Source organism: Allobosea massiliensis (assembly GCF_042655245.1).
Lineage (GTDB): Bacteria > Pseudomonadota > Alphaproteobacteria > Rhizobiales > Beijerinckiaceae > Allobosea > Allobosea massiliensis.
This window is the reverse complement of record NZ_JBHSLU010000082.1, coordinates 356228-413898: the sequence shown is the minus strand read 5'-3', so window position 1 is coordinate 413898 and position 57671 is coordinate 356228. Positions and strand designations below refer to the sequence as shown.

The following is a 57671-nucleotide window of genomic DNA, read 5'->3' as shown; positions in this document are numbered from 1 at the left end:
GCTTGCAACTGGTTCCACTACAAACTCCCACTCAGAGATGGGACTTGCTACGGAATTTCCCTTATTTTTCAATGGTCCTGGGACTGGTCGGTAGGTTCGAGTCCTCTCCTGGGCACCACTCTTTTTCCTCAGCAGGGAAAGAGCTTCGGTTTTGTAAGAGCTTGTCGGTTGTCCGCTTTCACACAGCGGTTTCACCACATGGCCCTTGCGAGCCCCATCCCTTCGCTACCAAGTCGGGATGATCCGACCTCAACGTTCGGGTTCCGAACGAGATCGAGGAGGTCGCGCACGGTCGTGCCGTGACCCTGCCGGTCGACGACGAAGCGGTCTCTGTGGCCGTCTCCGGCTAGGTCCATGTCGCGCTGCGCACCAAGAGCGCCCGCGAGGCTAGGGACCGGTTTCAGATCGCGTTCCATCGCCTCGGCGGCTACCGGAAAACCCGGCCTCTCTGCCCGCACGGGCGGGGTCCGGTCACCTACGACACGCCGGCAAGGCGGCTTATCGTCTCGTGCTTGTCGGCGAGAAGACGCTCGATCCGATTGGCAAACAGGGAGAGAATCAGGTCGTCATAGGTCATGCCCTGCTGCCCCAGACCGATGCTGACGAGACTGGTCACGCCAGGCGCAGGCGCTTTCAGATCGGGCTTGGGGTTGGCTTCGAGCACAAACATGTTGCCATCCTGATCGGCACGAATGTCGAGTCGGATGAGCGTTTCGAGGCCGAATTGGGCGAAAACGGCGCGCGCGATCCGGGCGAGCTGCGTCCATGCGGCGCGATCCAATACGGGGTCGAGCAGCCGGGCCCGTTCTTCGCTGATGGGCTTCACATCCATCGAGGTGAAGATCGGCTCGCCAGGAGCGAATCGCCGTTCCAGCGCCGAGAAGACGAGAGGCTCCTCTGCCTTGGTCAGAACGCCCCCGCGCGCCACGACGGGGCCGCAAATGGCGACGCAGTATTCCGCGCCTCCAAGATAGCGCTCGATCAGTACAGGCGCCCTTGTAACAGCCGTGACGCTCGCGATCGCGTCGCGCAGCTGCAGGATGCTGTCGACGAAGGTGACATGGAGCGAGGCCCGCCCCGATACCGGCTTCACGATGAAGGGGCCGCGATAGGCGCCGAAGATCCGCCGAAAGCCGGCATCCTGCGTCGGGCAGAACGGATTGGGCGAGGGGCGCACCAGCAACGACGGCGCCGTTGGAATGCCTGCCGCGACGAGTTGCTGTTTGAACAGGTGCTTGTTGTCGAGGATCCCGGCGAGCAGAGGCTCGTGCCCGACATAGGGCAGGCCGAGCATCTCGAACATCGCCGGCGTATGCGTAATGGCCGAGGCCCCCTGCACCCCGGCCGTGTTCAGCCATGCCATATGGGTGCCGCTGTCGCGCAACCGCGCCGGCAGTCGCATGTCGTCTGGCATCACCTCGATGGGCTGGCGGCAGCCGAGACGCATCAGGGCCGCAGCAATGTCCTCGGCCACCGGACGGTAGCTCTTCCAGGAACGCTGATTGCCCGCCATGCCAAGGACTGCACCGTCGACGGTCTTGTCACCGCCATGGACAATGGCCATGCGCAGCCGCCGGAACAGGACCTCGATGTGCCGGTTCAGGCCCAGGGGCTGAAGCGGCAGCCCAAAAGCCTCGGTCTCGCGGACTGTGCTGGCGGTAATAGACATCGATGCCCCCATCCGGCGTCAGCGACACATCATCGGAAGCTGACGTGGAAGAGACATAGAGCGGCGAGCCTATGCTCAAGCCTAACGAGGATACTTAAAAAATATTCAGGTCAAAACCGCACAATACATCACGAATGAACTCTGAACGGCTTCGTGAAAAGGCCACCTATCGATTGACCCGCATCCCTGTTCCGGACCGGCCGCTCCGGGCGAGGATAGCGCCCGCCTTCACTGGCTCAAGCGGGCACTCGCCTTGCCGTCTACGCGCACAAGATTGCCCTCGTAGTCATAGATGGTCCCTGCCGCCGCAAAGATCGACAGCGGTATCGACGCACCGGCTTCACGCACCTTCTGGAAATTGATCGACATGTCGGGCGGGGTGACGACACCCACCTTGATCTGGCCCACTTCACTGCGACCGGTCAGCACGTCGCTCGCATAGAGAGCCGCGAGCTGCGCATTGGACTCGAAGCTGATGCCGATCGAGAGCATTGCACTGTCACCACCGCCGCGGACGATGTCGGGAACCACGCTGAGCACCGCCGCGCGGTCCGCATGGGCGTTGATGGTGGCGATCTCACGGAACACGGCCGTGCTGCCGGTGACCCAGAAGATGCTCGAGGCGAGAATGGGGTCCGCGACCTTCATTCTCTCGACCGCGCCCTTGATGAGCTGCGCCAGCTCGGCCTTGGCATTCGCCGGATCCCTGACCGTCAGTTCGAGAGCCGAAACGCCGCGCGCCTTCGCGTATTCGAGAACGGGCCGTGCCTGTGTCTCCATGGCGCTGACATTGGCACCATCGGCGATGACGGCAATCGACTTCAGCTGTGGCTTGAGGGCGGCGACATAGGCCATTTGCACGTCGATCGGCACGTTGAGCGAGGTAAACGCAAAATTCGATCCCGATCCCCGATCGTAAGCGGCGGCCTGGCCCAGCAGGACAGGGTCTTTCGAACAGACGGTGACGACCGGCAAACGCCCTCCCCTGTAGTGCTCCCAGAGCCAGGCTGTGCTCTCCGAGCCCATCGCCAGAATCAGGTCGAACTGCTCGTCCTCGACCCGTTTCAGAATCAGCCGGCCTCGTTCGTCCTCATTCTGAAAGTTGATGACGGTGAGTTCGACAGCCAGCAGCTTGTTGGCGAAGACGGAGAGCATCTTCGAGATTGCGACGTCGTAGGCCGATGACGGTCGCGGGTAGACGACCATGATCTTCTTGGGCCGTGCGCCCGAAGTGGCCTCTTTGGGGAGAACTCGCAGTTCCAGCGGGTTTCCGGGCGCCGCGACCAGCCGCCAGTGATCGCGGGTCGCCGCCGTGACCTTGAACCAGGCGTGATAGGGTGCCTCATCCTTCTCACCGCCAGGCTGGGATTGGGTCTGGAGGACGGCTTGGCCTTGGGGAGCGGCCTCGGCCCCGGCCGCGGCGGCGAGGGCCACGAGGCAGGCCGAGAGCAGGCTCGCGACAGGTCTCGCGTAAATCGTTCTCGCTACAGCCATGCAGATCCCCTTAAGCGGCCGACAGGTTGGATCGACCCGCAGTCGTTGTCCGCCCCGCGCTCAGGAAGAGGAGAGCCATGATCAGGATGCCGACGCCGATTGTCGCGAAGGCGCTCCATGTGACGCCCATCACCGCGAAGATCTGCATCATGACGAGGGGACCCGTCACGTGGCCGACCCGTTCCAGGAGCCGATAGGTCGCGGCCGCCCTGGTCGGGCCGACGACGCCTGCCGCCGCCGTCTCCGCGACATGCGTCACGATCGGAGCGTTGATGAAGCCATGGGCGATGCCGATGGTGACGACGCCGCAGATGATGAGCGCCGTCACCGGCCAAGCGCCGAGATCGAGCGCAAACGGCACGGACAGGCCGGGGCTCGCGATCACGAACAGGCCAAGCGCAGTCAGGCACGCCCCGTGGAACAGCAGAGTGCGGGTGTCGGCGGTCCGGTCGGCCCGTGCCGAGGCGAGCTGGGAGGAGATGATGACGGCGCCGGCATAGAGCATGGTGATCTGGCCGATATCCTCCTTGGCGAAGCCGAGTTGGGCCAGCAGCAACGGCAGGCCCAGCAGGACGGCGCCGGTGAGAATCGCCTTGGCGGGAATGCCGATCAGGAGGGCGGTCCGTGCGAAAGCACCGTCTCGCATCAAGGTGAGCACATCACGCCAGAGCGACGCCCTCGCCACAGAGCTGGCGGACGACCGCGTGACCGGCAGGGCGAGGCCGACATAGAGCGCCGTCGCGCCGGCGACGACAGCCGCCAGCCGGAACACGCCGGCCGCGTGGATCGACGAGAACAGCAGCGAGCCGATCGCCATTCCCGCAATCATGCCCGCCTGGAAACCGAACACGATGATGCTGCCGGACCGGGTCCGCCGTGCCTGGGAGGAGTTGGTCAGCACGAAGGCTTGGGTTCCGATGAACAGGATGCCCTGCCCCATCCCCGACAGCGCTCTTGCGAGCACGGCAGACTGGAAATCAAGATGGATCGCCATCAAGGTCATGCCGACCGCCGAGAGGGCGAGCCCGCCGACGACCAGGCCACGGGCCGACATGCGCTGTTCCAGGCGTCCGGCGGCGATGAGCGCCATGGCGAAGGTCAGATAGTAAATCGTGAATGGGGCGGAGGCCCAAGCCTTCGATAGCCCTGCCGCGAGCGTCGCAGACTGGATGATCTGGGGCAGGAACGCATAGCTCAGATGTTCAGAGAAGACCGCAAGGAAGAAGGCGGGCTTGATCAGATCGATGCTGAAGGCCTTGGCGTCGTCATCAGAAGCATCGCGGCCGATCCTGCTGCGACGCTGGAAGGCATGAACCAGTCCCACGAAGAGCGCGGCGAACAGCCCCGAAGCGACGAGCAGCGCACTGAAGTTCTTCGTGCTCCGAAGCACCTGGGCGAATACGACGTCCCGCGGCAGCGCAACGCGGATCTGGATCCGTGCCGTACCATTGGGCGAGAGATCGGCGGCAAACTCGTAATCGTCCGAGCGGTGGTCCCAAGCTCCACCTTCAAGGCCGGCATCGGTGTGAACGATCACGCGGCCATCGACGATCAGGGCCGCAGCCCGGATGTCCGGATTGGCCCGGCGGTATTCGGCCAGCAGCGCGCCGATGCCTGTGATGTCGTTGAAGCTCAAATTGAAGGCGACGATGTCGTCCAGTCTCTGGCCGAGGCTGTCGGCCAGAGATTTGGCTCGCTCCTGAGTGGCCAGCGAATAAGTCGAAACCAGAGTGGCGACGACCAGGGCGGCCGTGATGGCGAAGGTGGAGATGAAGCCGATCCCGACCCAGCGCAGCCGCAGCGGGCCATCCTGGCGCGGAAACAGCAGAGCGACCGCCAGGGCGAACGCTGCCGCCGCCAGCATCGCCAAGCCGAGGAGTGGTTTGAACGCCGCCTCGACCTGAGTGGCGATCAGGGCCCTGGGCGTGACGAGCACGATATGGCCGACGCGCTCGAAGCGGTCGTCCAGCGGCAGCACGACCTCGATCGCCCCGGCGGAAACGACGATATCGGCGGCGCGTGTGTCCTTCAGCCGGGCCGGCCCGTCGAAGCGCGCCGCAGCCGGCCCGACCGCGAAAACGCGCTCGCCCGACGCCGCATAGGCAGCCACGGACGACACCAGCCTGTCGCCGTCGATGATCGGTTCGACCAACCCCGAGAAACCGACGAAATGGCGAAGCGGCAAACCCGGCCGGACGAAGCTCTCCAGTGCATTCTGGACGACTTGGCCCTGCGCGACCATTTTCTCGGAATGGAAGCGCTCCATGGTCCGCCGGGCGTCTTCGAAGGCGACATAGAGCAGCAGCAGCAGGGACAGGATTGCAACCAGCCCCAGCATGGTGGCCTCGACGGCCCGTCGCTTGAGCGGCAGAAACTCACGCGTCGACACCGTCGCCATGCTGAAGATCCGTCGCCTCTCTGCGGCAGGCCGCACTCGTCTCGCGGCGGTAACCGCCGACAGCGCGCCTCGTCAGGGCACGCCGGCCCCAAACCATGATGCACAGCGCTTAAAAATGCGTGTCGCAGCCGTCATTCGACAGGCGGCGCGGGGCGCGGGGAGCATTGACCCGGCAGGCCGCCCCCGAGATAGCAACAAGCGCCGACACAGGTTGCGGGGGTGCGATTCGTGACGAACTTGGGACCTATTCAGGCTCCGCTGCCAGAGGCTCTGACGACATTCCTTGCCGCATGCGCCGCTGCGATCGGGGCTGGCCATGTCTCGGTTTCGGCAGTCGATCTCGCCGACTGGAGCCTTTGCACCTTTCCCTGGAGTGGCCATCCTCTGGCCGTGCTGAGCCCCGGCACGGCGGAAGAGGCCGTCGCCTGTCTGCGTCTGGCTGGCCTTCATGGCTGCCCGTTGCATCCGGTCAGCCGCGGACGGTCCTGGGGTCTGGGCTCACGCCGCCCGCCGCGCGACGCCGTCATTCTCGATCTCTCGCGCCTGAATCGCATCATCGACATCGACGCCACCTCTGGCACGGTCCGGGTAGAGCCCGGCGTCACCTTCTCTCAGTTGCAGGACGAGTTGACTGCGCGGGAAATCCCCTTCCACGTCCCTTCCTTCGGTGGTCCGCCGAGCGCCAGCGTGCTCGCCAATGCGCTCGATCGCGGCGAAGGTTCGGGCGCCTTCGGCGACCGCTTCGGCCAGCTCTGGGACCTCGATGTCGGGCTGACGACAGGCGAACGCCTGCGCACCGGCTATGGTCGTTTCGAGAATGCGCGACTGGCGCCCGTGCATGGCCGGCCGGTCGGGCCGCTGATCGAAGGCCTTTTCAGCCAGGCAAGCTTCGGCTGCGTGCTCTCGGGTTGCCTGGGTCTGGCGCCGACGGCGCAGCATGGCTGCTACATCGCCTTCGAGATCGGCCTGTCCGACAAGCTGCCGGCCTTCGTCGAGGCCTTCACGGGCCTGATCCGCGACCGGGTCGTCGATTACCATGACGCCTTTTTCTGGGACGGCGCCAAGCAGATCGCTTCCGCCGGGATCGCAGCCGACCTGACCCAGCCGCCGCCACCCCGGGCTTACGAGGAATGGCTGGCGACGATCTCGATCAGCGCCAATCACGCGATGATCCTCGACTGCAAGAAGGCGATCGTCATCCAGACGCTGCTGCCCTTCTGCAGCTCCTTCACGATCGATGAGGATGGCGAGCCGGGCTCCCGTAACTCCGGACTGCGCGGGTTCAGCGATGGCGGCAACGTCACGAGTTGCTACTGGGCCAAGCCCGCTTTGCCAGACGGGCCACTGAACCCCGACCGCGACCGCTGCGGCTTTCTCTGGCTATGCCCCGTCATCCCGCTGGATGGCGTGGCTCTGGCGCGAATGGCGCAGCTGACGCAGGCCGCCGCTCGACAGTTCGACATCTTTATCATGGCCGGGGCGGAAGCAGCGACAGAGCGGGCCTGCCATGGATATGTTTCCTTCGCCTGGGACCGCGACGTGCCGGGCGCCGATGCCAAGGCCATGGCCGCGCATGCCATGCTGATGGAAGCCTTTACGCGCGAGGGCTTTCACCCTTACCGGCCGACCCTGCCTGCGACGGCCGCCGCGGCCCCCTCGCAGGGCGATTGGGCGGCCGTGGTGCGACGCCTGCGTCACGCGCTCGACCCCGCCGGCGTACTGGCCACCGGCAGGGTCGCTGATCTGTGAGCCAGCCGCTGCCCTGGGAAAACCCGGAGGCGTCTGGCCCTCGACGTGGCTGACGATCGGTCCGCGGGGACCGATCAGGCCATCACCACTTCTTCGAGATCTTCTTGAAGGTATTGCTGACCTTCTTTGCGGCGTCGCTCGCAGCCTTGGCCGCCTGATCCGCCGCAGCCTTGGCCTCGGCGGCCGCCTTGTCGGCGGCAGCCTTGGCATCGGCGGCGGCTTTCTCGGCAGCGGCCTTGGCCTGGGCAGCGGCCTTGTCGGCGGCAGCCTTCGCCTCGGCCGCAGCCTTGTCGGCGGCGGCCTTGGCATCGGCGGCGGCCTTGTCGGCAGCGGCCTTGGCCTCGGCAGCCGCCTTGTCCGCAGCAGCCTTCGACTCCGCAGCGGCCTTGTCGGCAGCGGCCTTCGTGTCCGCACCGACCTTGGTGCCGACATCCTTACCGACTTCGGCGACCTTCATGCCCGCCTCGGTGGCGCCGGGCGTCACCGCCTTCACGCCATCCTGGGCATATTTGGTGTCGACCGTCATGCCGACATCGACCTTGACGCCGACCAGCAAGGCGACGTCGCCGCTGACGCCCATATTGATCTTGCCGTTGTCGTAGCCGGCATTGGCGCCACCGCCGACACCCGCCATCTCACCGATGCCGACCCCAGCACCAGCCGTTCCCGAGCCGATGTTCTTGATGCCTGCACCCTGGGTGTAGCCGACCTCGACGCCATGGCCCGTGAAGGCGCTGCCCTCGCCGGCCGCACCATAGGCCCCATTGCCGTGCTGAATGCTCGCGCTGCCCTCGGCGTAGGTTCCGGTCTTGGCCGTTGCCTCGAGGCCGCCGCTGACGGACACGCCGCCAGCGCTGATCTTGCCATCCACCGAGGCCGTCGCATAGGCGACCGAGCCAGCCTGGAAGCTGGCGCCGGTTTCGTTGGCCGTGTGATGCACCTCGGCTGCGACGCCGGACTTGACGCCCACCTCGCCCGAGACCGACCCGCTGGCCGGGCCAGCGGTGCCGTGAGCCTCGCCGCCGGCGCTGGCCTGGAACCCGGACGAGAAGCCATAGCTGCCGCCGCCCGAGGTGATGCTGGTACCCGCCGAGACCGACGCATAACCCGAGGCGCCGTTCTGGGCATTGCCCGTGCTGTCCGCGACCGCCGCCATCGCGACGCCGGACTGCGAACCGTCATCGACCTTGACCTGAGCGTTTCCACCGGAAACCGCCTTCAGGACATCCCGCGGCAGAGCGTCTTCGAACTGCTTCAACTTCAAGGCCGACTGGCGCGCCATCTTCTGAACCCCCAATGGACGAAACGTCACGAGGCGAACCTAGGGCGGCGGGCCTTGTTTTTTGCTTAGGAGACGCAGTTAAAATTGATCAAATTGCGCCTTATCGACCCACTTTCAGGCTATTGCGGTCTATAGTTAAGTAAAGATCGAAACCCGGCTGAGGCCTTGATCCGCTGCGCCCGGCTGTGGCGGCGTCTCCTCTCCGGCAACCCAACGGTCCTCACCATGCCAAAAGCCCCCGGTCGGGCCGGAGGCTTTTGGCGGAGCGTGGGGCTCTGCGCCGTCAGGCGTCGCGAGCAGCGAATTCGCGCTCGATCCTGCGAATGCTGTCGCCGACCGGATCGATCTCCTGCCGCAGCGAACGCGCATCGGCCGAGAGGAACTCCGCCAGGATTCCGTCCGAGGCAGCGAGTTGGTCGAAGGTGCCTGTTTCCGCGATCCTGCCATCCTTCAGCACATAGATCCGGTCGCAGCGCCGTACGGTGTCCAGGCGGTGCGCGACAGTGATCACAGTTGCCTTCAGCGCATCGACCGAGGCGGCGACATGCGCTTCGGCTTTCGGATCGAGCGCGCTCGTCGCCTCGTCGAGCACAACCAGCGCCGGGCGATGCGCGAGGGCGCGCGCCAGCAGCACGCGTTGAATCTGGCCGATCGACAGGATCGGCTCGGCATCGCCAATCGGCGTCGACAGGCCGAGCGGCAGGGCGCGGATGTCGTCTTCCAGTGCGGCCAGTCGAACGGCCGTCCAGACCTCATCTTCGGAAAGCTTCAGACCCGCGCTGATGTTCTCGAAGAGGGTGCCTGGGAAGAGCCGCCCGGCCTGGCCGACGACACCGATCTGGCGTCGGATGGCGGCGGCGTCCAGCAGCGCGAGATCGACGCCATCGACCTTCACCGAGCCTGATTCCAGCTTCTCCAGGCCGAGCAGCGAACGCAGCAGCGTACTTTTGCCGGAGCCCGAAGCGCCCACGATCCCGATATGCTCGCCCGGCTTGATCTTCAGCGAGACGTTCTGCAGCAGGGCCCTGGCGCCCGGCGAGCGACGCACGACGATGTCGCAGATCTCGATTTCGCCGGTGATCCGCTCGGGCCGGGCGCCACCGCTGTGAGGCGCGGGAACTGCGTCGAGAATCGGCTGGATCATGCGGCGCTGGAGGCCGAGCATGCTGGCCTGGAGAAACGCATGCACGAGGCCGACGGCTGCGCCCGTCACCGTCATCAGCGCGGTGGTGAAGGCGACACCGTCCTGGGCCGGCAGGTTCTTCTGCAGCAGGATCGCGGCCGCGATGCCCAATGTCAGGATGAGGGCTTCGAGCGCGGCCTCGAGGGCATGAATGTTGCTTCCCATACGGTCGGTGACGAGGAAACGCTCCTTCAGCGCCAGGAAGCTCTCGGCGAAGAGCTTGAAGAAGCGGCTTTCCGAGCCCGTCGCCCGCACAGTCTCGATCTGCGACAGCGTCTCGTAGGACAGCGAAATCCAGCTCGTCGGCGAGCAAGCGCCCGAGAAGAGCAGATCGACCTGGCGCTTGGCGATCCAGGCCGACAGCGCAACGGCCAGGATCATGACGACGAGACATAGCGTGCCCGCCAGCGGCGCGGTGTGGATGATCACCGCCAGGCTGGGCAGCGCTACGAGCAGCCCTCCGACGACGGAGAGGCCGAGCTTCCAGACGCCCTTGTGCCAGGTTTCGACCGATCGGGTGATGAGCGCCGCCGCTGCCGGAGCGGGGGCCTTGCCCGCGCCCATGCCGCGCGACACACGGATCATGCGATCAGCGGCCGCCGTTCGCAGCATCAGGCCGGTCCGGCCATCGATGCGCAGCTGGCTCAGCGCCGCTGCGAAGCGAGTGATCAGTGTCGCCACGATCAACGCCACCAGCATCACCGCGACATGCTGGAGCATGACGAAATCGCCGCCGGGAATCACGATGTCCATGATCGCGATGTTTGCGAGCGGCAGCAGCGACAGCACCAGGCCGGCCAGGAAGGTCAAGGCGGCGAAGGCGGCGAGATCGGGCAGTTTCGTGCCCAGTCCGAACAGCAGGAGCTCCTTGAGGGTCAATGCCTTGTCGGGGAGAGCCGGGCTCAGCGCCCAGCCCTCCGAGCCCAGCGAGGCGGCCGTTTCGGCGTCGAGCCGAAGCGGTTTGCGCGGGCGCGATCCGTCGACATAAAGCCAGGTGGATCCCGATGGGATCAGCGCGAACGGGGTCCCGTCGGAGCGCCGTTCGGCGATGAATGGCAGTGCATACCGCCGCTGCCAGCCGGGCTCGACCGGGATCTCGCGCGAGATGAGCTGTGCGGATCGGGCCATGCGGTCGATCGCATCTTCGGTGCTCTCGCCAATCCCACGCTGCTGACCTGCTTCCGGCTTCTTGTCGTAGTGCTTTGCAACGGCGCGAATGACCGCGCTCAGGGGCGATTCCGAGGCAGCGAAGCTGCCACCGGAAGCGGGGTCCAGAATCGTCTCGACGCGCCCGACGACGTCCTCGACGAGGGTAAGGTCCCGGTTGGACGGGGCTGTTGCGACGGACATCAGGCGGCTCCGACGGCGTGGACGACAGGGGCGTGAACGATCTGCGACGGCTGGGCATGGGCGGGCCTTGCGAGCGGCCCGTTGGCGAAGAACTGCGCCGGGTGCCCGCGCCCGACGATGCCGCCATTGCCGACGAGGATCGCTTCGTCACAGCGACAAGCGGTGCCCGATCGGTGCGTGACGATGACGACGGCGGCCCCGGAGGCCCGGAGCATCTCCATGATCTCTTCCTCGGAGGACGGATCCAGCGCACTGGTCGTCTCATCGAGCACGATGACGGCCGGCCCGCGAGCCAGAGCACGCGCCAGCGAAAGGCGCTGCAGTTCGCCACCCGACAGGCCGGTCTCTCCACTGACGAGCTTGGTATAGAGACCGCCGGGACGGCGGCTGACAGCCTGGCTGAGTCCGACCCGACTGACCGCGTCGGTCACGGCGCCGTGGTCGATCTCGGTGTCCCAGAGCGTGATGTTCTCGCCGATCGTGCCGGAGAAGCTCGCCGGCATCTGGCCGACATAGAGAAGCCGGTTGCGCAACTCGCTCTGAGGCCAGTCCGCCAGCGCCATACCATCGAGCGTGACGCTGCCCGCCGTGGGTTCGACGAGCCCGCCCATCAGCCGTGCCAGCGTCGATTTGCCGGCTCCCGAGGGGCCGATCACGGCGATCATGCGCCCCGGCTCGAGTGACAGGTCGACGCCGGACAGGATCGGCCGCCCCGGTGTGTGCGCGAAGCCTACATCCTTCAAAACGAGCCGCCCGTCGCGCGTCTGCGGCGAAGCGCTGCGCTCACGGTTGTCGAAGGCGGCGGCGCTGCGATGGCCTTCGAGGTCCGAAAGCCGCATCAGCGCGCCTGCCGATTCCTGGATGGCGCAGAAGCCGGCCGCCAGCCCGGCGATCGGCTTGTTCAGCAGGCTGGCCAGCATCTGGGTCGCGACGAGGTCGCCGAGCGACAGGCTCCCCTCGATCGCACGGACGGCGCAGACGACGAGCACAACCGTGGTCAGCAGGAGACCGGCAAGGACGGGGCCGAGCCCCGCCATGGTCTTCAGAATTCCCAACCGCTGTTCGGCAGCGATGGCAGCATCCTCCGCCGTCGTCCAGCGGGCGAGGAGCAGGTTCTCACGGCCCATCAGCGCATAGGTGCCGAGATTAGCCATTCCTGAGGTCGCGACGGCGGCGGCGCGGCCCTCCGCCAGCTGGTGCTCGCGAGTGCGGTCCGACAGCCGTGATGTGATCAGGCTCAGGATCAGGAAGTTCAACAGCGCCGTCACGATCGCGGCGACCATGATGATCGGATCGTAGAGCGACAGCACGACCAGATAGCCGAGGACCAGGACGATCTGCGGCAGGAGATTGGCGAGGGGACCAGCGATGGTGCTGCCCAGTTCTGAGCCGATGCGGATGCGCGAGACCACTTCGCCGGCGCTGCGCTGGGCGAAATAGGACAGCGGCAGGGTCAGCGCCCGATAGAACCCGCTGAGGGCCGACACTGCACCGATCTTGATCTTCCAGGTCGCGACCGTCCAGGACGAGAGATACGAGATCGCCGCCTGCGCCAGCGAGATCAGCAGGAGGATCGCCAGCAGCGGGCCGAGCCAGTCGGCTTGGCGCGCACCGAGAACATGGTTGACCAGAGCGCTGGTAGCACCCGCCAACGCAAGGCCAGGAATGACCGCCAGAATCCCTGTGGCGAAGGCGACGCCGAGCGCGTCCTTGGAATGGGCCGCCTCGCGGATCAGAGCCATCGCCACCGAGGGGCGGCGTCCGGCCTTGACGAAGCCCTCATCGGGCTCGAAGGCCATGGTGAGGCCGGTGAAACAGTCGCCGAACTCCTGGGCGCTCAGGGTGAGCCGCCCCTGGGCCGGGTCGAGGATCGTGAAGCTGTCGGCGCTGGCCTTCTCCAGCACCACGAAATGGTTGAAGCACCAGTGCAGGATCTGCGGCATCGGCAGGGCCGACAGTTCTGCAGGCTCGCGGCGGAAGGCGATGGCGGTTAGCCCGTAGCTCTCCGCAGCCTGGAGCAGCCCCTCCGCGTCGACCCCGTCGCGCGAGGTATTGCAGCGCTCCCGCGCTTCCTCCAGCGTGATCCAGCGGCCATGGGCGGCCAGAACCATGGCGATGCAGGCCGCACCGCACTCTGTGGCTTCCATCTGGAGGAAGAGCGGCGTCTTCTTCACCGGCAACATGGGGGCTCCTGTGGCCTGGCTCAGCCGGGCCGGTCTGGGCGGAATCGGGCTGAAACGTCTTGCGAGGGTGCGGCGGGGTCGCAGCCGCTCGGCCGCACCCCGCCCGCGCTCAGTCGCTCGAGCCGAGCAGGCGACGCAGCGCCGGCATCGCCAGCGACAGCAGCGTTTCGCGTTCCACCGTGATGCGGGAGCTCACCGGCGTGCCCGGCGTCATCCGCAGTTCAGGGCCCTCCCCGGACGTCCAGACATAGCTGGACGGCGTTTCGGGGTCGCGATGCAGTGCGATGCGAACCGCGAAGGGAGCGCCTGTGCCCGTCACCTGTTGCACCAGCGAGGCATTGCCGAGGATGCGCGTCAGAGCCCGCTCGGTGATCGGCGCCTCCGAGACTTCCATCACGGTGCCGCGCACGCGGCCCTGCTCGCGCACCGGCAGCGAGGCGGGACGGATCAGCACTTCGTCGCCGATCTGCACCAGCTTACCGTCGGCCATCGAAACATAGGTCAGCGCTTCCAGCTTGCCGCTGAAATCCTCGGGGATGATGCTGAGAACGGGCTGTCCGGCCGTGACGAGACCGTTCCGCTCCGCAGAAAGCTCGGCCACCGTGCCACTGACCGTGCTCTTCAGAACGGAGCCGCGCTCGAGTTCCGACCGTAGTGCTGCCATCTCGGATTGCAGCTGCTGGATCTGGAACTTGATCATCATGCGCTCGCGCTCGATCTTGCTGTCGGTCGCGAAGGGCTCCATCTTCATCGCGAGAAGATCGCTCTTGGCGCTGGCGAGTTGATCGGCGATCTGCTGCGTCTGAACGCGGGTTTCGAAGACGCGATTGCGCGTGGTCGATCCCAGCTCCATCAGCTTCACCTGGTCGCGCTCGAGATCGCGCTGCCAGGCGAGTCGGGTCTCCATATTGGCGATCCGGTCAACCAACGCATTGCGGCGCTCAGCCCGGGTCTTTTCCTCCGTCTCGCGTTCGAAGATCTGGAGTGCCTCGGTCTCCCGTGCCTTCTGTTCGAGCGAGGCCATGTCGCGCTCGGCCTTCTGCAGCGCGTTGATCCTGTCGGGCAGCCGCACACGGGCCACGACCTGACCAGCGGTGACGTGGTCGCCCTCGTTCACGAGAATGGTCTCGACGATCCCATCCATCACCGAGCGCACCGGCTTCAGCAACTCGCCCGAGGTGTCGACCAGGACGCCGGTCCCGTTGACCCGCACCGGGACCTGAACGAAGCGACTCCAGACCACGGCGCCGCCCAGCAGGACGACCAGAGCCAGCAGCGCGCCGCGCGTCAGGCCGTTCGTGACATGCATCGTGTTCTGGAGCTTCCCGATGCGGCTATGCGCATCGAGAGCTTCCTGCCGAAAAAGACCGCCTGCCATCAACTGCCCCCCAAGGCGTCGCGCTGACCCGAACTCCCACGGTCCTCGCGACCGATGGTCGACATCTAGGGGAGCGGCGTTAGCGCCTCGTAAAAACTTCCGCGCTTCAGGGGAACGTAAACAATTTGCTCGGCTTTTTGCTTTCAGCGTTGACGATCATTTAACAGAAAATACAAACTATTTACCGATTGTTTATCATTAATGCTGAACTAACGCAAAGACGTAACCTCATCAGCGAATGTTAACCGCTCCTGTGCGAAAGCAACCCGGAACGAAGCTGGGGGCGCTTGCTGTTGCGGCCCCGTTTCGTCACCCGTCGGACATGCGTCAATCTGGATAGGGCGAAGATGGTGAAGTCGGTCGCAACCTTGGCCCCGATCGCGGCGGTAGCCGCTGTATTGGCTGCCACACAGCCTGTCATCTCGGCCTCCCGACAGTATCCGGTCAAGCCCGTCATCATCGTCGTGCCGGCTCCGCGGGGTGGTGGCACGGACATCTTCGCACGGGAACTGGCCAAGATCGTCGAAGAAGACCTCAAGCAGGCGGTCATCATCGACAACAGACCGCGCGGCGGCGGCATCGACGGCGTCAGCAAGGCCGTGTCGGCGTCGCCCGACGGCTACACGCTGGCCTTCGTCTGGAACAGCCCCCTCACCGCCAAGCCGCTCGCAACCCAGGTGCCCTACTCGCTGGAGAGCTATCAGGCGGTGATGTCGATCGGCTTTTCATCTTATGTGCTGTGCGCGCAGCCGGGTTTCCCGGCGGAGACGGCGCAGGAGTTCCTGAACGAGATCAAGGCCAAGCCCAATGGCTACAGCGTCGGCAATGACGGCGTGGGCGGCACCATGCATCTGGCCTCGGAGCGCATCTTCCAGAAGATCGGCGCCAAGGTGAACGCCATTCCCTATGTCGGCTCGACCGATACGGCGCGTAATTTCCTGGCCGGTCAGGTGGACATCTATGGCGGTTCGCTCTCGACCATTCTGCCCCATGTCCGCGACAAGAAGGCCAAATGTCTCCTACTGACCTCGGCGGCTGACAATGCCGCCCTGCCCCAGGCGGGAGGCCTCGATAGCGTCGGCCTCGGCAGCGTCGAAACGGTCCTTTGGTGGGGGTTGATCGCACCGGCAGGGACACCGCGTCCGATCATGGACCGTCTTGAGGCCACCTTCACGAAGGCCGCCTCGACCGAGCGGTTCAAGGCGCTGATGGCCAAGCAGGGCGCCACGCCGAGAATCTCCGACGGTCGGCAGACCGATGCCCTGATCCGTTCCGAGGCCGAAGCGCTCAAGACCGTGGCGGATGGCGTCGGCCTCCGCAGGCACTGAAGGACCGGACCGGGACCGACGAGCGCGTTCGGCAGCGCTCGAGCCCGATCGGGAATGATCGTGTGCCGTATCGGCCGCCAGCGTTCTCGCAATGATCGAGGGCGCCTTAAGATCAGGCCATAGCACGCCTGCGGCGCGCGCTCGCTCGTAGACCGGGGGTCCACGACGCGCTGTCCTTACCCGTGTCGGGGATGGACGCCGTGCGGCGATCCGGTATCGGGCCGCGATGGCGGCGACTGTGATCCTCACCAGGGCGGTGACGGGCCAAGGTCTACCGGAACGACTCTCGAACCCATTTGCGATCGAAGGGCGGCAGCCAGCGGAGCCGCCTCGGTTGATCTGAGGTTTTGGGGCTGGCGATCGGCGCGCTTCCGCGTTGGCCAGGCGGCAGCCGGGGTTGGCTGGCGCGCGCTGAAGCGAGCTCGATCGGCGTCTGTCGGGTGAGCCCGCTGGCTCAGGCTGCTCTGCGCGGGCGGGCCGCGTGCAGCACACCCATCGTTGCCGCCGCAAGGACCGCACCCAGCATCGTGGCCGCGTAGTTGCCCGACAGCAGGGGCCAGACGGCTACCGCCACCATCGTCAAGGCGAGAAGTTCGATCAGCGTCACCGAAATGGGACTCTTCATGCGCCGCCTGATCAGGCCTGTCCTCGCCAATCTGGGTTGATGCCACACATTGACGAGAATGCCGCAGGCAATGGCGCAGGCGACCCCGAGCAGACTGACCAGCCCCGCCCAGGAATCGACGATCAGCAGCAGCATCAACGGCAGTGCGGCAAAGGTGACGGCCAGCCAGCCGATGGCGCCGAAACGCGCACGCGCCCGCAGACGCGGCTCCAGCGGCGCGGTCAGGGCCAACTCGGCTGCGTCATCGGCCGACATCGCGATCCAGGTCAGGCCGCCGGCAATCTGGCCGGACAGAACGATCAGCACGGGCACCAGTGCCGCGGCGTCGTCGGCCCCGTTCGCCACGCGATAGACGGTGACGACCGCAAACGGCATCAGGAAAATGCACTGCATCAGGATCTGCGACAAAAGCCATGGATCGCGCAAGATGAGGCGGCGTTCCTTGAGCATCAGCGCTGCCATGGGCGACCTTCCGAATGAGGCGCGACTGCGCCTCGGACGGGCGGGAACCGGAGCCGCCGACCCTGCCGCCAGGACGGCGTTGCGCACGAAACTCTCGGCGAGGCCGGCGAATATCAGCGCGGCGACCAGGGCGCTGCCGACCACCACGGCCGAGAGGGCCACGACATCGCCCGTCACGGCGCGGGCCGGCAGCGTCGCCCACTGCCAAAAGACGGACTGCGGGTTGGCTCCATAACTTGCGACAAGCGCATCCTTGGGACCCGGCCCGAAAATGGCCTCCCACTGCACCATGACAATCACCAGCAGACCAGCCAGCGCGGCCGCGATTTGTGCCGCCACACGCGTGCTGCGGATTCCGATCAGGCGAACCATCCCCATGGTCAGAGCGATCGCAATCGCCGTCGCGCCGAGCGCGAGGGCCATGATCAGCGGCAGACCGGCCAGCCAGTGCGGTTCGCGCTGCAGCGACAGCAGGATCAGCGCTGGAGCGCCATAGAGACCGGCCTTCGCGAGCGTGAAACCGAAGACGTTCAGAGCCCGGATCAGAAGCACGGATTGGGGCGGCAGCGGCGCGGAGAACATCAGGTCGTAATCGCCGCGCGCATACAGCGCATAGGCCGCGGAATCGAGCGCGGCGGAGATCATGAGAACGAACAGAAAGGCGAGATTGATCGTCAGGGTGATCTGAACCCGCGGATCGGTCGGGTCCAGATCTCCAGCCGACTTCAACAGCAGGTGCGACACACCGAAGATGATCGTGCAGACCACGGCCAGCACGCCGGCGATGCGCCATGGACGCAGGGCCGTTTTCGGGCCTGCCATGTCGGCAACTCCGCGCAATGCCAGGCGGATTTCATGCGCCAGCACGCTGCGCGTCGCATGTGAAAGGAAGGCGCTCATCAAGCGGCCTCTTCTCGCGCGACGATGTCGAGGAACACATCCTCGAGGGTCGCCCCCTGCGAGCCGCCGCCGTCGCGCAGCTGCGCCATGGTGCCTTCGCAGACCAGACGGCCATTGCGAATGATGCCGATGCGGTCGCTGAGCCGCTCGGCGACCTCAAGGATATGGGTGGTCAGGATCACCGTCGCGCCGGTGGCGACACGGGCCTGAAGCAGTTCCTTCACATGGCGCGCCATCGAGGCGTCGAGACCCGTCAGCGGCTCGTCGAGGATCAGCAGGTCGGGTTCGTGAATCAACGCGCCGGCCAGCGCCAGTTTCTGGCGCATGCCCTTGGAAAAGCCCTCGCAGCGCTGATCGGCCACGCGCCCCAGTTCGAGCGTCTCGAGCAAGGCCTCGCGGCGCTGCTGTGCGGCCCTGGGCTCGACCTGCCAAAGGCCGGCCACGAAATCGAGATACTCGACGGGCGTGAGCTTGTCGTAGACCATCGGCTCATCCGGTAGCCACGCCACCACGCGCTTGGCCGCGATCGGATCGCGCAGGCGGTTGATCCCGCAAATGCTGATCTCGCCCGCATCCGGCGCAAGCAGCCCTGCGACGATCCGGAGCGACGTCGTCTTCCCCGCCCCGTTGGGACCCAGCAAGGCGTAGAGCTCACCCCGATGGATACGGAGATCGAGCCCGTTGACCGCCGTAAAGCCGCCAAAGCGCTTGACCAGACCGCGGACGACCAGGGCATCATGGTCACTCATGCGAACGCTCCCATCACGAGGGGACGTTATGCGGCATCGCAGGTGACGTTCCGGTAAACCGATATTCCCGAGAAGCCAGGGACTATCCGCCTGCCCGGCCAGGCCAAAGCCGACATTGGTGGCAGGCCACACTCACGGACGACGACACATACCTCGCCGCGGACCTGCCAGACCAAAAGGGAGCGCGCGGTCGCGCTCATCGCAGGTTGTGGTTGGGATTCGCCGAGCCCGGAACGAGGAGAGGCGTTTCTCCGCTGACGCGATGCGACCGACGCGGCGGCCGGCTCGGTGCCGCCCGGTCACGAGCCGGGTTTTCGCATCTATGGTTCCCTGGCGAGCGCATCCAGCGCCTGGCTCAACCCGCGCATGGAGAACGGGAGTTTGATGTCACGGGACGCACCGTCCTTGAAGAGGATGGCGCCAGCCTCATTCAAACTCCGAAAACGCTTCACGAGGTCGTCGCGCAGGACAAGCTCGGCCACGCACCCGATCGGAAGGCAACGCTGCCACGTGGCGCCGAACGGCTTTGCGTCCTTGTCTTCTGACAAGAGTCCCGGCTGTGCCGACAGCGTCACGTTGTGGGGCAGGACGATCGTGACCTTCAGGGGATCGCTCTTGTTCACACGCCCGATCGCGATCTGCGCGATCGGCGCTTGCTGACCCTGGATCTGGATCGCCTGGGCAATCTCGCAGATGCGCGTGGCGCCTACCGGAACAGACGGCCGCTCGCAGCGCAGCGTCCAATCGCCAAAGGACGCTGTCGTGCGATCAGGCGAGGAGCTGACCGGGGCAGCACGGGAGTTCTGTGGGGCTGCAGCCGCTGGCGCCGGTGTGCCCGCTCCCGCCGGAACCTGCGCCAGGGCCGCACTGCTGCCCAGCATCGCAAGCAGGCCAGCCATTGATGCCAGCCTGGTCGCCCGCCGCGCTGGAGAACAGGAGCCGGACGCCATCAACAGCGTGAATGTCCGTCGAGGACGAGCCGTGGCAATGGGTTGCATCACCGGGTTCAGAAGCTCGCCCGGAGCATGCCCGATCCGGCAAAGCTGGTGGTGTTGCCGGAAGCGGACGCATCGAAGCGGCCACCGAGCGTCAGGGTGGGGGTCAGCTGGACGTCGGCGCCCGCGCTGAACAGCGCCGCGTCGCGGTTGGACCTCGCTCCCTCGATCACGAAGTTGGTATTCGCGATCCCGGTGAGGCTGGCGGCGAAGGTGACATCGCGCTGGAAGTAATGCGCCCAGGCGATCTCCGTGAACAGCGTCGTCTTGCGGCCACCCAGCATGGTCACGCTCGTGATCCTGAGGCCGAGATCGGAGCGCAACGCCGTGTTGGTATGGGAACGGCCGGTGACACCGGCAGCAGCGCCCGTGAAGCTGTTGGTCTCGCGGAAGTTCGGCGTGTGGACGCTCTGGATCTGAAGAGCGGCGATCGGGGAGACGGTGAAGCCGCCCGCACTGAAGAGATCATAGGCCGCCTGCAGCCTTCCGCCCCAGACATGGGCGCTGTAATCGGCGGTCGTGCCCAACCCGAGCGCCGGTACGTTGCGGCGCGTCTCGACCTGCATCGCGGCATAGGACAGCGAACCGGCCAGGCTGAGTGCCCCGATCTTCGTGGCGCCGTAGAGGCCGAGCTGGAAGATGTCGGCGTTGCTGGACCCGAGATTGCGGCCGAGTTCGGAGCGCGATTGTCCGCCCGACAGCGCGAAGCCAATCACGGAGCCCGGCGCGATGCGGTAATCCGCGCCGACCGCAATATTGGCGTCCCTGATGTCGCGGGTCGACGAACCGGCACCGGTGGCGTCCCCCTTGGTCCGATCGATCTGGCCAAAGGTTGCGCCCCAGACATGGAAGGTCGGCTCGAAGCGGACGGGCGCCGGCGCGGAGACCGCCCCCTTGCGGCCGGGCAGATCGGCCGTGAAGCCGACAGGGCCAGAGGTGCCGACCAGGCTGCCGTCGCGCCCGATCGCGAAGGGATCGAGCATCACGCGCAGGAACTGGTCCGAGACGCGCAGGCCCGCCGCGCTGGTCGCGGTGTGGACCTCGCCCGACAGCGTGTTGACGGCTGCGGCCAGAGCCTCGCGCGTCGGCTGGTTGTAGACGCGGAACAGCGAGGAGACATCGACCCCCGAGAGGACCGCGTGGTCGAGCGCCGAGGCGACAGCGGTCACATTGCGGGTCTGTGTCAGGCCGAGCACCGTATTCGCTGTCGCGGTCGCAGCGCTCTGCGAGGTAACGAGCGGTGCGGCAGTCAGCGTCACGAAGGCATTGTTGGCACTGTAGCTGACGGCGGAGGTGACACCGACACCAAAAGCGGCATCGGTGGTCACCGTCGAGAAGGTGCCGTTGATGCCGCCGGTTGCGGTCAGGAAGTTGTAGGGCGTGCCGAAATTATAGGGCCCGCCCAGCGCCACAAGCTGTAGTGTGCCGGCCAATGTCGCGGTCCCGCCGGCATTGATCTTGTCGACCTGCGCCTGTTGGATTTCGATCACTGTGGTCGAGCCGGCACTCAGGGTCAGGTTCCCGCCAATATTGACGGTGCCGATCGAGTTCCCGGGGGTGAGCTTCGCGCCAGACTTCACGGTCAGGTTCGGGATAGCGGCATTTCCGGCGAGCACGGCGCCATCGGCAATCGTGACGCTCGACGTGTTGGCGATCGAGCCGTTCACAATCAGCCGACCAGCGTTGATGATCGTCTGTCCGCGATAGGTGTTCACGCCGGAGAGCGTGAGATCGCCGAGGCCGTTCTTGGTCAGGCCGGGCTGGATCGCCTCGGTTGCCGGAACCGTCGTCGAGATGACGCCACTGAGCGTCATGTTGAACCCGTTCGTGTCGACGGTGAACTGGTTCACCCCGAACGCGCCCTGCGAGATCTGGATTGCGTTGGCGAGCGTGACATTGGCCACTGCGCGTAATGTCGTTCCCGTCTGGACTGCGGCCTGGCCACTCCCGAGCGCCGTGTTGGACCCGACCCCCAGAGCCCCCGATCCAAGCGAGACGCCGCCGCTGAAGCTGTTCGCGCCGGTCAGATTGAGCGTTCCGAAATTTGTCTTTTGAAGGCTGCCGGTGCCGGAAATGGTCCCAGAGAGGGTCAGCGACGTGCCAGTCTCATTGCTGATGAGCACGTTCGTATCGAGCGCGATGGCATTGCCGAAGGCGACTGAGGCCGCTGTCGTCGAGAATGTGCGCACACCCGTGCCGCCCAACCGCAGCGAGGCCGAGCCCAGCGCGGAGCCGCTGTTGACGAACAACGCACCGTCCGTGACGTGAAGCGTGCCCGTTCCGCTTCCGGTGCCCGCCACATGCAGCTGGCCGCCGCCCGTCTTCACGAGCGTCCCGCCGAGGAACTGCACGCCGCTGCTGAAGACGAGCTTCTGCAACGCACCTGTGTTGTTGTCGGCCGAAACGGTACCGCCCATCGCGTTGACCACCACCGAGCGTGCCATGGTGATGTCGGCGCGGCTGCTGAGCGTGCCACCGTTGAAGACGAGGCTGTTGGTCGCGCTATCGTTGCCGAGATTGCGCTTATCGTCGACCTGCAGCGTGCCCGCGGAGATCGTCGTCGCACCGGAATAGGTGTTGTTGGCCGCAAGCGTCAGTGTGCCGGTCCCGATCTTCTCGAATCCACGCGGGCCGGCTGTCTCCGAGATCACGCCCGACTGGGTCGCGGAATCGGCGGCGAGCACCTCGAGCTGGGTGGTGTTCGAGTTGATGTTGATCGGCGTCGCGCTGTTGACGCCGTTGGCGAAGCTGATGACCGAGCCGGTCGTCGTGATGGTGTTGCCCGCCCCGCCGGCCGCGCCGCTCGCGCCGATGACCAGCTTGCCGTTGACCGTGATGCCGCCACTCAGCGTGTTGGTGCCGGTCAGGTTCAACGTGCCACCGTCGATGGCGATCGCCTTGTTGCTGTTCAGGTTACCCGTCAGGTTCAGCGTGCCATTGCCACTGAGGACGAGGCTGTTGAACCCGCCGAACGGGTTCGTTCCCGCGTAGCTGTCGGTCGTGCCGTTCGCCATCTGCACCGTCAGGTTGCCTGTGCCACCCGTCAATGCGCCGCCCGTGCCACCCAGCGATCCGACGGTCGGATTGTCGATGGCACCGAAGTCGAAGGTCGCACCAGCGTTGACGATGATCAGCGATGCGCTGTTCAGCGCGCCACCGGCCCCGATCTTCAGCGTACCAGCCTCGATGAGCGTGGGGCCGGTGTAGGTGTTGATGCCGGTCAATGTCAGGACGTTGCTGTTTTTCTTTGTCAGTCCCCCTGCACCAGCAATGATCGCTCCGACCGAGACATCGTCGCTTCGGTCGAAGATGACCCGCGTGCCGGCATCGAGAGTGAGCGTCTTCCCGGTGTCGACCGGGGTTTGGCCGCTCGTGCCGCCATCACCAATCTGCAACGAACCTGTCTGGACACGGAAGCCCTCGAGCCCGAGCGAGGATGGACCGGTGTATACCAGAGTCCCCGCACCGGCTCGTAACGCGATGTCTTTGCCGGCTGCGGCATCGAGCCGGCCAGTCCATTTGGCGGTAAAATTCGTGCTGCCGTTGAAGTCCTGGAAAATGATGTCCGTATTGCCCTGTGCCAGCAGCCGAACGCCGATTTCGCTGGGTCCCTGAATGAAGACCTCGCTGCGGTTCCCATTGGCGTGATTGTAAAGGCCGGTCGTCTGGATCGTGCCCGTGTTAACGAGCCCGCCGGTGTTGATGCTGCCCTGAAGATAGGTCCGGTAATCTGCCGTGACCGTTCCTCCCACGAAGACATGGTTCTGCGTGCTGGGATGCACGCCCGGCAGCGATTTCAGAACCAGAAGATCGCCGACATTGACAGTTGCACCCACGCCAACATCAAAGCCGCCATTCGTCACGGAGATGGTGCTGATATAGGTGTTGGTCGAGAAGGTCGGCATATTCGACAGGAAAGCGGCCGAAGAAAAGCGCGGCAGCCCTGCATTGAAAACACCCGTGTAATCCGTGATCCGCTGATCGGTCCGGGTGATGTACAGTTCCTGCCTTACCCAACCGGGACCGGGGGCGACATTCGGGATGATGGTGTCGATTGTCGGGGCCGGATTGAGGAGCGTGGCCGTAGTCCGGGTCCGATAATTGTAGTTGCCCAGATAATTGGCGGCGTTGCCGAGATTGTCGTCCGCCACGCCGATCCACTCGAATTGCCGCGAGCCTGTCTGAAACGTGGTGAAGCTGTTTCCCGCGTCGAGCACGGGCACACCCGGGACGGTTTGGGCTGCTGCAGGGCATGGCACCATCACCATCATGCCCGCAATGACACCGCCGGCCAGCGCTGTCTGGCGCAGGAGAGCGAAACGGACGGTATTGAAGGTAGAACGGTCGGCGACAGAACAATACGCAGCGATCACAGGCACATCCCTAGCTCATAGCCGCCAAGAACAGCCGCGCGGGATAGCGACGGCACCTCGTCGGTCAAATCGATGGGAAATTGTGCGCCTGCGCGCATATCCGCATCGTCGTGCTTAGGCATCTACGGCCGACACCGACATGCGTCAGATTTCTTCTCGGCTTCCTATCGGTAATCAGACTCCCTGGAAACATTCCAGCAACTCAGAGCGACCATTTTTGCAAACGGTTAACTTTGATTCCGCGATGTGCTCACGCGGCCACATGGGCTGAATCGCCCATGCATTCATGGTGTTGTGAACCGCTTCGGGCGCTCAGAGGCCGGCTTCGTGGCCTCGCCCTCAGCCAAGCCACGTCTTCACCCGGCCGCAGAGCGCCTCGGTCGAGATACCGTAGCGGTCATGCAGGGTCGGCAGGGCGCCGGCAGCCAGGAACTCGTCCGGCAGCCCGATCATGCGGAAGGCGCAATGGACGCCCTCGCGCATCAGCAGACCGGCCACCGCCTCACCCAAGCCGCCGATGACCGTGTGGTTTTCGGCCACGACCACGAGCCGGCCGGGCTTGGCGCAGGCTTCCAGGATCGCGGCCGTATCGAGCGGCTTGATCGTCGGCACATGAAGCACGGCGGCGTCGACCCGGTCCTTCTCGAGCGCCTTCGCCGCCTCGAGAGCTCGCATCGTCATGAGGCCGGAGGAGACGAACAGCACCTCGCGGCCATCGCGCAGGAGCTTGGCCTTGCCGAGTTCGAACCGGTAGCCGTACTCGTCCAGCACCAGCGGCACCTGCCCGCGCAGCAGCCGCATATAGACCGGCCCCTGGTGGCTCGCGATCGCCGGCACGGCCTGCTCGATCTCATGCGCGTCGCAGGGATCGACCACGACCATGCCCGGCATGGCGCGCATCAGCGCCAGATCTTCCGCGGCCTGATGCGAAGGGCCGTAGCCCGAGGTCAGGCCCGGCAGCGCGCAGACGATCTTCACATTGCGGTCTTCCTCCGCGATCGTCTGGTGGATGACGTCGTAGGCCCGCCGCGAGGCGAAGACGGCATAGGTCGTCGCAAACGGCGTGAAGCCCTCGGCAGCAAGGCCCGAGGCGGCCCCGAAGAGCAGCTGCTCGGCCATGCCCATCTGGTAATGCCGCTCGGGAAACGCCTTCGCGAAGATGTGCAGGTCGGTGTATTTGCCGAGATCGGCGGTCATGCCGAGCACGCGCGGATCCTGCTCCGCCAGCGCGACCAGGGCATGGCCGAAGGGCGCGGGCTTGGTACGCTGCCCCTCGCTCGCGATCGAGGCGATCATCGCCGAGGTGGTCAGCTTCGGCTTGCCGGCGGGCATGGGCGAAACGGGCGGCTTCATGACGGCTTCCTCTCGTCGAGGGCGGCGAGGGCCAACTGCCATTCATGGGCCTCGACCCGGATGAAGTGGTTCTTCTCGCGCGCCTCGAGGAAGGGCACGCCCTTGCCCATCAATGTGTCCGCGATGATCAGGCTCGGGCGGTTGCGCTCGGCCTTGGCGGCGTCGAAAGCGCTCCGGACGGCGTCGAGGTCATTGCCGTCGATTCGCTGCGCGAACCAGCCGAACGCCTCGAGCTTGTCGAGAAGGGGCTCGAACGCCATCACGCTCGTCGAGGGGCCGTCGGCCTGCTGGTTGTTGACGTCGACGACGGCGATCAGGTTGTCGAGCTTGTAATGGGCGGCGGAGAGGATCGCCTCCCAGACCGAGCCCTCGTCCAGTTCGCCGTCCGAAAAGAGGGTATAGACCGTCGCCTCCGAATGCTTGCGCTTGAGACCCAGCGCCCGGCCGACCGCGATCGACAGGCCCAGCCCGAGCGAGCCTCCCGACATCTCCATGCCGGGGGTATAGGCGGCCATCCCCGACATCGGCAGCCGACTCTCGTCCGCTCCGTAGGTTTCGAGTTCCTGTTCGGGAATCACGCCCGCCTCGATCAGCGCCGCATAGAGGGCGATCGCGTAATGGCCGTTCGAGAGCAGGAAGCGGTCGCGCCCTTCCCAATCCGGATCGTCGGGCCGGTAACGCATGGCGTGGAAATAGGCGACGGCAAGAACATCGGCGATGTCGAGCGCCTGGGCGATATAGCCCTGGCCCTGCACCTCACCCATCAGGATGGCGTGGCGGCGGATGTTCCAGGCCCGGCGTTCGAGCGAGACATTGTGGCCGATCGGGGCATTGCCCATGGTCATGGTCTCCTCAGCCATGGATCAGCATGCCGCCGTTGACGTCGATCACGGCGCCGGTGACGTAGGCCGAGAGGTCGGAGGCGAGGAACAGGTAGATGCCGGCAACGTCTGCGGCCTGGCCGAGTCGTCCGAGCGGAATGCCCCTGATGATGTCCGCCCGCATCTCGGGGGTCAGCTTGCCGCCCGTGATGTCGGTCTCGATCAGGCCCGGCGTCACGCAGTTGACGCGGATACCGTCCGGGCCGAATTCGCGCGCCATTGCCTTGGCGAGCCCGAGTACGCCGGCCTTCGCCGAGGAATAGTGCGGCCCGCCGAAGATGCCGCCGCCGCGCTGCGCCGAGACGGACGACATGCAGACGATCGAGCCCCGACGCCGCGCCTGCATGTGGGGGATGAAGACCTGGCTGAGAAACAGCACGCCCTTGCAGTTGATGTCCTGAATGCGGTCCCAGCTCGCCTCGTCGATATCGAGGGTCTTAACCGGCTGTGTCACGCCGGCATTGTTGACGAGGATGTCGATCTGGCCGAACGCGGCTAGGACGCGGTCGGCAGCCGCCTGGCAGGAGGCCTTGTCGGCGACATCGCAGCGCAGGCCGAGATGGTGAGGACCCAGCGCCGCCGCCTGCTGCTGCGCTGCCGCTTCGTCGATGTCGAGAATGGCGACGCGCGCACCCTGCGCCGCGAAGAGTTTGGCGGTGGCGAGGCCGATCCCGCGTGCGCTCGCGGCGCCCGAGATGGCGGCGGTCTGACCCTGCAGCAGCATGTCCGTCCCTGAAGCGTGTTTTGTCTAATCGTGAGCTTGAATCGTTTCATGCCGGTTTGAAAACGCAAAGTTTGCGCGATGACATGAATCTAGTTCATCTTCTGCCCTCCGGAGAAGCGCGGGAGATCATCGATGCGACGCCTCCCGCTGTCTTCGCTCCAGGCTTTCGAGGCTGCGGCCCGAACCGGCTCGTTCCGTGCTGCCGGCGAGGAACTCGGCATTTCACCGAGCGCGATCAGCCATGCGATCCGCAAGCTCGAAGATCTGATGGGCGCGACGCTGTTCGACCGGCAGAGCCGCCGGGTGCGGCTGAACCCGGCCGGAGAGGCGCTGCTCGCCCATGTCGCGGCCGGATTCGACCAGATGCGGCAGGTTGTCGAGACCGTCGGCGCCCGCTCCGGGAACCTGCTGCGGCTGCACTGCGCCCCGTCGATGGCGGCGCAGTGGCTGCTGCCACGCCTGCGCCACCTCTTGCTCGCCCAGCCGGGCCTGGAAGTGCGGCTGGCGGCGGGCATCGACTATCCCCGCTTCGAACATGACGCGTTCGATGCCGACATCTGCTACGGCCCTCCCCGCCAGGAAGGGCTCGTCGTCGTCCCGCTGGGCGAGGAGACGGTGACGCCGCTTTGCGCGCCCGAACTCGCCGCCCGGATCACCTCGCCGGAGGATCTGACGGCCGCCCGGCTGATCGAGAGCGACAACAAGCGCGTGCGCTGGGCGAACTGGTTCGGCGCCAACGGAATCATCCCGCCCACGCCTCGCGGATCGCGTTTCGATCGCTCGTTCATCGCCATCGCCGCCGCTGTGGACGGGCTCGGCATCGCGCTCGAATCGACGCGTCTGGCCGAGCGGGAACTCGCGGACGGCCGCCTCGTCGCGCCGCTGGCCGGGCGCGCCCGGGACGTGCGTTACACCGGCCATTACCTCGTCTTCCCGCGGGTGGCGAAGTCGCGGCGCGCGGTGCGGATGTTCACGCAATGGCTGACCGAGGAATTGCGGCTGCCGCCCTACGCTTTCTGACCGACCCCAGAGTTCCTGCGGGCGCCGGGATCGCGCGGGCCGGAATCAACCCGTCAGCCAGATCAGGGCATGGGGCGAGAGCGTCACGATGGCGCGGCTGCCGATCTCGTGCAGGTCCCGCCCGGAGCGGAAGGGCGTGTCGACCGCAACTTCGGTGGCACCGACGCGCACACCATAGCGCACGCTCGCGCCAAGGAACTCGCGATGCGCCACGACGCAGGGCAATGCCAACCCGTCGCCGGCCTGGCCGCTGGCGTCCGTCAACGCGGCATGCTGGGGCCGGAACACCAGCTTCGCCCCTGCGGGCACGACGGCATCCGCCGGGAGTGGGAGCCGGATTCCGCCCTCGATGACGAAATGGCGCTCCGCGCCGGTGCCGACGACGCGCCCATCGAGGATGTTGGCGGTGCCGAGGAAATTCGCGACGAAGAGGTTGGCCGGGCGCTCATAGAGCTCCATCGGCGTCCCGACCTGCTGGACCACGCCGTCATTCATCACTGCGATCCGGTCGCAGATCGTATTTGCCTCCTCCTGGTCGTGGGTGACGAAGATCGTCGTCAGGCCGAGCCGCTGCTGCAGGTCGCGCAGTTCGCGCCGGACCTGAACCCGCATCTTGGCGTCGAGATTGGAGAGCGGCTCGTCCAGCAGCAGGATCTTCGGCTCGACCGCGATCGTCCGCGCCACCGCGACACGCTGCTGCTGCCCGCCCGAAAGCTGCGAAGGCCGACGCTCGGCGAGATGGCCGAGCCCGACGAGATCGAGGGCCTGCGCGACCCGCCGGGCGGTCTCGGCCCGCGGCACGCCGCGCTCCTCCAGGCCGAAAGCCACATTGCGCGCGACCGTCATGTGGGGCCAGAGCGCATAGGACTGGAACACCATGCCGACATCGCGCTTCCAGGGCGGCAGCCCCGAGACGTCCTTGCCGCCGACGAGCACGCGGCCGGTCTCGGCCTGGTTGAAGCCGGCGATCAGCCGCAGCAGCGTGGTCTTGCCGCAGCCCGAGGGGCCGAGGAAGGCGAAGAATTCGCCCGGCCTGATCGAAAGGTCGACGCTCTTCAGGACATGGTTGTCGCCGTAGGACAGGTTGACCCCCTCGATATCGACCGAGACGGCCGGGCTCGCGAGGTCGGTTTTCATCGTCATGGCTGGCTCGTTCTTCATCACTGGCCCATGCCCTTGGCCCGCTGGCTGCGCTCGATCACGAGATGCGAGAGGAACGTGCAGAGGGCGACGAGCAGCACGGCGACGACGCCGAGCGCGGCTCCCGGCCCCCGGCCTGCGGCCGACTGCATGAAGACGTAGAGGCCGAAGGCGAGCGGCGCATCGGAGTTCGACTGCACCAGCATCAGCGTCGCCGAAAGCTCGACCGCCGCCGTCGAGAAGCTGGTGACGAAGCCGGCGAGGATGCCGCCCGCCATCAGCGGCACGACGACCCGCCTGACGGTCCTGGCTTTAGTGGCGCCGAGGTTTTCCGCCGCCTCCTCGAGCGAGACCGAGATCTGCTGGAGCGCGGCGTAGCAGGCGCGCAGCGCATAAGGCAGGCGCCGGATCGCGAGCGCGAGCACGATGGTGATCCAGAGCGACGCCAGCGGCGTGCCGTCCGGCAGGGTGATGCCGTAGAAGGTCCGAAGATAGCCGATGCCGAGCACCACACCGGGAATGGCGAGCGCGGCTGACGCCGCCCAGTCCAGCCATTCGCGCCCGATCAGCTTGGTGCGCAGGACGAGATAGGCGATCGCGACGCCGAGCACGATGTCGATGCCACCGGCGAGCGTCGCGTAGATCAGCGTGTTCTTGATGTAGACCGAGCTCTCGCCGAAGACGCGGGCGTAATGCGCAGTGGTGAAGGCGTCGGGCAGCGGGGAGAACGACCAGATCGTCGCGAAGGAGAGCAGCAGCAGCCCGAGATGCGGCGCCAGCACCAGCGCCAGGATCAGGATGACGACGCCATAGCCGAGCACGGCCTCCCAGGGGGTCATGACGCGCCGGGCCAGACCGCCGCCGCCGCGCTGGGTGGTGGCGTAGTCGCGCCCCTTGAGCGCCAGTGCCGAGAGCCACATCGCGATGACGGAGGCGACGATCAGCACGACCGAGATGACATAGCCCATCGGGTCGGCGATGCCGATCGAGGTCACCCGCAGATAGGCCTGCGGCGCCAGCATGTCCTTGACGTTGAGCAGGAGTGGCGTCGCGAGATCGTCGAAGACCTTGACGAAGACGAGCGAGGCGCCGGCGAGATAGCCCGGCAGCGCGAGCGGGAAGACGATGCGGCGGAACAGGCGAAAGCCCGAGGAGCCGAGATTCTGCGCCGCCTCCTCCATCGCCCGGTCGATGTTGCGCAGGGCCGCCGAGAGATTGATCAGGATGAAGGGGAAATAGTGGACCGACTGGACGAAGATGACGCCGTTCAGCCCCTCCATGAAGCCGATCTTGAAGCCAAACCACTCATCCAGCAGCAGGTTGATCGAGCCGTTGCGGCCGAAGAAGAGCTGCATCGCGACCGCGCCCACGAAGGGCGGCATGATCAGCGGCAGGAAGCCGAGCGTCTGCACCAGCATCGCGCCGCGGAAGACGAAACGCGTCGTCAGATAGGCGAGCGGCAGGGCGAAGACGGAGGCCCAGACCACCGACATGGCGGAGACGTAAAAGGAGTTCCCCAGCGAGCGCATGAACAGCTCGGTGCGGACGAAGTCGTAGAAGTTCACAAGCGTGAAGTTGGACGTGCCCTTCTCGGTGAAGGCGACGTAGAGCACGGTCCCGACCGGCAGCCCCAGGAACAGCAGGAGGAAGGCCGCGATCGCCAGCGCCAGCGCGATCTGGCCTGGCGTGGCGGAGAGCCGGCGGGCGCGAGGGAGGGTGGCTGTGGGGATGGCGGTCATGCCCGTCCTGATCGTTGAACCGAGGGCGCGCCGTCATCCCGGACGAGCGGCGAAGCCGCGCCGATCCGCGATCCATTCCTGACCTGGTCCGGCATGGGTCCCGGATCTCCGCTTCGCTGCGTCCGGGATGACGCGAGGATGGGTTAACGCTCAGCGCGCCGCCTTGAGTGCCTCTTCGGCCTTGGCCTTGGCCTTGGCGTAGTGGTCGCGGGCGAAGCTCGCCCATTGCGCCTCGACCTCGGCCTGGCGCGCGCCCTTCTCCTTGCCGCCGGTGAAGGCGCCGCGAAGCTCGGCGCTGGAGGCCTGCGCCTCGCTGACTGGCATGGCGGCGATGAGGTTCCGGGCTTCGTCGAGCAGAGCCTTCGCCTGCGCGTTCGGCTTCTTGGCCAGGGCGGCCTCGACCTCGTGCAGCGTCTTGGTGACGCCCTTGAGCGCATCGAGCTGGAAGGAGATCAGCTGGTCGAACAGCGTGTCGACGACAGCGGTGCGGCCTTCCGACTTGTCGACGTCGAAGCCGATCATCTTCTGGAAGCGCGGATCGGTGAAGGGGTTAGGGTAGTCGGCGCCGGCCTTGGCGTAGACGGCCGGGTTCACCGGCAGGCGGCGGATGCCCGGCTCGAGCAGGACCTCCTGTCCCGCCGGCGAGAGCAGGAACTCGACGAAGGCCTCGGCGGCCGCCTTGTTCGGGGCGTTGGCGACGATGCCGACATTGGCGGGCACCACCGTGGTCACGCTCGGATAGACGAACTTGACCGGAAAGCCCGAGGCCTGCGCCGAAAAGGCGAAGAAGTCGATGACGATGCCGACGCCGACCTGGCCGGAATTGACCTGCTCGGGCACGCCGAAGGAGCGCTCGTTGATCGCGCGGAAATTGCCCGCCATCTCCTTGATCGTGCGCCAGCCCTTGTCCCAGCCCTCGCCCTGGAGGATCGTTTCGATCGTCAGATGCGTCGTGCCGGAGCGAGAGGGCGCGGCGATCGCGACATGGTCGAAGAAGACCGGCCTGGCGAGGTCCTGCCACTCCTTTGGCTCGGGCAGCTTGTTGGCGCGGGCATAGCGCTCGTTCCACATGATGCCGTAGCCGGAGGCCGCAAAGCCCGAATAGAACCCGGCGGGGTCGTTGATCGGATAGGAGCCGATCTTCTCGGGGATGCCGCTCGCCTTCGGCTTGTAGGCGGACAGCAACTGCTTGCCCTTGAGCACCTCGAAGGCGTCCGGCGCCGAGGCCCAGAACAGGTCGACCTGGTTGTTGGCCTTCGTCTCCTCGATGTATTTCACCCCCGCATTGGTGTTGCGGTTCTGGACCTCGAGGGTAACGCCGGGAGTCGCCTTTTCGAAAGCCTTCTTGATCGGGTCGGTCACGTCCTTCGAGAACGACGTCACAACCGTTACCTTGCCGGCCGGTGTCTGAGCCAGGGCGACCGAGGACGTCAGGACGAGGCCCAACGCCAGAACCCACTTCTTCACCACCACGATGACCTCCCAGAGACGTTGTCCGCGTTCGACATCGAGGCCGAACTTGCGTCGCAGAGCTGAATCCACCGCTGCGCGTCATCAAACTGTCACATCCAGCGGCGGCCTGTCACCCCTCCCCCTTTGCCGGCTACGCCCGCAGCGCCTCTCCCAACGGCATGGGCGCCGGAGGACGGCGACGGCGCGAGGCCGGGCGGGACGGCGGCCAAGACCGGGTTGAATATGACGGTTTTGTGTCACATACCTGGAACAAGCCGGTCGAACCGGCAGCGTGAGAGGAAACGTACGATGAGCCGGAAAACGACCCAACTCGCAGCCACAGTCTCGCTGCTGGTGCTGAGCCTGAGCGCGTGGAGCGGCGACGCCGCGGCGCAGGATGCCTGCCCGAACCGCGGCCAGCTCGACACGATGTATTGCGACGCGAACGGCGATCTCGTCGCCGATGCGCCGACCGATCCGAAGAAGTGGCGCGATCCCTCGGCGCTGGTCTGGGCCTATACGCCGGTCGAGGATCCAGCCGTCTACGCCAACATCTTCAAGCCCTTTACCGATCATCTCGCGACCTGCACGGGCAAGCGGATCGTCTACTACCCGGTCCAGTCCAACTCGGCCGAGATCGAGGCCATGCGCTCGGGCCGCCTGCATTTTGCCGGCTTCTCGACCGGGCCGACCGGCTTCGCGGTCAACCTCGCGGGTGCCGTGCCCTTCGCCGCGAAGGGCGTCGGGTCGGAAGTGCGCGGCTACAATCTCGTCGCCGTGGTGAAGGCGTCGAGCCCCTATCAGAAGCTCTCCGACCTCAAGGGCAAGAAGGTCGCCCATACCTCGCCTTCGTCCAATTCCGGCAATCTCGCGCCCCGCGTGCTCTTTCCGGAGCATGGGCTGACGGCCGACGTCGACTACAAGCCGCTGATGTCCGGCGGGCACGACAAGTCGATCCTCGGCGTCGTCTCGGGCGACTACGACATGGGCGCGGTCGCGGGCGACGTCTATGAGCGCATGATCGTGCGCGGCACGATCAAGAAGGAGGACGTGCGCGAGATCTACCGCAGCGCGGTGTTCCCGACCTCGTCCTTCGCCTATGCCCACGACCTCAAGCCCGAGCTCGCCAAGAAGCTGACCGAGTGCTTCTTCTCCTTCCGCTTCACCCCGGAAATGACCAAGGAGTTCAACGGCGACGACCGCTTCCTGCCGATCACCTACCAGAAGGACTGGGCCGTGGTGCGGGACGTGGCCGAGAAGTCGGGCACGCCCTACAACAAATCGGCCTATGACGCCGAGGCCAAGCGCGAGGCCGATGCGCTCGCCAAGAAGAACGCGGCGCCTCCCAAGGCACCCTGACCCGCCCACGCCGTCGCCCAACGAGGTTTTCCCATCATGAGCGCCCTGCCTGTGGCGTCCGGCCAGGGCCGGGCGCTCGTCATCCGTAACCTCGTCAAGGAGTACCGGCCCGGACAGCCGGTGCTGCGCGACATTTCCCTGACCGTGTCTGAGCCCGGCATCGTCGCCATCATTGGCCCGTCGGGCACCGGCAAGTCGACGCTGATCCGATGCATCAACCGGCTGGTCGATCCGACCTCCGGCTCGATCATGCTCGGCGGCACGGATCTCGCGAAGCTCCAGGGTGAGGCGCTGCGCCAGGCGCGTCGCCGGCTCGGCATGGTCTTCCAGGAGTACAATCTCGTCGAGCGGCTGACCGTCATCGAGAACGTGCTCTGCGGCCGTCTCGGCTATGTGCCCGTCTGGCGTGCCTGGACGCGGCGCTTTCCGGAGGCCGACATCGCGCGCGCCTTCGCGCTGCTGGAGTCGGTCGGGCTCGGCGATTTCGCCACCCGGCGGGCCGACCAGCTCTCGGGCGGGCAGCGGCAACGCGTCGGCATCGCGCGCGCCGTGATGCAGGATCCCGATCTCGTTCTCGCCGACGAGCCGACCTCCTCGCTCGATCCCAAGACCTCGGTCGAGATCATGGAACTGCTCGCCCAGGTTGGGCGCGAGCGGGATATTCCCGTGCTCGTCAACATCCACAATGTCGCGCTGGCGAAGCGCTACGCGCTGCGGATCGTCGGCATGTCCAAGGGCGTCGTCGTCTATGACGGACCGCCGGCCGGGCTGCAGGACAGCCATCTCGCCGAGATCTATGGCGGCGAAGGCTGGATGGAATGAGCGCCCCCGCCCTCGCCTCCCGCAACCTGCGGGCCCGCGCCTTTCCGCCGAACTGGCCGCTGCGCATCGGCGCGGCGCTGTTCCTCGCCTATGTCGCCTATGCGGCGCAGATCCTGGACATCCGCTGGGAGCGTTTCGTCCAGGGGCTGGACAATGGCGCCCGCTTCATCGGGCGGATGTTTCCGCCCAACACCGCCGCCGACAAGATGCAGCTCCTGTGGTCGGGCATGCTGGAATCGCTGCAGATCGCGATCATCGCGACGGCGATCGGCGTGCTGCTGGCCCTGCCGCTCGGACTTTTCGCGGCGCGCAACCTGATGCCCCTGCCGGTCACGGTGGCGGCGCGCGGCGTCATCGCGCTGTGCCGCACCTTCCACCCCGTCATCGTCGCGATCCTGTTCGTCAAGGCGGTCGGGTTCGGCGCGCTCGCCGGCGTCATGGCGCTGGTGGTCGCGACGCTCGGCTTCATCGCCAAGCTGATCGCCGAAGCTATCGAAGAGATGTCGATGAAGCCGATCGAGGCTTTGCGCGCCGCCGGCGCGCCGTTCCTCTCGGTGGTGACGATGGGCGTGGTGCCGCAGGTGCTGCCGCGCTTCATCGGTTTTGCCGCCTATCAGCTCGATTCCAACCTGCGTAATTCCGCGCTCGTCGGCCTCGTCGGCGGCGGCGGCATCGGCGCGACACTATTCACCGCCTTCCAGCGTTTCGACTATGATTTCGTTCTGACCATCATCATCGCGATCATCGTGACCGTGATGGCCGGCGAGGTCCTGTCCGCCTTCATGCGGCGGATCTACCAGGACGAGGCGCCGTCGGGCATCGTGGTCGAGACGCCCGCGGGTCGTCTCTGGCGCCGATTCACGCCGCTGGAGCGCGGACTGAGGCTCGCCTTCTGGGGGCTGGCTGCGCTGGCGCTGGGCTGGTCGGTCCAGACCATCGAGGTCATTCCCGAATTCCTGTATGATGCGCCCCAGCAGACGGCCGATCTGTTCGGCCGGATGTGGCCGGTCGATTGGGCCTATTTCGGCACCACCGTCGGCACCGCGCTGGTCGAGACCCTGCACACCGCGACACTCGGGACGATCCTCGCCATCCTGCTCGCCACGCCGGTCGCGCTGATGTGCGCCCGCAATGTCGCGCCCTCGCCGATCGTCAATGCGCTGGGGCGCTTCATCCTGGTCTCGACCCGCTCGGTCCACACGCTGGTCTGGGCCCTGCTCTTCGTCGCGGTCTTCGGTCCCGGCGCGCTGGCGGGCGTGATGGCCGTCGCGGTTCACTCGATCGGTTTCACGGGCAAGTTCCTGTCCGAGGCGATCGAGGAGGCCAAGGCCGGGCCGATCGAGGCTCTGCGCGCCGCCGGCGCCTCACGGCGCGCCATCCTGCTCAAGGGCTTCTGGCCCCAGGTGAAACCCGCCTTTCTCGCGGTCAGCCTGTTCCGCTGGGACATCAATGTCCGCGAAAGCGCCGTGCTCGGGCTGGTCGGCGCCGGCGGTCTCGGCGTGGCCTTGCAGGCCTCGATGGACAATCTCTACTGGGACCAGGTCGGGCTGGTGCTGCTCGTGATCTTCGCCGTCGTCGTCGTCACCGAGATCGTCACGGCGACCATCCGCTCGCGCGTGATCTAGGGCCTCGGACTGGCCAGTGCGGGCACAGCGCCTCGCTTACTGCTGCGTCCGCCGCAAGAGCGTGGTGTCGTAACCGAGGGTCCGCGCCCTGGCGACGAGTGATTCATACTGGCGCGGGCTGATCCTGCGCTCGCGCGTCAGCAGCCAGAGATAGCGTCCCGACGGCTCGCCGACGATCGCCCAGCCGTAATCGTCGGCCCGGTCGAGGACCCAGTAATCCCCCTCGAAGGGACGAAAGAAGCTGACCTTGAGTTTGGCGCCGTTCGAGCCTTCGACGATGCGCGCGGTCGCGTCGGCCGATCGCAGCGGCCCCGTCGGGCTGCCCTGGCGGCAAGAGTTCACCACTGCAACCGTTCCGTCAGGCTTCGCCGTGTACTGCGCCGTGACGCCCTCGCAGCCCTTCTGGAAGCTCGCCTCGTAGCGGCCCTGCTCGTACCAGGTCCCGACATAGCGACCGAGATCGACCGCCTTTCGCGGCTGGGGCACATTCGCATTGCCGACGGGGCCGGTCTCGAGCGGATTGCAGGCGCCCAGGGCCAAGGTCGCGGTCAGCGCCAGCACGAATAGCGGAGTCTTCATCATCGTTCCTCGCATTGAACTGCCAGCCAACGCCGCTTGCTGCACGCGGTTCCGGCGGCACGCGCCGGTCGATCCATATCATCGTCCCTGCCGGACGACCCAACCATCGGCTCGCCGTCTCCGCTCGGCCCGCATCAGCGTTCAATCCGTCACGTTTTTTGGAGCGCAGGGTAGCCCTTAGGACATTGCCATTTCGCAGCGGGCCGATCGGGAGCATAAGGACGCCGCGCCAAGAGGAAGCCATGGACACGCAGATCGCCTTTCACGACGACGATTTAACCAATAGGGCGGAGGGCCTGATGGCCACGCCGCTGCCGCTGCATCCCGACGAAAGCGAGGAGCGCTCAGGCGTTGCGTCGGGGCTGTCGCAGAGCCCCCTAGGGCTTGAGCGCGAGGCGGCACGCTTCATCGCCTCGTGCTGAGCGCATCGACGGGCCTTGCTCCGCGGCGGGAACGGGTGGAGATCCCGCGCGTTCCGCACCAGCCCCTCCTGTCCGGTTGCATCCCGTGCAGTCCGGGCCGGGCCAGCCGGCTGGCCGGTGGGGACGAAACCAAGACCGCAACGCCCCTCCCCGAGGTCCGATTCCGGAGTTCCCGATCCCGATGACCGCGCAGACCGAGCACAGCCGCATTGACGCGGAGATCGAGAAGATCGGGAAGTCCTCCGATCCCTTCGCCTCCGCTGTGCGCGCGACGCGGATGCCGATGCTGATCACCGATCCGAACCAGCCGGACAACCCGATCGTCTTCGCCAACAATGCCTTCCTGCGGCTGACGGGCTATCAGCGCGAGGAGGTGATCGGGCGTAATTGCCGCTTTTTGCAGGGCCCCGAGACGGACCCGCGCGACATCGCGCGGCTCAGGGACGCGATCGGCCGCCGCGCCCAGATCGAGCTGGAGATCATCAACCACCGCAAGGACGGCTCGCGCTTCCACAACCGCGTGCTGATCTCCCCGGTCTTCGACGAGGACGGCCACCTCTCCTATTTCTTCGCCTCGCAGTTCGACGTCACGCTGGAGCGGGACCGGCTCGTGCGGCTGCAGCAGGACCATGACAAGCTGGAGAAGGAGGTCGAGCGGCGCACGCGCGATCTCAGGCTCTCGGAGGAACGGCTGCGCTTCACCATCCGCGCCGCACGGCTCGGCTCCTGGACGCTCGACCTGACCGATCTGCGTCTCACCTGTTCCGACATCTGCAAGGCGAATTTCGGCCGCCGGGCGGAGGAGCCCTTCGCCTATGAAGACCTGATCGCCGCGATCCTCCCCGAGGACCGCCCGAAGATGGAGCTCGCCGTGCAGGAGGCGATTGCGCGGCATGAGGATTACGAACTCGAGTACCGCATCAGCACCCCGGCCGGGCAGACACGCTGGATTATGGCGCGCGGCCGTCCGCATTACGCGGCGGATGACCGGCCGATCAGCATGTCGGGCGTGACCCTCGACGTCACCGAGAGCCGCCGCAACGAGGAGCAGCGGCTGCTGCTGACGGCGGAGCTGAAGCACCGGGTCAAGAACTCGATGGCCACGATCCAGTCGATCGCGACCCAGACGCTGCGCCATGCCGAATCGCTGAAGGAGGCCACGGAGGTTCTGACGGCGCGGATGCAGTCGCTCGCCTCGGCCCATGACCTGCTGACGCGGGAGGAGTGGCAGAGCGCCACCATCGCCGAGATCGTCGCCAGCGCAACGGAATCGTTCGACATGCCGGGATCGCGGCGCTTCCGGGTCGGAGGTCCCTATCTCAGCCTGCCGCCGCGGGCAGCCATGGCGATGGTGCTGGCGCTGCACGAGCTCGCGACCAATGCGGTCAAGTACGGGGCGCTCTCCGTCCCGGAGGGCCATGTCTTCATCGACTGGCAGGTCGTCCGCCACGGCTCGCAGGCGATGATCGAGTTCCGCTGGCAGGAAGCGGGTGGCCCGCCCGTCAAAGCCCGTCCGAGCCGGCGCGGCTTCGGGACGCGGCTGATTGAAAAGGTCCTGGCCGCGGAGTTGGACGGCACGGGCGAGCTGCAGTACCGCGCCTCCGGTGTGGTGTTCACGCTCGTGGCGCCGCTGCCGGATCAGGACAAGATCAGCGGCACGCCCGATGACGAGGAACTGTTCCGGCGCAATATCAGCGTCTCGCTCGGTTGAGTGCACGCCGGCTCCCTCTTGCAGCCTCCGACCCGCTGGACATCAACGCCACATGCCGCGCATCTGCGCCCGCAGATCGAGACGCGGTCCCTCGCGCGGGGTCCGGCCCGCTTCAGCCGGTGCTGCCGGCCATGACGTCCGCTCGAAACGGCCAAGCAGCGCATCGGGAATGAAGCGTGTCCGCGCGGCATAGACATGCCGGTCGCCGGTGGCGGACTGGCCATGGGTGAAGAAGCGCTGCGGCACCATCAGGTGCAGATCGTCCTTGGCGCGCGTCATCGCGACGTAGAGCAGCCGGCGCTCCTCCTCGATTTCCTCCGTGGTGCCTGTCCCGAGATCGGAGGGAATGCAGCCGTCGACGACGTTCATCACGAAGACCGACTTCCACTCCTGCCCCTTGGCGGAATGGATCGTCGAGAGGATCAAATAATCCTCGTCGAGGAGCGGGACGCCCGCCTGGTCGCTGGTCGCGTCCGGCGGGTCGAGCGTCAGCTCGGTCAGGAAGCGTTCGCGCGAGGGATAGCCGCCTGCGATCTGCTCGAGCTGGATCAGATCGGCCTGCCGGGTCGCGGCGTCCTCGTGGATGCGTTCGAGATGGGGCTGGTACCAGAGCCGCGCTTGTTCGATCTCGGCGGGCCAGCCGGCACGGCCGCCCGCCAGCGCGCCGAGCACGGCCAGAAAGGCCGGCCAGTCCTCGCCGGCGCGCGGAGGGGCCGGCGCATCCGCCAGTGCCCGCAGGGGATCGGGCGCCGCCGCGACCAGATCCAGCACACGCCGCGCGGACGTCGGCCCGACGCCGGGCAGGAGCTGCATCAACCGGAAGCCGGCGACCTTGTCGCGAGGGTTCTCGACGAAGCGCAGCAGGGCGAGGATGTCCTTCACATGGGCGGCGTCCAGGAATTTCAGCCCGCCGAATTTAACGAAGGGTATGTTGCGGCGGGTCAATTCGATCTCGAGCGGGCCGCTGTGATGGGAGGCGCGGAACAGCACTGCCTGCTGCTTCAGGGCGGCGCCGGCCTCGCGGTTCTCCAGAACGCGCGTGGCGATGAAGCTCGCCTGATCCGCCTCGTCGCGGACATGGACGAGCTGCGGCGGCGCGCCCGTGGCGCGGTCCGTCCAGAGATTCTTGGTAAAGCGCTCGGCGGCCAACTCGATCACCGCATTGGCGGCCGCGAGAATGCCTTGGGTCGAGCGGTAATTCTGGTCGAGCGTGACGATCTCCGCCGGCGGCGTGAAGGCGGCCGGAAAGTCGAGGATGTTGCGGATCGTCGCGGCGCGGAAGGCGTAGATCGACTGCGCGTCGTCGCCCACGACGGTGAGGCCCCGGCCGTCCGGTTTGAGGCCCAGCAAGATCGCTGACTGGAGGCGGTTGGTGTCCTGATACTCGTCGACCATGACATGGTCGAAGCGTTCGCCGATCTCCGCCGCCAGCGCGGGATCGGCCATGGTCTGCGCCCAGTAGAGCAGCAGATCGTCGTAATCGAGCACGTTCTGCTGTTGCTTCGCCTCGACATAGGCGGCGAACAGCTCGCGCAGCTCGGCGCCCCAGGCCGCGCACCAGGGGAAGGAGCGGGTGAGCACGGTCTCGATCGGCGTCTGCGCGTTGACGCAACGCGAATAGATCGAGAGGCAGGTGCCCTTGGCCGGAAAGCGGGCCTGCGTCTTCGAGAAGCCGAGTTCGTGCCGGACCAGGTTCATCAGGTCGGCAGCATCCTCCCGGTCGTGGATCGTGAAGGCCGGGTCGAGCCCGATCTGGTCGGCGTGATCGCGCAGGAGGCGCGCGCCGAGCCCATGGAAGGTGCCGGCCCAGCTCAGCGCGTCCGTCACCGCGGCGGCCCCCTCCCCCATCACCTTGCGGGCGATGCGCCCGACGCGGCGTGTCATCTCGGCGGCGGCGCGGCGCGAGAAAGTCATCAGGAGGATGCGCCGCGGATCGGCACCGCTGACAATGAGATGAGCGACGCGATGGGCGAGCGTATTGGTCTTGCCCGAGCCCGCCCCGGCGATGACCAGCAGCGGCAATGCCGGTGCAGGCCCGGCGCCATGGGTGACGGCCCGCCGCTGCGCCGGGTTGAGCAGGTCGAGATAGTTGGCGGCCGGAGCCGGCGAATCGATGGCGAGCATGAACCGGACTCGATCAGTTTCCGGTTTTGTTCGCAATCATAGGCGCCATCAGACGGCGCCGACGTTTCGACCAGGCGCCAGGTCCCGGGCTGGCTCCGAGGCTAATCAGAGCTTCGAGAGGTCCGGGAAAGGGCGCACGGGGTCGCTTCCGTCCCAGCCCTCGGAGGCCTCGCAGATCAGGCGGAACATCTCGCCCTTGGGGCCGGCGACCTCTGAGAGTTCGATCACCGTCCCTGGGTGATAATGCGTGTCGAAATAGACGAAGCGGCCGCGCTCGCCGACCTCCCCGGACATCACCGGCACAAGCCCCTGCGCCGTGAGACGGGCGAGATCGGCGTCGTAGTCCTCCGTCCAGTAGGCGACATGCTGGAGACCGCTATGGCCGGCATCGATGAAGTCCTTGTACATGGACGGCACGGCGTTGCGGCACTGGATCAGCTCGATCTGGAGCGGCCCGGAATTGGCGAGCGCGACCGAGTTGTGCGGCTCGTAGGCCTCGCCCCTGTAACGATAGTTCCGGATCGGGACCTTTGGATTGTAGAAGAACGGGCCGATGCCGAGCACGCGGCTCCAATAGTCCATCGCCGCCTCGATATCGGGCACGACATAGCCGGCCTGGCGAATCTGGCCGAAGAAGCGGCTCATGCGGGCGTCCTTGTAGTGGTCTGGCGGAAGGCGCGGCCGCGAGGCGGCCGGTTCTGGAAAAAACCGGCGGGATCGCCCGCCGGCTCTCGATGATGAGCCGAGAGGCCTCAGGCGAGCTTGCCGACGGCGTCCTCGAGCAGGCTCCAGGCCTCGTTGCCGAAGCGCTCCTGCCACTCCTTGTAGAAGCCGGCGCTGCGCAGCTTGGCGCGGAAGCTGTCGGGATCGGTCTTGTTGAAGGACAGCCCCTTCGACTGGAGATCGGCCTGGACCGTCTCGTTGAGCGCCTTGATGTCGGCGCGCTGCTTCACGCCGGCGTCGTTGATGGCATCGGCGACGATCTTCTGCAGGTCGGCCGGCAGGCCGCGCCAGGCGCGCCCGTTGGCGATGAACCAGAACCCGTCCCAGATATGGTTCGAGATCGCACAGCTCTTCTGGACCTCGAAGAGCTTGGCCACCTGGATGATCGGCAGCGGGTTCTCCTGCGCGTCGACGACGCGGGTCTGAAGGGCGGTGTAGACCTCGCTGAACTGGAGGCTCGCCGGCGCGGCGTCGAGCGCCTTGAACATCGAGATCGAGAGCGGGCTTACCGGCACGCGGATCTTCAGGCCGGCCATGTCCTTGGCCTGCTCGATCGGGCGGCCCGAGGTCGTCATCTGGCGGAAGCCGTTGTCCCACATCTTCTCGAAAGCGAAGAGATTCACCTTCGCGATCGCCTCGCGGACATGGGCGCCGAGCTTGCCGTCCATCGCCTTCCAGACCTGGTCGTAGTCCGAGAAGGCGAAGCCGACCGCGTTGATCGCCGCCACCGGCACCAGCGTCGCGATCACCAGCGCCGAGGGGGTGAAGAAGGTGATCCCACCATTGCGGACCTGGCTCAGCATGTCCGTGTCGCCGCCGAGCTGGTTGTTCGGGAAGATCTTGATCTCGACGCGGCCCTTGCTCTCCCGCGCGACGCGCTCCGCGGCCTCCTGGGCGCGGATGTTGAGCGGGTGGCTCAGCGGCAGGTTATTGCCGTATTTCAGCTCGAACTCGGCGGCCCGCGCGACATGCGGGAAGCCGATCAGCGGCATGGCGGCGGGTGTGGCGGCAAGCGTGCGCAGGACCGCGCGGCGGGTGACGATGGCCATCTCTTCCTCCCTTCGGATCGCTGCGCGATCGCTCGTTCTGGTGTTCTTCCCATCACGATAGGAAGCCGGCATGATGGGCGTCAAACTCAGTTTCTGATGGTTTTTGATGGATTCGCTTCGATGACTCTGGACGTGGACGACAAGCCCCGGCGCAGCCGCTCGGCCCGGATCGACGATGTCGCGGCGCGCGCCGGCGTCTCCACCGCCACCGTCGACCGCGTGCTGAACGGGCGGCCGGGCGTGCGGGCGCTGACGGTCCAGCGCGTGCTCCGGGCCGCAGGCGAGATCGGCTATCTGATCGACGAGGCGCGGCCGGCCAGCGCGTTAAGGCCGTTGCGGCTCGCCTTCCTCCTGCCGGCGGGGGACAACCGATTCCTCGGGATGCTGGGGCGGCTGATCGGCGGCTCGCAGGCACAACTCGCCTCGTTCAATATGCGCGCGCGGGTCGACCACATCGAGAGCTTCCGGCCGGAGTTGCTGGCGCAGCATCTCAGAGCGGTCGGGCGCGAGGTCGACGGCATCGCCTTCATGGCCCTGGAGCACCCGACGGTGCGCGAGGCGGTCGACCAGCTGGCGGAGCGCGGCGTGCCGACCGTGACGCTGATCTCGGACATCGCCAATACGAGGCGCGTCGCCTATGTCGGCCTCGACAATCGCTCGGCCGGGCGGACGGCCGGTTATCTGATCGGGCGCTTCATCGGCAACCGGCCGGCGAAGGTCGCGATGATCGCCGGCAGCCTGAGCTACCGCGCCCATGAGGAGCGCGAGATGGGCTTCCTGCATCTCTTCCAGGATCTGTTCCCGCAGATCCAGGTCGTCGGGCTGCGCGAAGGCCATGACGAGGAGGCGCGCAACTACCGCCAGACCAAGACGCTGCTGGCACAGCACCCCGACCTCGCCGGCATCTACAACATCGGCGGCGGGCCAGAGGGAATCGCACGAGCCTTGAAGGAGGCCGGTCGCCAGCAGGAGGTCGTCTTCGTCGGCCATGGCCTGACCCCGGCAACGCGCGACCTGCTGATCGAGGGGGCGATGGATGCGGTGATCACCCAGAACCCGCAAGCGGCGCTGATGGATTGCGTCTCGATCTTCGCCAATCTGCGCGCCGGCCTGCCGGCGACCCAGGGTGTCGAGCGGCCGCGAACCGAGATCGTGCTGCGCGAAAACCTGCCCTGAGACGACACGCCGCTCGGCTCTGGGGCATCGAGTCGCAGCCAGGCCCGTGCGGCATCGCTGCGGCGTATAGCGGTCATGACGAATGGGACTGCGACGATGGCGAAGACCAGGGCGACCCGGAATGCGGGCCTTGCCCTGCTGGAATCCTTCCGCCCTTTGATGGGCCGCAGCTACGCCGAGCATCGCAACACCGATCGCGGCCCGGGGCGGCACGTCTTCGTTTCGCGCCTCTCGCCCTATCTGCGCCGGCGCCTCGTGACCGAGCAGGAGACGGTGGAAGCGGCGCTGGCCGATCACGGGCCCGAGGCGGCCGATGCCTTCATCCGCGAGGTGTTCTGGCGCGGCTACTTCAAGGGCTGGCTGGAACGACGCCCGCAGGTCTGGGCGGCTTATTTCGAGGGGCTGCAGCGCGATCTCGCTGCGGTGGCGGCCGATCCCGCTCTGGCCGACCGTATCGCTGCGGCCGAACAGGGCCGAACCGGCCTCGCCTGCTTCGACGCCTGGGTGCAGGAGCTGACGGCCACCGGCTATCTCCACAACCATGCGCGGATGTGGTTCGCCTCGATCTGGATCTTCACGCTCAGGCTGCCCTGGCGTCTGGGAGCCGATCTCTTCCTGCGGCATCTGCTTGATGGCGATCCCGCCTCCAACACCTTGAGCTGGCGCTGGGTCGGCGGGTTGCATACCCGCGGAAAATTCTATCCGGCGCAGGCCTGGAACATCGCCCGCTTCACCGAAGGGCGCTTCACCCCCTCGGAGCGTGATCTGGCGGAGGTCGTTGCCGGTCTCGAGGACGAGGAGCCGGAGGGGCTGCCGGCGCCGCGGCCGCTGCGGAGCGTCACGCCCCCGCAGCCCGGCCGGCCGACGGCCCTGCTGATCACCGAGGAGGATTGCCGGCTGGAGGCGCATGACCTCGCCGGCTTCGATATCCGCGCCGCGGCGGCGCTCGCCGCCAGCCCGCTACGCTCGCCGCGCCCGGTGGCGGAGGCCGTCGCGCGCTTCGAGGCCGAAGCTCTGGCCGATGCCGCGTCGAGGACGGGGTTCGAGGCGACAACCCTGCAGGCTGCGAGACCCGAAGCGCTCGTCGACTGGGCGGTGGCGGCGGGCGTGACCCAGATCGCGACAGGTTATGTGACGCGCGGCCCCCTGCATGACTGGCTGGCGCGGGCGGTGCCGCTGCTCGAGGCACGGGGCATCGCGCTCTGCGAATGGCGGCGGGAGTGGGATGCGGCGATCTGGCCCCATGCCGGCGCGGGCTTCTTCAAGGTCAAGCAGCAGATCCCCGCCATCCTCGACCAGCTCGAAAGCCGCTGACCGCGCGGCTGCCGGGTTCAGCGCTCCGGCGGGCGGAATGCGGCTTCGGCATCGCGCATGGCGGCGCGGCCGGCTTCGCCGACCATCGCGGCGATCTCCGCCAGCTGGCGCGCGAGCGGGCTGGTCTTCCGCCAGATCATGCCGATGGTGCGCGTCGGGCGCGGCGCCTCGAGCCTCGCCACGGAGACCGCGGCGCTGCGCATCTCGACCGCCACCGCCATCTCCGGGATCAGGGTCACGCCGATGCCGGCGCCAACCATCTGCACCAGCGTCGAGAGGGAGCTGCCCTCCATCAGCGCGCGCGGGGCCGGCGCGCCAATATTGCAGACCTCCAGCGCCTGATCGCGGAAGCAATGCCCCTCCTCCAGAAGCAGCAGGCGCATCTCGCGCAGCATCGTCGTGCTCGGCACGGGCCGCCCTGCGTCGTCGCGTGAGCGCACCAGCACGAACTCCTCCTCGAACAGCGCCGTCTCGACGAGTGAGGGCTCAGAGGCTGGCAGGGCGACGATCGCGGCATCGAGCCGGCCGCCCACCAGATCCTCCAGCAGGAGCCGCGTCAGCGCCTCTCGGGGATTGAGTTCGATGTCCGGATAGCGGCTGACGAGCGCCTTGATCAGCCTCGGCAGCAGGTAAGGCGCGACCGTCGGGATGATGCCGAGGCGCAACGGCCCGGCGAGAGGGCCGCGCGAGGCGCGGGCGAGATCGGCGAGTTCGTCGATCGCGCGCAGGATGTCGCGACCGCGCAGGGCGAATTCCTCGCCCAAAGCCGTCAGCCGGATCTGCTTGGCGCTGCGCTCGACCAGGGTCACGCCGAGGCTGTCCTCGAGATCCTTGATCTGCAGCGAGAGCGCCGGCTGCGAGATGGCGCAATGCTCCGCGGCTCGGCCGAAATGGCCTTGGCGGGCGAGCGCATCGAAATAGCGCAGATGGCGGATGGAGAGCGACGCCATAGGTTTTTCTCATCATCCCAATTACAAATTCAAAATTAATTTTATCACATTCGCATGCTAGGTCCCAGCCTAGCTGACCGGTCCGCGACGGCTCGCGGATGACGGTACCGAGTGGGGAGATTTGCAATGGACGGATTGAACACGGCGCCGAAGGGCAAATGCCCGGTGATGCACGGCGCGAACACGCGGGCCGACGGCATGGCCATGAACTGGTGGCCGAACGCGCTCAACCTCGACATCCTCCACCAGCACGACAGCAAGACCAACCCGCTGAAGGGCTTCAGCTATCGCGAGGCGCTGAAGACGCTGGACGTCGCGGCGCTCAAGCGCGACCTGCATGCGCTGATGACCGACAGCCAGGAATGGTGGCCGGCCGATTGGGGCCATTACGGCGGCCTGTTCATCCGCATGGCCTGGCACGCGGCCGGCTCCTACCGCCTCGCCGACGGCCGCGGCGGCGGCGGCACCGGCAACCAGCGCTTCGCGCCGCTCAACTCCTGGCCGGACAACGCCAATCTCGACAAGGCCCGCCGCCTGCTCTGGCCGATCAAGAAGAAGTACGGCAACCAGGTCAGCTGGGCCGACCTGCTGATCCTCGCCGGCAACATCGCCTATGAGTCGATGGGACTGAAGACCTTCGGCTTCGGCTTCGGCCGCGAGGATATCTGGCACCCGGAGAAGGACATCTACTGGGGCGCCGAGAAGGAGTGGCTGGCGCCCTCCGACGGCCGCTACGAAGATATCATGGACGCCTCCACCATGGAGAACCCGCTCGCCGCGGTGCAGATGGGGCTGATCTATGTGAACCCCGAGGGCGTTAACGGCGTGCCCGACCCGCTGCGGACGGCGGCGCATGTGCGCGAGACCTTCGCCCGCATGGCGATGGACGACGAGGAGACCGCGGCACTGACGGCCGGCGGCCACACCGTCGGCAAGACCCATGGCAATGGCGACGCCGCCAAGCTCGGCCCCGTGCCGGAGGGCGCCGACATCGCCGAGCAGGGTCTCGGCTGGATGAACCACGAGACGCGCTCTGTCGGCCGCAACACCGTGACCTCGGGCATCGAGGGCGCCTGGACGACCCATCCGACCAAGTGGGACAATGGCTATTTCGACCTGCTCTTCGGCTATGAGTGGGAGCTGAAGAAGTCGCCCGCCGGTGCCTGGCAGTGGATGCCGATCAACATCCGCGAGGAGGACATGCCGGTCGATGTCGAGGATCCGTCGATCCGCGTCATGCCGATCATGACCGATGCCGACATGGCGATGAAGATGGACCCGGCCTATCGCGCCATCTGCGAGCGCTTCCACCGCGACCACGCCTATTTTTCGGAGACCTTCGCGCGGGCCTGGTTCAAGCTGACCCATCGCGACATGGGGCCGAAAATCCGCTATTTCGGCCCGGACGTTCCGGCCGAGGATCTGATCTGGCAGGACCCGGTTCCCGCCGGCCGACGCGACTACGACGTGGCTGCGGTCAAGGCCAAGATCGCGGCCTGCGGCCTCTCCGCGGCCGACATGATCGCTACGGCCTGGGACAGCGCCCGCACCTATCGCGGCTCCGACATGCGCGGCGGCACGGACGGCGCGCGCATCCGCCTCGCCCCGCAGAAGGACTGGGAGGGTAACGAGCCGGCGCGGCTTTCGCGCGTGCTCGGCGTGCTGGAAGGCATCGCTTCCGAGACCGGCGCCAGTGTCGCCGACGTGATCGTGCTGGCGGGCAGCCATGCGGTCGAGCAGGCGGCGAAGGCGGCCGGGTTCGATGTCGCGGTGCCCTTCGCCGCCGGTCGCGGCGACGCGACGCAGGAGCAGACCGACGTGGCCTCCTTCAAGGCGCTGGAGCCGCTCGCCGACGGCTTCCGCAACTGGCTGAAGAAGGACTACACCGTCAGCCCCGAGGAGATGCTGCTCGACCGGGCCCAGCTGCTCGGCCTGACGGCACAGGAGATGACGGTGCTGGTCGGCGGCCTGCGCGCGCTCGGCGTCAACCATGGCGGCACGAAGCACGGCGTCTTCAGCGACCGCACGGGTGCGCTGACGACGGACTTCTTCGTCGGCCTGACCGACATGGCCTATCGCTGGGAGCCGGTCGGCAAGAACCTCTACCACCTCGTCGATCGCAAGAGCGGCGCGGTGAAGTGGACGGCGACGCGCGTCGACCTCGTCTTCGGTTCGAACTCGATCTTGCGCGCCTATGCCGAGGTCTATGCCCAGGACGACGGCCAGGAGAAGTTCGTGAAGGACTTCGTCGCCGCCTGGACCAAGGTGATGAACGCCGGCCGCTTCGACCTCAACTGAGCCTTTCCGACGGCTCCAGCGATACCCTGTCCCCGCGCCTGGCGGCGCGGGGATTTTCATGTGGCGGGTGCCGTCTGGCGACCTGCCCTGCCATCCCGCCTGCGGCATCGGCGCCCAGGGGTGTATCGCGCGCTTGCAGCGGCGGCGCGCGAGACCAATATCGACGGGCATGACAGATCTGGTCGTCTGGTTCGATGGCGGATGCCCGCTCTGCCGCCGCGAGATCGCGGCGATGAAGCGGCTCGACCGCGCCGGCCGCATCACCTTCCTCGACGTCGCCTCGCCCGAGACCGACTGCCCGCTCGACCGGGGAGCCCTGCTCGCCCGTTTCCACGCGCGGGAAAACGGCGTGCTGCTCTCGGGCGCCGCCGCCTTCGCCGCGATGTGGCGCGCGATTCCGCTGCTGCGCCCGCTGGGCCTCGCCGCGCGCAATCGCCATGTCGGAGCGGCGCTGGAATGGCTCTATCTGCGCTTCCTGCGGCACCGCCCGACGCTGCAGCGTTGGGCGGGCGCCCGCGACGCGAAGGCCTGAGGCGACAAGCGCGGAACCCGGCCAGCGATCCCGTGTTGGTCTGGTCGGAGCCAAGAGGGCTCCACCAGCCCGACAGGATCGCTCTCCATGCACCGCGCCCACACCATGCCTTTCGGTGCCCGGATCACCGAGGGGGGTGTCGAATTCTCGCTCTGGGCGCCCTCGGTCCGCGAGGTCACGCTGCTGATCGACGGGGCCGAGCGGCCCATGGCCGCGGCGGCCGAAGGCTGGCACCGCCTGCTCGATCCGCAGGCGCGCCCTGGATCGCTCTATCGCTACCGCATCGAAGGGGGGCTCTCGATCCCCGACCCGGCCTCACGCTACCAGCCGGACGACATCGACGGGCCGAGCCAGGTCGTCGACCCGGCAGCTTTCATCTGGAGCGACGGCGACTGGCGCGGGCGCCCTTGGGAAGAGGCGGTGCTCTACGAGGCCCATGTCGGCACGGCGACACCGGAAGGCACCTTCGCGGCCCTGACGGCGAAGCTCGACCATCTGCGCGACCTCGGGATCACCGCGCTCGAATTGCTGCCGGTGGCGGATTTTCCGGGCAACCGCGGGTGGGGCTATGACGGTGTGCTGCATTACGCACCCGATCACGCCTATGGCACGCCCGACGACCTCAAGCGGCTGGTCGACGAGGCGCATCGCCGCGGGATCATGATGTTCCTCGACGTCGTCTACAACCACTTCGGCCCGTCGGGTAACTACCTGCCCAACTACGCCGCCTCCTTCTTCACCGAGCGCCACGAAACGGCCTGGGGCGCCGGCATCAATTTCGACGGCGAGGCCGCGGCCGTGGTGCGCGACTACTTCGTCCACAATGCGCTCTACTGGCTGGAGGAATATCATTTCGACGGCCTGCGTTTCGACGCCGTTCACGCCATCGCCGACGACAGCAGCCGGCACGTCATCGGCGAGCTGGCCGAGCGCGTCCGCGAGGGGCTGCCGGGCCGCGAAATCCATCTGGTTCTGGAAAATGCCGCCAACGAGGCGCGCTGGCTCGCGCGCGCCGAGACCGGCCGGCCGATCCTGCACAACGCACAGTGGACCGACGACACGCATCACGCCTGGCACCGGCTGCTGACGGGCGAGAGCGATGGCTATTATTCCGACTACGAAGACGCCGCCGGCCATCTCGGCCGCTGCCTTTCCGAGGGGTTTGCCTTCCAGGGCGAGTTCTCGGCGCATGAGGGCGCGGTCCGTGGCGAGCCGTCCGCGCATCTGCCGCCCTCGGCCTTCGTCAATTTCCTGCAGAACCACGACCAGGTCGGGAACCGGGCTCAGGGCGAGCGCATCGACGCCCTGACGCAACCTTCGAAACTCGCCTTGGCGCGGGCGGGCCTGCTGCTCGCACCGCAGATCCCGCTGCTCTTCATGGGCGAAGAATGGCAGGCCTCGACGCCCTTCCAGTATTTCGTCGATTTCGCCGATCCTGAGCTGTCGCGTGCCGTGCGGGACGGGCGGCGTCGGGAATTCGGCGGCTTCGGCGGCTTCGCTGCGGAGGAAGTACCGGACCCGACCGACCCGCAGACGGCCGCCCGCTCACGGCTGGACTGGACGGAGATCGCGCGATCTCCCCATGCCGAAATTCTGACGGAGACGAAGGCCCTGCTCGATCTGCGTCGCGAGCAGGTGGTGACACTGACGAAGACGAGGTTTCACGGCGCGACCTGCCGACGCCCAACGCCTGACACGCTCGACATAAGCTGGGATTTCGAGCGCGGAAGGCTGCGTTTCGTGGCGCATTTCGGCGAAGGCGAGGTGGTCGTGGATGGTCCCGGCTCGTCGAGCGTTCTCTGGGCCAGCCCCGGCATCGAGATCGGAGCCGATATCCGCCTCCGGCCCTGGACCGGCGCGTTTCTGGCGGCCCGCTCATGAAAACGGATCAGGAGAGCGCCCTGTCTCGCGACCCGAGCGGAGAAGCCCGCAACGCCAACGCGCTCGCCGCGCCGCCGCCGCGTGCGACCTACCGCCTGCAGTTCCATGCCGGCTTCACCTTCGACGATGCGGTCGCGATCCTGCCCTATCTCGCAAGGCTCGGCATCAGCCATGTCTATGCTTCGCCCGTGCAGACAGCGCGGCCGGGCTCGACCCATGGCTACGACATCGTCGACCACACCCGGATCAATCCGGAACTGGGTGGCGAGGAGGGCTTCCTGCGCCTCTCGGACGCGCTGAAACAGCACGGTCTCGGTCTGATCCTCGACATCGTCCCCAATCATATGGGCATCGGCGGCGCCGACAACGCGTGGTGGCTCTCGGTCATCGAATGGGGCCAGCTCTCGCCGCACGCCATCGCCTTCGACATCGACTGGGAGCGGCTCGGCGCCAACGGCAAGCTGGTGCTGCCCTTCCTCGGCAAGCGCTATGGCGACGCGCTGGAAGAGGGTGAACTGACGCTGAAGCGCGACGAGAGCGGCGGCGGCTTCAGCATCTGGCATTTCGAGCACCGCTTTCCGATCAGCCCGCTCAGCTATCCGATCCTGCTCGACCGGGTGCTGGTTCTGGTGGCCGACCATGAGCGGCCTGATTACCGGGAGCTGCTGGCGATCTCGTCCCGACTGCGCGCGCTGTCGGACAATCCCAGCGGCGCGAGCCCCGATGGCCTCGTGGCGGAATGCGAGATGCTCAAGCAGCGGCTGGAGCAGGTTTTCGCCGAGTCCCCGGAGCTGGCGGAGGCCACCGAGCGGGCGCTCGATCTCGTCAACGGCGCCGAGGGAATCCGGGAAAGCTTCGACACGCTGCATCGCATCCTGGAGATGCAGAGCTACCGGCTGGCGAACTGGCGTGTCGCGGCGAGCGACATCAATTACCGCCGCTTCTTCGACATCAACACGCTGGCGGGGGTGCGGGTCGAGGAGCCCGAGGTCTTCGAGCGAACGCACGCGCTGATCCTCGATCTGGTCAGGGCCGGCCGCATTCAGGGGCTGCGGATCGACCACATCGACGGCCTCGCCGATCCTGAAGGCTATGTCCGGGAGCTGCAGGCGCAGGTCGGGCCCGGCTTCTACATCCTGGTCGAGAAGATCCTCGGCCATGGTGAGACGCTGCGCCCCTGGCCGATCTCCGGCACGACCGGATACGAAGTTCTCAACCTGATCGACGGGATTCTGCTCGACCGGGCCGGAGCGGCCGCGATCGAGGAAAGCTATCGCGAGATCACGCGCCAGCAGGATGGGTTCGAGGAACTGCTGCGACGGGCGAAGCGCGAGACGCTGCATGCGAGCTTCGCCAGCGAACTCGAGGTGCTGGTGTCGGACCTCGCTCGGCTCGCCCATGGCGACCGACGCAGCCGCGACTACACCGTCCACGCCATGCGTCAGGTTCTGACCGAGATCATCGAGCGGCTGCCGGTCTACCGCAGCTATATCTCGAACGAGCCCTCGCCGGAGGACCGGACGCTGATCGAGGAGACGGTGGCGGCCGCGATCGCCGGCACCCCTATGCCGGATACCTCGCTGCATCGCTTCGTGGCCGCGCTGCTGCTCGGCGAGGCGGACCGGATGATGACCGCACCGCCGCCGGCCGAGCATCTGGCGCGCTTTCGCCGCCGCTTCCAGCAGCTCAGCGGCCCGGTCACCGCCAAGAGTCTGGAGGACACGCTGTTCTACCGCTATGGCCCGCTGCTCGCCCTTAACGAGGTCGGCGGCGAGCCGAACCATCACGGCGTTTCGGCGGAGGCGTTCCACGCGGCCAATGCGCAGCGGCATCGCGATTGGCCGCATGCGATGATCGCGACCGCGACGCACGACACCAAGCGCGGCGAGGACGGCCGCGCCAGGCTCCTGTCCCTGACCGAGATGCCGCAGCGCTGGGCCGAAGCGAGCAGCCGCTGGCACGCGCTCAGCTTGGAATTGGCGCCCGACCGCACCCGGCCGGATGCGAATGACCGGCAGTTGATCCTGCAGCAGATGCTGGCGTCCTGGCCGGTCGAGCTTCTCGAGTCCGATGATGCCCCGCAGCTCGACGCGTTCCGCGAGCGCATGCAGGGCTGGGTCGAGAAGGCGCTGCGCGAGGCCAAGCGCAAGACGAGCTGGATCAATCCCCAAGAGGCCTATGAGCAGGCCGCCAAGTATCTGATCGCCGGCGCCCTCGCAGCAGGCAGCTCTTTCCTCGAGACCTACCGGCCCCTGGCGCGAGACCTCGCGCAGCGCGGCATGGTGCGCGGCCTGAGCCGGACGGCGCTGAAGTTGACGCTGCCCGGCGTTCCCGATGTCTATCAGGGGACCGAATTCTGGGATCTCTCGCTGGTCGATCCGGACAACCGCCGCGCGGTGGACTACGATGCCAGGGCCCGCGCGCTGGATGACGACGCCCATGCCGCTGCCCTGCTCGCCACCTGGCCGGACGGGCGGATCAAGCAGCGCATCATGACCGCGCTGCTGGCCGACCGTGCCGCCTCGCCGGACCTCTATGCGGAGGGGAGCTACGAGCCGCTTGAGCTTCGGGGAGAGCGCTCGGTCGATCTCTTCGGCTTCGAGCGCCGTGTCGGCGCGGAGGCGCTTCTCGTGATCGCGACCCGCATCGCAGGTGGCGAAGCGGCCGCGGCCTTGCCGCTCGGGCCGCATTGGGAGGGCGTCGTTCTCCCGATGACGGGCGAGTGGGAGGATGTGCTGACAGGCCGCCGGATTATCGCGGGCGATGCGGGTCTCTCCGTTGCCGATGCGCTCGCGGTGCTGCCCGTGGCGGCGCTGCGGCAGCGGTAGCCGCCCACGCGGCGGCGACCTCCCAAGCGCGGCGCGACCTAGGCGCCGTCCGGCACGAAGACCAGCGCGCCGAGAGGCGGGATCACGATCTCGATCGAGGCCGGCTCGCCGCCCAGTCCCTCAGCCCTCGCCTCGACCCAGCCGCCATTGCCGACGCCGGAGCCGCCATAGGACTCGGCATCGCTGTTGAAAATTTCGTGCCACCCTCCCGCCTGCGGAACGCCGATGCGGTAGTTCCAGCGGGGCACGGGCGTCAGGTTGACGACGGTGATCACGGGCTTCTCGCCCGGTGCCTGGCGCAGATACGCAAAGACGCTGTTCTCGCGGTCGTCCTGGACCAGCCAGCGGAAACCGCTCGGCTCGGCATCGCTCTCATGAAGGGCCGGCGAAGCGGCATACAGCCGGTTGAGATCACCGACCAATGCCTGCATGCCGCGATGCAGCGGGTCTTTCAGCAGATCCCAGTCGATCTCGCCGTCATGATTCCATTCGCGGCGCTGGGCGATCTCCCCGCCCATGAATAGCAGCTTCTTGCCGGGATGGGTCCACATGAAGGCGAAATAGGCGCGCAGACCGGCGAATTTCTGCCAGAGATCGCCTGGCATCTTCTCCAGCAGCGAACCTTTCCCGTGCACGACCTCGTCATGAGAGAGCGGCAGGACGAAGCGCTCGGAGAAGGCGTAGACCAGCCCGAAGGTCATCTCGTCATGGTGGTGGCGGCGATAGAGCGGGTCGCGCTGCAGATAATGCAGCGTGTCGTGCATCCAGCCCATGTTCCATTTGTAGGAGAAGCCGAGGCCGCCTTCGGCCGCAGGCCGGGTCACGCCCGGCCAGGCGGTCGATTCCTCCGCGATCATGATCGCGCCCGGATGGCGCTGCGCGACCAGCGCATTGAGTTCGCGCAGGAAGGCGACCGCTTCGAGATTTTCGCGCCCGCCGAGGTGATTGGGCACCCATTCGCCCGGCTGGCGGCTGTAGTCGCGATAGAGCATCGAGGCCACCGCATCGACCCGCAACCCGTCGACATGGAAATGCTCGAGCCAGTGGAGGGCGCTGGCGATCAGGAAGTTCGAGACCTCGCGCCGCCCGAAATTGTAGATCAGCGTGTTCCAGTCCTTGTGGAAGCCCTCTCGCGGGTCCTCGTGCTCGTAGAGCGCCGTGCCGTCGAAGCGGGCGAGGCCATGCGCGTCGGACGGGAAATGCGCCGGCACCCAGTCGACGATGACGCCGATCTCCTCCCGGTGGCAGGCCTCGACGAAGAGAGCGAAATCCTCCGGTTCGCCGAAGCGGCGGGTCGGTGCGAAAAGGCCGAGCGGCTGATAGCCCCAGGAACCGGTGAAAGGGTGTTCGGCCACCGGCATCAGCTCGACATGGGTGAAGCCCATCGCCTTGACGTACGGCACCAGCCGGTCGGCGAGATTGCGCCAGTCCAGCATGTCCCCATTAGGGCCACGCACCCAGGAGCCGGGATGCAGCTCGTAGATCGAGATCGGTGCATTTGGCGCTTGTCGCCTTGCCCGCGTGGCCATCCAGGCTTCGTCCCCCCACTTGTGCGATGCGGGCCTCGGCACGATCGAGGCGGTTCCCGGCGGCAGTTCCGCCGCGCGCGCCAAGGGATCGGCCTTTTGCGGCAGGAGATGACCGTCGCGGTCGATGATCTCGTATTTATAGAGTTCCCCGCTCCCGAGCCGCGGCACGAAGAGCTCCCAGACGCCGCCCTCGCCGCGACGGATCATCGGATGGCGGCGGCCGTCCCAGCTGTTGAAGGTGCCGACGACGGAGACGCGGCGCGCATTCGGAGCCCAGACGGCGAAGCGCACGCCCCGGACGCTTTCGACGGTACAGGGTTCAGCGCCGAGCGCCCGCGCCAGTTCGAGATGGCGCCCCTCGCCGATCAGATGCAGGTCGAGATCGCCGAGCAGCGGCCCGAAGGCGTAGGGGTCTTCGGTGACTTGCTCGCCGCCGGGCCAGCGGATGGCGAGACGATAGGGCCCGTCTGCCAGGTCGCCCACGAACAACCCCTCCGGCTCGGCCGGGCGCAGATGGACATCGTCGCGGTCCTCCTGGCGCACAGCGACGCTTTCGGCACCCGGCACAAAGACCCGCAGATAGCGGCCGGCCGGCCCCTGATGCGGGCCGAGGACGGCGGCAGGTGTGCCCCACCGACCCTGCGCGAGCGCGGTGGCCGTATCCATGGGCAGCGGCGGCACCCGCTCGACGAACGCCTCACTCATGCCGCTCTCCTTCCGGCAGCAGCCGCTCCAGCAGGTCGGTCAGGCCGCGTAGCGGCACGGCGAGCCAGTCGGGACGGTTGCCGACCTCATAATTGACCTCATAGGCGGCCTTTTCGATCATGAAGAGGTCGAGCAGCTCCGCGCCCTCCTCTTTGACCTCAGCGATCGATCCGTCGGCGGTGGCTTCGCGATAGCCCGCGAGCAGCGCCGCCGGCATCACGGCGGAGAAAGCCTGGGCCAGCATCTCGTATCGCCCGGCCGGGCCGGAGGCGGCGACGGTGCGGGCGCCGGCCGCGATGGCATAGTCGAGCGAGCGCAGGATGCCGGCGACATCGCGCCAGCCGCTGTCCTTCGCCCGACGCTCGGACAGCGGCTGGGCCGGCTCGCCCTCGAAGTCGATGATCATGACGTCGCCGCTCGCGACCAGCACCTGGCCCAAGTGGAAGTCACCATGGACGCGATGGAGCAGGCTGCCCTGTCCCGCCCGGCAGAGACGATCGACGAGGCCGAGGATGTCGGCGCGGCGGGCGACAATACGCTCCGCCATCGCCTGCTCTTCCGGCGGCAGAGTCGGGGCCGCCTTCTCAAGATGGGTGCAAGCCGCTTCGACCCGGCCGCGGATGCGCTCGCGCCAGCGTTCGACCTGTGCGGCGTCGGCGGTTTCCGGCGCAAAGGCCGGGTCGTCGCTGGGCTGCGCCAGCACGACATGCATCTCGCCCAGACGCTGCCCCAGGCTGCGTGAAAACGCCTCGTAAATGGCGAGCTGGCTCGCGAGATCGACATCCTCGCGCAGCATCTCGTCGATGACGCGGCCGAGATAGGCGGCCGTCCATTCCCAGGCATCGCCTTCGCCGGGGATGAACGCCTGTACCACCGCCATGACCTCCTCCTCGCCCTCGTCGGGGACATGGACGATCTCGCCCAGCAGAGCAGGTGCGTTGCGGAAGCCGCGGTCGGTGAGCAGGCGCGACATTTCGGCTTCGGGATGGCGCCCCGGCGCCAGCCGTCGGAACAGCTTCAGCATCACCTTGTGGTCGATGATGACCGAAGAGTTCGACTGCTCGGCCGAGAGCCAGCGCACGGGATCCTCCGGCTGGATCTGCACATCGTCGAAGGCCGCAGTCGGGCGGAACTCGACCTGGCCGCCCGTGCTGTCCACGGTCGCGCCCGCCTTCAGCAGCGCGAGCAGCTCGTGGATGAAGGAGGGCAGCGAGAAGGCGTCGGTCAGGAAGCCGGTGCGACGGCCGCGCCGGACCCGCGCGAGCGCCATCTGCTGCGGCAGCGCCGCGGCGATCTCGTCGTCCCAGCCGATGCCGAGCGGCAACTGATAACGCTCGATGCCGCCGTCATGGCGCACTTCGACCGCCATCAGCGCGGCCTCGCGGCCGCTGCCGATGCGGGCGGTGAAGGCGACCTTCGTCTCGTCGAGCGCCCGGTCCTTGGCGGCAAACCAGCGCCGCTTCATGAGGTAGGGCGGCAGGATCGCGGTCTCGAATTCGCGCCGCGATTGCGGCGTGATCATCTCGTCCGGGCCGCCCCGCAGCACGAAGGTGGTGTAGTCCGGCATCGGCTCGGGCGTCTGCGCGTGCCAGGAGGGCACCTGCGCGTCCTGCGCCA

Annotated in this window: 38 protein-coding genes (1 of these 38 cut by a window edge); 14 read left to right on the top strand and 24 right to left on the bottom strand. The window is 66.8% G+C overall.

What is annotated here, in order from left to right; all coding sequences use genetic code 11:
• Positions 1-475: 475 nt before the first annotated feature.
• The 3 genes from ACFPN9_RS24185 to ACFPN9_RS24175 all read right to left on the bottom strand — a co-directional run bounded on the left by ACFPN9_RS24185 (position 476) and on the right by ACFPN9_RS24175 (position 5561).
• Positions 476-1681 carry a D-alanine--D-alanine ligase family protein gene (locus ACFPN9_RS24185; protein WP_377817759.1) on the bottom strand — a complete coding sequence of 402 codons (1206 nt, stop codon included), beginning with the start codon at positions 1679-1681 and terminating at the stop codon, positions 476-478.
• A gap of 216 nt (positions 1682-1897) precedes the next feature.
• Entirely contained in the window at positions 1898-3103 is a 1206-nt protein-coding gene (locus ACFPN9_RS24180; protein ID WP_068074723.1) for an ABC transporter substrate-binding protein, read from the bottom strand.
• 70 nt (positions 3104-3173) lie between these two features.
• On the bottom strand, positions 3174-5561 hold the full coding sequence (locus tag ACFPN9_RS24175) for an MFS transporter (protein ID WP_068074726.1): 2388 nt from the start codon (positions 5559-5561) through the stop codon (positions 3174-3176).
• 228 nt (positions 5562-5789) lie between these two features.
• Between ACFPN9_RS24175 and ACFPN9_RS24170 the strand changes: the two genes are divergently transcribed.
• On the top strand, positions 5790-7310 hold the full coding sequence (locus tag ACFPN9_RS24170) for an FAD-binding oxidoreductase (protein ID WP_377817758.1): 1521 nt from the start codon (positions 5790-5792) through the stop codon (positions 7308-7310).
• 82 nt (positions 7311-7392) lie between these two features.
• On the opposite strand, the gene ACFPN9_RS24165 is transcribed toward ACFPN9_RS24170, so the two are convergent.
• From ACFPN9_RS24165 to ACFPN9_RS24150, 4 genes are all read right to left on the bottom strand, one after another.
• Positions 7393-8592, bottom strand: coding sequence for a hypothetical protein (locus ACFPN9_RS24165; protein ID WP_067989339.1), 1200 nt, complete (start codon positions 8590-8592; stop codon positions 7393-7395).
• A gap of 283 nt (positions 8593-8875) precedes the next feature.
• A complete protein-coding gene (locus ACFPN9_RS24160) occupies positions 8876-11125 on the bottom strand; it encodes an ATP-binding cassette domain-containing protein (RefSeq protein WP_068074731.1) in 2250 nt (749 codons plus the stop codon).
• Positions 11125-13308: a cysteine peptidase family C39 domain-containing protein gene (locus ACFPN9_RS24155; protein ID WP_067989341.1), complete on the bottom strand. Its 2184-nt coding sequence runs from the start codon at positions 13306-13308 to the stop codon at positions 11125-11127. The genes ACFPN9_RS24160 and ACFPN9_RS24155 overlap by 1 nt, the downstream gene beginning before the upstream one ends.
• A gap of 109 nt (positions 13309-13417) precedes the next feature.
• Positions 13418-14686, bottom strand: a complete 1269-nt coding sequence (locus ACFPN9_RS24150) for an NHLP bacteriocin system secretion protein (protein ID WP_068074734.1) — start codon at positions 14684-14686, stop codon at positions 13418-13420.
• 347 nt (positions 14687-15033) lie between these two features.
• On the opposite strand from ACFPN9_RS24150, the gene ACFPN9_RS24145 reads away from it, so the two are divergent.
• Positions 15034-16014, top strand: coding sequence for a tripartite tricarboxylate transporter substrate binding protein (locus ACFPN9_RS24145; RefSeq protein WP_067989343.1), 981 nt, complete (start codon positions 15034-15036; stop codon positions 16012-16014).
• 454 nt (positions 16015-16468) lie between these two features.
• Here the strand turns inward: ACFPN9_RS24145 and ACFPN9_RS24140 are convergent, their stop codons facing one another.
• From ACFPN9_RS24140 to ACFPN9_RS24110, 7 genes are all read right to left on the bottom strand, one after another.
• Positions 16469-18001 carry a hypothetical protein gene (locus tag ACFPN9_RS24140; protein WP_068074740.1) on the bottom strand — a complete coding sequence of 511 codons (1533 nt, stop codon included), beginning with the start codon at positions 17999-18001 and terminating at the stop codon, positions 16469-16471.
• A complete protein-coding gene (locus ACFPN9_RS24135; protein WP_068074743.1) occupies positions 18001-18750 on the bottom strand; it encodes an ABC transporter ATP-binding protein in 750 nt (249 codons plus the stop codon). Before ACFPN9_RS24135 ends, ACFPN9_RS24140 begins: the two co-directional genes overlap by 1 nt.
• A gap of 320 nt (positions 18751-19070) precedes the next feature.
• Entirely contained in the window at positions 19071-19649 is a 579-nt protein-coding gene (locus ACFPN9_RS24130; protein ID WP_068074746.1) for an invasion associated locus B family protein, read from the bottom strand.
• 107 nt (positions 19650-19756) lie between these two features.
• The gene (locus ACFPN9_RS24125; RefSeq protein ID WP_377817757.1) at positions 19757-23962 is read right to left on the bottom strand and encodes an autotransporter domain-containing protein; all 4206 of its coding nucleotides are present in this window, start codon (positions 23960-23962) and stop codon (positions 19757-19759) included.
• Between the two features lie 495 nt (positions 23963-24457).
• Positions 24458-25471, bottom strand: a complete 1014-nt coding sequence (locus ACFPN9_RS24120; protein WP_377817756.1) for a transketolase family protein — start codon at positions 25469-25471, stop codon at positions 24458-24460.
• Complete coding sequence (locus tag ACFPN9_RS24115) at positions 25468-26310, bottom strand: transketolase (protein ID WP_377817755.1); 843 nt, start codon at positions 26308-26310, stop codon at positions 25468-25470. The genes ACFPN9_RS24120 and ACFPN9_RS24115 overlap by 4 nt, the downstream gene beginning before the upstream one ends.
• Before the next feature lie 13 nt (positions 26311-26323).
• On the bottom strand, positions 26324-27076 hold the full coding sequence (locus ACFPN9_RS24110; protein WP_377817754.1) for an SDR family NAD(P)-dependent oxidoreductase: 753 nt from the start codon (positions 27074-27076) through the stop codon (positions 26324-26326).
• Positions 27077-27208: 132 nt separating this feature from the next.
• Between ACFPN9_RS24110 and ACFPN9_RS24105 the strand changes: the two genes are divergently transcribed.
• Positions 27209-28096, top strand: a complete 888-nt coding sequence (locus ACFPN9_RS24105; RefSeq protein ID WP_377817753.1) for a LysR substrate-binding domain-containing protein — start codon at positions 27209-27211, stop codon at positions 28094-28096.
• A 45-nt stretch (positions 28097-28141) separates the two neighbouring features.
• Here the strand turns inward: ACFPN9_RS24105 and ACFPN9_RS24100 are convergent, their stop codons facing one another.
• The 3 genes from ACFPN9_RS24100 to ACFPN9_RS24090 all read right to left on the bottom strand — a co-directional run bounded on the left by ACFPN9_RS24100 (position 28142) and on the right by ACFPN9_RS24090 (position 32445).
• Positions 28142-29239 (bottom strand): ABC transporter ATP-binding protein, encoded by a 1098-nt coding sequence (locus tag ACFPN9_RS24100; protein ID WP_377817752.1) that lies wholly within the window; start codon positions 29237-29239, stop codon positions 28142-28144.
• Between the two features lie 17 nt (positions 29240-29256).
• Positions 29257-30975, bottom strand: coding sequence for an ABC transporter permease (locus tag ACFPN9_RS24095; protein WP_377817751.1), 1719 nt, complete (start codon positions 30973-30975; stop codon positions 29257-29259).
• 150 nt (positions 30976-31125) lie between these two features.
• The gene (locus tag ACFPN9_RS24090) at positions 31126-32445 is read right to left on the bottom strand and encodes an ABC transporter substrate-binding protein (protein ID WP_377817773.1); all 1320 of its coding nucleotides are present in this window, start codon (positions 32443-32445) and stop codon (positions 31126-31128) included.
• A gap of 291 nt (positions 32446-32736) precedes the next feature.
• On the opposite strand from ACFPN9_RS24090, the gene phnD reads away from it, so the two are divergent.
• Genes phnD through phnE form a run of 3 tightly spaced genes read left to right on the top strand, consistent with a single transcriptional unit; the run spans position 32737 to position 36233 of the window.
• Positions 32737-33786, top strand: coding sequence for a phosphate/phosphite/phosphonate ABC transporter substrate-binding protein (phnD, locus tag ACFPN9_RS24085; RefSeq protein ID WP_067989362.1), 1050 nt, complete (start codon positions 32737-32739; stop codon positions 33784-33786).
• A 36-nt stretch (positions 33787-33822) separates the two neighbouring features.
• Positions 33823-34608, top strand: coding sequence for a phosphonate ABC transporter ATP-binding protein (phnC, locus tag ACFPN9_RS24080; protein ID WP_066735677.1), 786 nt, complete (start codon positions 33823-33825; stop codon positions 34606-34608).
• Positions 34605-36233, top strand: coding sequence for a phosphonate ABC transporter, permease protein PhnE (phnE, locus tag ACFPN9_RS24075; protein ID WP_377817750.1), 1629 nt, complete (start codon positions 34605-34607; stop codon positions 36231-36233). The genes phnC and phnE overlap by 4 nt, the downstream gene beginning before the upstream one ends.
• Before the next feature lie 36 nt (positions 36234-36269).
• Here the strand turns inward: phnE and ACFPN9_RS24070 are convergent, their stop codons facing one another.
• A complete protein-coding gene (locus ACFPN9_RS24070; RefSeq protein WP_197431998.1) occupies positions 36270-36812 on the bottom strand; it encodes a lipocalin family protein in 543 nt (180 codons plus the stop codon).
• Positions 36813-37054: 242 nt separating this feature from the next.
• Between ACFPN9_RS24070 and ACFPN9_RS24065 the strand changes: the two genes are divergently transcribed.
• Both ACFPN9_RS24065 and ACFPN9_RS24060 read left to right on the top strand, forming a co-directional pair.
• Positions 37055-37234 (top strand): hypothetical protein, encoded by a 180-nt coding sequence (locus tag ACFPN9_RS24065; protein ID WP_377817749.1) that lies wholly within the window; start codon positions 37055-37057, stop codon positions 37232-37234.
• A 181-nt stretch (positions 37235-37415) separates the two neighbouring features.
• Positions 37416-38945, top strand: coding sequence for a PAS domain-containing protein (locus tag ACFPN9_RS24060; RefSeq protein ID WP_377817748.1), 1530 nt, complete (start codon positions 37416-37418; stop codon positions 38943-38945).
• A gap of 42 nt (positions 38946-38987) precedes the next feature.
• Here ACFPN9_RS24060 and ACFPN9_RS24055 read toward each other — a convergent pair whose 3' ends face one another.
• The 3 genes from ACFPN9_RS24055 to ACFPN9_RS24045 form a co-directional block, all read right to left on the bottom strand.
• On the bottom strand, positions 38988-41069 hold the full coding sequence (locus tag ACFPN9_RS24055; RefSeq protein ID WP_377817747.1) for an ATP-dependent helicase: 2082 nt from the start codon (positions 41067-41069) through the stop codon (positions 38988-38990).
• A 105-nt stretch (positions 41070-41174) separates the two neighbouring features.
• Entirely contained in the window at positions 41175-41714 is a 540-nt protein-coding gene (locus ACFPN9_RS24050; RefSeq protein WP_377817746.1) for a VOC family protein, read from the bottom strand.
• Between the two features lie 107 nt (positions 41715-41821).
• Entirely contained in the window at positions 41822-42841 is a 1020-nt protein-coding gene (locus ACFPN9_RS24045; protein ID WP_377817745.1) for a TRAP transporter substrate-binding protein, read from the bottom strand.
• Positions 42842-42961: 120 nt separating this feature from the next.
• Between ACFPN9_RS24045 and ACFPN9_RS24040 the strand changes: the two genes are divergently transcribed.
• A complete protein-coding gene (locus ACFPN9_RS24040; protein ID WP_377817744.1) occupies positions 42962-44017 on the top strand; it encodes a LacI family DNA-binding transcriptional regulator in 1056 nt (351 codons plus the stop codon).
• A gap of 96 nt (positions 44018-44113) precedes the next feature.
• Positions 44114-45331 (top strand): FAD-binding domain-containing protein, encoded by a 1218-nt coding sequence (locus ACFPN9_RS24035; protein ID WP_377817743.1) that lies wholly within the window; start codon positions 44114-44116, stop codon positions 45329-45331.
• A 17-nt stretch (positions 45332-45348) separates the two neighbouring features.
• On the opposite strand, the gene ACFPN9_RS24030 is transcribed toward ACFPN9_RS24035, so the two are convergent.
• Entirely contained in the window at positions 45349-46281 is a 933-nt protein-coding gene (locus tag ACFPN9_RS24030; protein WP_377817742.1) for a hydrogen peroxide-inducible genes activator, read from the bottom strand.
• A 126-nt stretch (positions 46282-46407) separates the two neighbouring features.
• On the opposite strand from ACFPN9_RS24030, the gene katG reads away from it, so the two are divergent.
• From katG to treY, 4 genes are all read left to right on the top strand, one after another.
• Positions 46408-48579, top strand: coding sequence for a catalase/peroxidase HPI (katG, locus tag ACFPN9_RS24025; RefSeq protein ID WP_377817741.1), 2172 nt, complete (start codon positions 46408-46410; stop codon positions 48577-48579).
• 169 nt (positions 48580-48748) lie between these two features.
• On the top strand, positions 48749-49111 hold the full coding sequence (locus ACFPN9_RS24020) for a thiol-disulfide oxidoreductase DCC family protein (RefSeq protein ID WP_067987764.1): 363 nt from the start codon (positions 48749-48751) through the stop codon (positions 49109-49111).
• An 87-nt stretch (positions 49112-49198) separates the two neighbouring features.
• The gene (treZ, locus tag ACFPN9_RS24015) at positions 49199-50992 is read left to right on the top strand and encodes a malto-oligosyltrehalose trehalohydrolase (RefSeq protein ID WP_377817739.1); all 1794 of its coding nucleotides are present in this window, start codon (positions 49199-49201) and stop codon (positions 50990-50992) included.
• Complete coding sequence (gene treY, locus ACFPN9_RS24010) at positions 50989-53820, top strand: malto-oligosyltrehalose synthase (protein WP_377817738.1); 2832 nt, start codon at positions 50989-50991, stop codon at positions 53818-53820. Before treZ ends, treY begins: the two co-directional genes overlap by 4 nt.
• Before the next feature lie 38 nt (positions 53821-53858).
• Here treY and glgB read toward each other — a convergent pair whose 3' ends face one another.
• Together glgB and treS are read right to left on the bottom strand one after the other, a co-directional pair.
• Positions 53859-56054, bottom strand: coding sequence for a 1,4-alpha-glucan branching protein GlgB (gene glgB, locus ACFPN9_RS24005; protein ID WP_377817737.1), 2196 nt, complete (start codon positions 56052-56054; stop codon positions 53859-53861).
• Positions 56047-57671, bottom strand: partial view of a maltose alpha-D-glucosyltransferase gene (gene treS / locus ACFPN9_RS24000; RefSeq protein ID WP_377817736.1) — the 3' portion only. It continues 1660 nt past the right edge of the window; 1625 of the gene's 3285 nt are visible here — the last part of the coding sequence; its start codon lies off the right edge, out of view; the stop codon is at positions 56047-56049. The genes glgB and treS overlap by 8 nt, the downstream gene beginning before the upstream one ends.

Bases quoted from the DNA above. Each gene is read 5' to 3' on its own strand.
- ACFPN9_RS24185 (WP_377817759.1), bottom strand. From the start codon at position 1,681: ATGGGGGCATCGATGTCTATTACCGCCAGCACAGTCCGCGAGACCGAG.
- ACFPN9_RS24175 (WP_068074726.1), bottom strand. From the start codon at position 5,561: ATGGCGACGGTGTCGACGCGTGAGTTTCTGCCGCTCAAGCGACGGGCC.
- ACFPN9_RS24165 (WP_067989339.1), bottom strand. From the start codon at position 8,592: ATGGCGCGCCAGTCGGCCTTGAAGTTGAAGCAGTTCGAAGACGCTCTG.
- ACFPN9_RS24160 (WP_068074731.1), bottom strand. From the start codon at position 11,125: ATGTCCGTCGCAACAGCCCCGTCCAACCGGGACCTTACCCTCGTCGAG.
- ACFPN9_RS24155 (WP_067989341.1), bottom strand. From the start codon at position 13,308: ATGTTGCCGGTGAAGAAGACGCCGCTCTTCCTCCAGATGGAAGCCACA.
- ACFPN9_RS24150 (WP_068074734.1), bottom strand. From the start codon at position 14,686: ATGGCAGGCGGTCTTTTTCGGCAGGAAGCTCTCGATGCGCATAGCCGC.
- ACFPN9_RS24145 (WP_067989343.1), top strand. From the start codon at position 15,034: ATGGTGAAGTCGGTCGCAACCTTGGCCCCGATCGCGGCGGTAGCCGCT.
- ACFPN9_RS24140 (WP_068074740.1), bottom strand. From the start codon at position 18,001: ATGAGCGCCTTCCTTTCACATGCGACGCGCAGCGTGCTGGCGCATGAA.
- ACFPN9_RS24135 (WP_068074743.1), bottom strand. From the start codon at position 18,750: ATGAGTGACCATGATGCCCTGGTCGTCCGCGGTCTGGTCAAGCGCTTT.
- ACFPN9_RS24130 (WP_068074746.1), bottom strand. From the start codon at position 19,649: ATGGCTGGCCTGCTTGCGATGCTGGGCAGCAGTGCGGCCCTGGCGCAG.
- ACFPN9_RS24120 (WP_377817756.1), bottom strand. From the start codon at position 25,471: ATGAAGCCGCCCGTTTCGCCCATGCCCGCCGGCAAGCCGAAGCTGACC.
- ACFPN9_RS24115 (WP_377817755.1), bottom strand. From the start codon at position 26,310: ATGGGCAATGCCCCGATCGGCCACAATGTCTCGCTCGAACGCCGGGCC.
- ACFPN9_RS24110 (WP_377817754.1), bottom strand. From the start codon at position 27,076: ATGCTGCTGCAGGGTCAGACCGCCGCCATCTCGGGCGCCGCGAGCGCA.
- ACFPN9_RS24105 (WP_377817753.1), top strand. From the start codon at position 27,209: ATGCGACGCCTCCCGCTGTCTTCGCTCCAGGCTTTCGAGGCTGCGGCC.
- ACFPN9_RS24100 (WP_377817752.1), bottom strand. From the start codon at position 29,239: ATGACGATGAAAACCGACCTCGCGAGCCCGGCCGTCTCGGTCGATATC.
- ACFPN9_RS24095 (WP_377817751.1), bottom strand. From the start codon at position 30,975: ATGACCGCCATCCCCACAGCCACCCTCCCTCGCGCCCGCCGGCTCTCC.
- phnD (WP_067989362.1), top strand. From the start codon at position 32,737: ATGAGCCGGAAAACGACCCAACTCGCAGCCACAGTCTCGCTGCTGGTG.
- phnC (WP_066735677.1), top strand. From the start codon at position 33,823: ATGAGCGCCCTGCCTGTGGCGTCCGGCCAGGGCCGGGCGCTCGTCATC.
- phnE (WP_377817750.1), top strand. From the start codon at position 34,605: ATGAGCGCCCCCGCCCTCGCCTCCCGCAACCTGCGGGCCCGCGCCTTT.
- ACFPN9_RS24070 (WP_197431998.1), bottom strand. From the start codon at position 36,812: ATGAAGACTCCGCTATTCGTGCTGGCGCTGACCGCGACCTTGGCCCTG.
- ACFPN9_RS24065 (WP_377817749.1), top strand. From the start codon at position 37,055: ATGGACACGCAGATCGCCTTTCACGACGACGATTTAACCAATAGGGCG.
- ACFPN9_RS24060 (WP_377817748.1), top strand. From the start codon at position 37,416: ATGACCGCGCAGACCGAGCACAGCCGCATTGACGCGGAGATCGAGAAG.
- ACFPN9_RS24055 (WP_377817747.1), bottom strand. From the start codon at position 41,069: ATGCTCGCCATCGATTCGCCGGCTCCGGCCGCCAACTATCTCGACCTG.
- ACFPN9_RS24050 (WP_377817746.1), bottom strand. From the start codon at position 41,714: ATGAGCCGCTTCTTCGGCCAGATTCGCCAGGCCGGCTATGTCGTGCCC.
- ACFPN9_RS24045 (WP_377817745.1), bottom strand. From the start codon at position 42,841: ATGGCCATCGTCACCCGCCGCGCGGTCCTGCGCACGCTTGCCGCCACA.
- ACFPN9_RS24040 (WP_377817744.1), top strand. From the start codon at position 42,962: ATGACTCTGGACGTGGACGACAAGCCCCGGCGCAGCCGCTCGGCCCGG.
- ACFPN9_RS24035 (WP_377817743.1), top strand. From the start codon at position 44,114: ATGGCGAAGACCAGGGCGACCCGGAATGCGGGCCTTGCCCTGCTGGAA.
- ACFPN9_RS24030 (WP_377817742.1), bottom strand. From the start codon at position 46,281: ATGGCGTCGCTCTCCATCCGCCATCTGCGCTATTTCGATGCGCTCGCC.
- katG (WP_377817741.1), top strand. From the start codon at position 46,408: ATGGACGGATTGAACACGGCGCCGAAGGGCAAATGCCCGGTGATGCAC.
- ACFPN9_RS24020 (WP_067987764.1), top strand. From the start codon at position 48,749: ATGACAGATCTGGTCGTCTGGTTCGATGGCGGATGCCCGCTCTGCCGC.
- treZ (WP_377817739.1), top strand. From the start codon at position 49,199: ATGCACCGCGCCCACACCATGCCTTTCGGTGCCCGGATCACCGAGGGG.
- treY (WP_377817738.1), top strand. From the start codon at position 50,989: ATGAAAACGGATCAGGAGAGCGCCCTGTCTCGCGACCCGAGCGGAGAA.
- glgB (WP_377817737.1), bottom strand. From the start codon at position 56,054: ATGAGTGAGGCGTTCGTCGAGCGGGTGCCGCCGCTGCCCATGGATACG.